The sequence below is a fragment of the Pseudoalteromonas sp. BSi20480 genome, assembly GCF_000241365.1.
Lineage (GTDB): Bacteria > Pseudomonadota > Gammaproteobacteria > Enterobacterales > Alteromonadaceae > Pseudoalteromonas > Pseudoalteromonas marina.
Genome location: NZ_BADX01000153.1, coordinates 1 through 55,344, shown reverse-complemented (window position 1 = coordinate 55,344; position 55,344 = coordinate 1). Strand labels below are relative to the sequence as shown.

The window sequence follows — 55,344 nt, the reverse complement described above, 5'->3', positions numbered from 1 at the left end:
CGTCTCTTAAGCGAAGCGCCTCTTTGTGAACAGTGTTTTAGTTATTCAATACACTGACCTATGATAGGTAAAATTTGCTATGTGACTCTCTACCGCTGTGGGCACCACGACATTACGCAGGCTTAAAATTGTAGAGAGCCTGACTAGCGATAGTCGTTTTATTCTGTCTGGGGTTTAGTAAATAGCCAAAACCCCATGCCGAACTCAGTAGCGGTCGCTCTTGCACTTCCTGTGCTCCACGGTATTTGTATTCCTATACATTATATAAAACTGTGCGAAAGCAAGCCCTTCAGAGGCTGGCCCGATAAAACAGTTTTCTGTTTCCCTCGGCAGTAGCTAATAAAAGCTAGTATATTTTTAGAACTTAATACAGTTGTGTTGGCATTACTTTGAAGAGGATATGTCTTTTTAGAAGGTTTGGCTTTAGTTGCTCTCTTTTTGGCTGAGTGAATTTGTTTATAAATTTAGAGTTTCAATTAAATCAACATTGCATGAGAGGCTTAATCTATAAGGATCAATATGTCACAGTAACAAATATAATTTTGCTTTGTTACTTGCTTTGATTTAGGATCAAATTAGTTTAAAACCAAGAACTAACATACAGTGTATAGATTATTAATAAGCATAATATCCATTTTAATTTGTTTTTCTGTTTCAGCAGTTGAAGTCACTGATCTATATCAAGATATTTTAAAAGTTGATGATAAATCAAGAGATAGTAGATTAGCGGCAAGCCGTAAAGCTTTACTTAATGTTTTGGTAAAAGTAAGTGGTGATGAAACGGCGGATCAAAATCGATTAGCTCAACAGCGCACTAAAGATATCTCTGATTACTTGCTTAAATTTGAATACGATGAGCGTGCTGAAGGTCAGTTAAAATTAATTGTTAAATTTGAAGCACGAAAAATTAATGCGCTTATAAAAGAATTAAGTCTACCTTTATGGGGTTCACAACGTCCGTTAGTCGCTATTTGGCTAGGTATTGAAGATAATTGGCGAAGAGAGCTAGTAACACAAGAGAGCTATCCACAGCTTGAACAATTAATTTACGATAATGCCCGAAGACGTGGCTTACCTGTTGTTGTGCCATTACTGGATTTACAAGACAGACGTTTAGTAGGAATACCCGAGGTGTGGGGTAATTTCTCAGGGCCTATAGAAGAGGCGTCTCAGCGGTATAGTGCTGAAAGAAGTATTACGGCCAAAATGTACAAAGACAATAACAGTAATAACTGGGTTTTAGATTGGCGATTCACAAATGATGATTTGTTTGATGAAAATCGTTTAGTTGGTGATAAACAACAAATTGTTAGTCAAATGATAGATACACTAGCTAGAGGGTTAGCAAGTGAATACGCAATTGATCCCAATGCATACTACGAGCAAGCTTCAGCTATTTTAACTTTAAAAGGGGCCGAAAATTTTGTAGATGTCGAACTAGCTAAGAGACGTTTACAGAGTTTAAGTGTTGTTACACAGGTTACGATTGCTCGAAAAACGACTGAGTTTGTTGAATACAAATTGAATCATACAGGCGATGTTACAGATTTAAAAAAAGCGCTAGGTCTTGATTCTGCTTTTAAAGATTACGTTGATCCACGCGCTTTTTATCATGTTGTTGACAAAAACAGCCTTGAATATCAATGGATAAAACCATAGTGCTAAGTCATGAACCAATGCAAATGGCGTTGCCTGTTACTTTGCCAGATGACGAGACGTTTGCATCGTACTTTGGTGGTGAGGACTCATTAGAAGTTAATCATCTAAAAGCGAGCTTTTCTGAGTTGGCAAATTCATTTCAGTATACTTACTTGTGCGGATTGGGTGATTCGGGTAAGTCTCACTTGTTATACGCTACGTGCATAAAAGCGCAAGAACGTGGCCTTTCTAACATGTTACTTTCTATGCGAGAGGTTATCAATTTCGGCCCTATGGTCCTCGATGGACTGGAAGCGCTTGATGTATTGTGTATAGACGATGTCCACTTAGTTGCAGGCAACGATGCCTGGGAAAAGGCCCTGTTTAACTTTTTTAATCGCTTTAATGAACCCGGTAAAATGCTAGTCGTAACCGCAGACCTGTTACCAAATATGTTAAATATCTCACTTCCTGATTTAGAATCTCGTTTGACTTGGGGAACCACCTTTCAAATACGTTCAATGAGTGATGATGATAAAGCGCAGGCGCTTGTTAAGCGGGCACACATGCGTGGGCTTGAGTTAAGCGATGAATGTGCACGCTTTTTACTAACGCGTCTAAGTCGAGATATGCGTGCTTTACTCGATGTATTAGACAAATTAGATCATGCATCTATGGCCGCACAGCGAAAATTAACAATTCCCTTTATAAAATCAACGTTAAAGCTCTAGTAGGTCTAGAATCTAGACCCCGCTTTCAGTTATCATTAGTCAATTAAATTGTAATCACCTTCTGTGAAAGATCAGGTATCGAATGAACTTAGAAAATATATTAGCGCAAGCACTTGAGGCGGTAGCCAGTGCCAGTGAAATCGCGCAACTAGAAGAGATCAGGGTTAACTACCTTGGTAAAAAAGGCGAAATCACTAGCTTACTTAAAACACTGGGTAAAATTGCTCCTGAAGAACGCAAAGAAGCAGGGCAGGTAATTAACCAAGCTAAGCAAGATGTTCAAGCTGCAATTAACGATAAGCGTGAGCTTTTAGCAAGTAAAGCACTAGAAGAAAAGCTAGCCGCAGAAACAATTGACGTTACTTTACCTGGGCGTGTAATGCCAACAGGTGGATTGCATCCGGTAACACGAACAATTGAACGTATTGAAAGCTTTTTTGGTGAGTTAGGTTTTGAGGTTAAATCAGGCCCTGAGATTGAAGATGACTTTCATAACTTTGATGCATTAAATATCCCTGAGCATCACCCTGCGCGTGCTGATCACGATACCTTTTATTTCAATCCTAAATTAGTACTGCGTACACAAACAAGTGGCGTGCAAATTCGTACTATGGAAACAGAGCAGCCACCGCTACGAATTATCTCACCTGGGCGTGTTTATCGTAACGATTACGATCAGACACATACACCTATGTTTCATCAGGTAGAAGGGTTAATGGTTGATACCGATGTAAGCTTTACTGAGCTTAAAGGTATATTACATGACTTTTTGCGTAACTTTTTTGAAGAAGATATGGAAATTCGTTTCCGTCCTTCATTTTTCCCATTTACAGAACCTTCAGCTGAAGTAGATGTGATGGGCAAAGACGGCAAATGGTTAGAGGTACTAGGCTGTGGCATGGTACATCCAAACGTTCTTAAGTCTGTAGGTATTGATCCAGAAAAATACACTGGTTTTGCATTCGGCATGGGCGTAGAGCGCCTAACAATGTTGCGTTACGGCGTAAACGATTTACGTGCATTTTTCGAAAATGACTTAAAATTCCTAAACCAGTTCCGTTAAGAGTGAAGCAATAAAATGAAATTTAGTGAAAAGTGGTTAAGAGAGTGGGTTAATCCTGCTATTGATACGCAAGCTCTGTCGGAACAGCTTTCTATGGCTGGCCTTGAAGTTGACGGCGTTGAGCCAGCTGCAGCCAAATTTAATGGTGTGTTAGTAGGCGAAGTTGTTGAATGTGGTCAACATCCTGATGCGGATAAACTTCGCGTTACTAAAATTAACGTAGGTGGCGATGAGCTGCTTGATATCGTGTGTGGTGCGCCAAACTGTCGTGAAGGAATTAAAGTCGCGGTTGCAACCGTTGGTGCAGTATTACCTGGCGATTTCAAAATTAAAAAAGCAAAACTTCGCGGTCAGCCTTCACACGGTATGTTATGTGCATTTGACGAGCTAGGCATTAGCGAAGAAGGTGACGGCATAATGGAGTTACCGAGTGATGCACCCATTGGCGCGGATTTACGTGACTATTTAAGCCTTGACGATAACATTATTGATGTTGATTTGACACCAAACCGTGGTGACTGCCTTGGTATTAAAGGTCTTGCTCGTGAAGTAGGCGTTTTAAACAGCATTGATGTAAACGTATTAGAAATTCCCGTTGTTGCTCCAACAATTGACGACAAAGTATCAATTGAGCTAGTGAACGAAGATGCATGTCCTCGATACTTAGGTCGTGTAATAAAAGGTATAAATCTTGATGCAGAAACACCGTTATGGATGGTTGAAAAATTACGTCGTAGTGGCGTTCGTTCAATCGATCCGGTTGTTGATGTAACTAACTATGTATTACTCGAACTTGGTCACCCTATGCATGCATTTGATTTAAGTGCAATTGAAGGTGGCATTAAAGTACGTAGTGCAAATGCAGATGAAGAACTAGTATTGCTTGATGGTAATACAGCTAAATTAAACGAGTCTACACTCGTTATAGCAGATAATGATAAAGCACTTGCCATTGCTGGTATTTTTGGTGGTGAGCAATCAGGTGTTACTGAAAAAACAACAGACATACTGCTTGAAAGTGCGTTCTTTAATCCGGTAGCAATTGCTGGGCAAGCACGTAGTTACGGCCTACATACTGATGCATCACATCGTTATGAACGTGGAGTAGATTTTGCTCTACAACACGATGCAATGCAGCGTGCTACAGCGCTACTTCTTGAAATTGTGGGTGGTCAAGCAGGCCCTGTAGTTGAAGCCGTGGCGGCTGATAAGTTACCTAAGGTGACTGAAGTTCGTTTGCGTCGTTCGCGTTTAGACCGCGTAATAGGTCATCACATTGATGATGCTAAAGTAACTGATATTCTGACTCGCTTAGGTCTTGATGTTAAAGTAGAAAATGACAGCTGGAGTGCAGATATACCTAGTTACCGTTTTGATATTCGCATTGAAGAAGATTTGATAGAAGAAGTTGCACGCGTTTACGGTTACAACAGTATTCCAAATGTGGCACCAACTGCAAAACTTAAGATGACCACTCATAACGAAGCGAGCATTGCACTAAGCAAATTCCGCAATACGTTAGTAACACGTGGTTACCAAGAAGCAATTACATACAGCTTTGTTGACCCTAAGGCACAAGCTATTTTGCATCCTCAAAGTGACGCACTTGTTCTACCGCATCCTATTTCAATTGAAATGTCAGCAATGCGTGTTAGCTTAATGCCGGGTCTATTGGCGTCTGTTGCATACAACCAAAATCGTCAACAACCACGTATTCGTTTATTTGAGCATGGTCTTAAATTTATAAGCGATGAAAATGCAGAAAATGGTGTATACCAAGTGCCTGTTATTGGTGGCGCTATTACTGGTTTGGTTCATGGCGAACATTGGGTTGAAGAAAAGCGCAATGTCGACTTTTATGACTTAAAAGGGGATGTTGAGGCATTACTTGCGATCACTAACGATTTAAGTCGCTTTGAAATTAAAGCAGAGCAGTCAGATGGACTTCATCCGGGCCAGTCAGCTGTTATTTATGTTGACGGTAAAAAGGTTGGTTTTTTTGGTGCATTACATCCTCAAGCGCAAAAGTCGTTAGATATCAATAACGCAACTTTTGTATTTGAAATTGAAATGTCAGCAATTGAAAAAAGAAATTTACCACAAGCAGAAAGCGTGTCTAAATTTCCTTCAAACCGTCGCGACATCGCGATTTTAGTGGCCGACAGCGTTAAATCTGGTGATATTTTAAACGCTATAGAAAAAGTTGGCGGAAATCAATTGGTTGACCTAAACTTATTCGATGTGTATAAGGGCAAAGGTATTGAGCCAAATTATAAGAGTTTGGCGATTGCTCTAACACTGCAAGCGGTTGATAGAACACTCGAAGAGAAAGATATCAATCTAGTAGTTGATAACGTGGTGGCCGAATTGGCCGAAAAGTTTAATGCATCGTTGAGGGACTAGATATGGCGCTTACTAAAGCCGACATAGCTGAACACCTATTTGAAAAGCTCGGGATCAATAAAAAAGATGCCAAAGATTTAGTTGAAGCGTTTTTTGAAGAAATCCGCTCAGCGCTAGAAAAAGGAGAGCAGGTTAAGCTTTCTGGATTTGGTAACTTTGATCTTCGAGACAAAAAAGAAAGACCAGGGCGTAATCCGAAAACAGGCGAAGACATTCCTATTTCGGCGCGTCGTGTTGTCACCTTTAGACCGGGTCAAAAACTAAAGACTCGTGTTGAAGTGGGTACCAGCAAAGCAAAATAAAAAAAGGCAGCGAAAGCTGCCTTTTATTTATTCCTCGCTTAACTTTGCTTAAGCGGGGTTTATTATTATCTAAAATTCTCTAGGTGATACAAATTCACCTTCTAATACTTGTTGATAGGTTTGCTCGGCAAGTGAATTAAGTCCAGATAAGTTTTTACCAGTACTTAAGAGTTCCTGCTCTATTTCAAATAGATCTATATTTTCGATTCCCGACATTTGCGCTACTTTTGAAAATATATAAGCATGTTTAAATTTATCATGTTTATAAAACAGGCTGATAAGTGATGTGTACACCTCAGGATTGGGTATGCGCCCTTTTTGATTTAACTCGAGCGTTTTATAGAGCAAATCAATCGTTTTTTCGTCATCAAACTTAATGTAATACGACGCTAAAAAAAACTGCATTTCAGCACTTTGTGTAACACTCGGATCGTCTTCTATAGCCAATAGTTTATTTAATGCACCTTGATTATTGTTTCTGGACCAATGGTAATAAAGTAAACCGGGGTGATTTGTATCAATAGTGTCTTGATAAAGGCGCGTCATTTCTTTAATGCTAGTGAGTTGTCCATCTATGCGAGACGTCTTCTTAGCTTTGAGCTTTATGTGCTCAATTTTAGCCGCCAGTGTTATACATTGGTTGTATGTTTCAAATTCTTTTAATAATTGATATTTATTTTCATCCGTTGGCTCTTTGTATTCACTGTAACGCTTTAAGATAACTTCAGCACGCTCGTCTTTACAATGGCTGTCTTTGTTTAAATCAGAACAAAAGCCGGGTGTTTCCTTACAAACTTTTGCTAGCGTCACAGGTTCTTCACAACCCGCTAATGTTAGTAATCCAAGTAGTAAACTTGCTCTTTTTAGCATTCCTAAACCCCAAATAAATATCTACGCAGCCATTCTAGCGCAATCATTTAACGCCTAACAGTAGAGAATAACTTCAGATTAAATTAGAATAGCCGTGCCTGAAGTGCATTACTCTCAAAATATAGTGCACTTTTAAAGGCTATCCGTTCAAAATGATAAACTTAGGTAAATAAAATGACCTCATCTCACGAGTTAGAATACACAAATAGTTGGCAAGAGCGCCAAGATTACGCTGAAAGCATGCAACCTATCATTGGTAAACTTTACCGTAATCGTGGTATTGAAATTGCCGTATATGGCCGTCCTCTCGTAAATGCCAGTACTATTGAAATTATTAAATCTCACAAAACTGTTGCGCAATTTGAAGGCACAAAATTACGTTTACGTGAAAGCTTCCCGTTTTTAGAAGCAATCAGTAAAATGGAATTAAACTCTGCTCGCATTGATATTGGTAAGCTTGCATACAGCTATTTATACAGCGACGTTGCTAATGGCCGTTCAGTTGAAGAGTTCGTTAAAGATGAATTAGCAGAAATAGCCGATTCAACAGTGAAAGAACCTCGCGATGTAGTTCTTTATGGTTTTGGTCGTATTGGTCGTTTGCTTGCTCGCTTATTAATTGAAAAATCGGGTCCTTACGCCGATTTACGTCTACGTGCAATCGTTGTGCGTGGTGGTAAAGAGGGTGACCTTGAAAAGCGCGCTAGTTTATTACGTCGCGATTCAATTCATGGTCCATTTAATGGTTCAATCACCATTGATAAAGAGCGCAACGCAATTAAAGCGAACGGCAGTTACATTCAGGTTATTTATGCAAATTCACCTAGTGAAATTGATTACACCCAATACGGTATCGATAATGCGTTAATTGTTGATAACACAGGTATTTGGAAAGATGAAGCAGGCCTTGGTCAGCATTTAGAGTGTAAAGGTTCAGCTAAAGTATTATTAACAGCACCGGCTAAAGGCAATATTAAAAACATCGTATATGGTGTAAATAACCAAGATATTTTATCTGAAGATAAAATTGTCTGTGCAGCAAGTTGTACAACAAATGCAATCACACCAACATTAAAAGCGTTAAACGATAAGTTTGGTATTAATAATGGTCACGTTGAAACCGTTCACTCATACACAAACGATCAAAACCTAATCGACAACTATCACAAAGCCGAACGTCGTGGTCGTGCCGCAGCGCTTAACATGGTAATAACTGAAACAGGCGCAGCTAAAGCTGTATCTAAAGCATTGCCAGAGCTTGAAGGTAAGTTAACAGGTAACGCTATTCGTGTTCCTACACCTAATGTATCGCTTGCTATTTTAAACTTAAACTTAGCAACTAATACATCAGTTGAAGAACTAAATGCATTTTTACGCGATACAGCGCTGCACTCAGATTTACGTGACCAAATTGATTACACTGCATCAACAGAAATAGTGTCTACCGATTTAGTAGGTAGCCGTTATGCAGGTGTTGTTGACTCACAAGCGACAATTGTTGACGATAATCGTATTGTATTATACGTATGGTACGATAATGAATTTGGCTATAGCTGCCAAGTAGTACGTTGTATGCGAGATATGGCTGAAGTGTCATTCCCAAGCTTACCACGCTAATGTATATGTAGTATTTAAAAGCCAGCGTTTAGCTGGCTTTTTTAATGTGCAATCATTTTTAAAGTGTATGCCTTGTGCTACGCTTTGCTTATTAAAATACAGTGCGTGTTACAGTTATAAAATACACTGTATTTACTGCGAGTAGTATTATTCGTGGTGTTAGTTCTGCTAGTTAAAATGCAGATGGGCTTATTCAAATTAAAGGTTTTTTCATGAAAATCAGTAGTAATTTCGACAGTGGTAATATCAAGGTAATTGATGTAACCGATCCGCTTAATATTCAATTAGAGATTAATAACGACCACAACTCTGAATTTTATCAGTGGTTTCACTTTCGATTAGAAACAACGCCTTACCAATTACATAAGCTTAATATTAATCAGCTTGAAAAATCAGCATACCCAGATGGGTGGGAAGGCTATCAAGCAGTCGCATCTTACGATCGCCAAACATGGTTTCGTGTTCCATCAAACTATGAAAATGGCACGCTAAGTTTTGAAATAGAGCCAGAGTGCGGCAGTGTTTATTTTGCTTACTTCGCACCATATAGCTATGACCGCCATTTAGATTTATTGTCGTGGGCGCAAACGCAAGGTGCTTGCCAACTTCAAACATTGGGTGAAACACTTGATGGGCGCGATATGAGCGTATTAAAAATTGGCGAGCCAAGCGAAGATAAAAAAGTAATTTGGGTAACAGCACGCCAGCATCCAGGTGAAACTATGGCAGAGTGGTTTGTAGAGGGATTACTCCATAAGTTACTTGATGATGAAGACCCACATGCTGCTGCATTGTTATCAAAGGCTGTATTTTACATCGTGCCAAATATGAACCCAGATGGCAGTGTACGTGGTCATTTACGTACTAATGCTAAAGGTGTTAACTTAAATCGCGAATGGCAAACACCTAGTATGGAAAATAGCCCAGAAGTGTATTTAGTCCTCAATAAAATGCGCGAAACAGGCTTAGATATGCACCTTGATATTCACGGTGATGAAGCCATTCCTTATAACTTTGTTGCTGGCAGCGAAGGTATTCCAAGTTACGATGAGCGACTTAAAAATTTAGAAGACAGCTTTAAAGCGGCGTTATTAACAATAACACCGGAGTTTCAAGACGAACACGGTTACCCGAAAGATGAGGCAGGCCAAGCTCTATTAACCGTTGCATCGTCGGCAACGGCTGAAGAGTTTAAAGCGCTTACATACACAATTGAAATGCCATTTAAAGACAATAACGATTTACCAGATCCTGACTACGGCTGGTCAGATCGTCGCTCGTATCAGTTTGGTCAAGACACGTTAGCAGCCATTGTTAATGTGGTTGATACGCTAAGATAGAGTACTGATAAAAGGCATCAAATATTGATGCCTTTTTTATACACAAACTTAAAATTAATTAATATATAAAATCGTTTTATAAACCCCTCAACCAGCAGTCTATTTAAATTACTTTCTATAAACCTCCATTATATTCAAACAAACTAATTGCTGGTTAAATAACCCTCAAATAATACGTCGAAGCGCACGTTTTATCTGTAAATATGAAAATTAAGTGTTAACAAAGTTAGCTCACTTAAGTTAATATCAATAACAATCGAATTAAAGGTAGGCATATTTAAGCCCGATTTTTAATCGTTTTGTGTCGCGCATTCTGAGTAGCTAAAACAGAGTCTCGTAATTCATAATAAAAAATATAACTATAGAGGATATCCATGGAAGCTTTTGTAAGCGCTGTTAATGATGTTGTTTGGAGTAATGCCCTTATTTACTTATGCCTTGGCGCGGGCTTGTTTTATTCTGTATTAACTCGATTTGCCCAAGTCAGACATTTTAAAGAAATGTGTAAATTACTTTTTAGTCCTAACACATCTGAAAAAGGTATTTCTTCTTTTCAAGCACTTGCAGTGTCTCTATCGGGGCGAGTCGGTGTTGGTAACATTGCTGGTGTTGCTGCTGCTATCGGTTTTGGTGGCCCAGGGGCTATTTTCTGGATGTGGGTTGTTGCATTTTTAGGTGCAAGTACAGCCTTCGCTGAATCAACGCTTGGTCAAATTTATAAAGAAGAAGAAAACGGTCAATACCGTGGTGGTCCAGCGTATTACTTTGACCGTTGTTTAAAACAAAAATGGTTAGCTATCTTATTTGCTATTTCTGCCGTTGTTGCGTGTGGTGTTTTCCTACCCGGTGTACAAGCAAATGCGGTGGGTAACGCATTTACTCAAGTATTTGGCGACGGTACTATGGTTTCGACCAGCTTTGGCGATGTAGGCAGCTTTAAGCTAGTTGCGCTGGCTATTATTCTTATCGTTTTAGCCTTTATTATTTTCGGTGGTATAAAACGTATTGCCAACTTTACTCAAATTGTTGTGCCATTTATGGCTTTGGGGTACATCGTGCTTGCTTTAATCGTTGTGTTTTTACACATCGATAGAGTGCCTGATATTTTTGCTATGATAATAAGCGACGCCTTTACAGCTCAAGCCGGATTTGGAGCTGCAATTGGCTGGGGTGTAAAACGCGGAATATATTCAAATGAAGCGGGTCAAGGTACAGGACCTCATGCAGCGTCTGCGGCAGAAGTAGACCACCCAGCGCAACAAGGTTTAGTTCAGGCTTTTTCAGTGTACGTAGATACCATCTTCGTATGTACAGCAACTGCACTGATGATTTTGTTAACACAACAATACAACATTGTTGGCGAGCTACCAGCTGGTCAATTTATTGTACAAAATGTTGACGCAGCAACTGAAGTAGGCTCTGCAGCATTTACGCAAATGGCTTTGTTTAGCGTATTTGGCGGTTTTGGTGAGGCATTTGTAGGTATTGCGTTATTCTTCTTTGCGTTCACTACTATTTTAGCTTACTACTTCATTGCGGAAACAAACATTGCTTACTTAAATCGTTACTTTAAAGGAAGTATTCCACTGGTTATTGTGAAGTTTGTGATCATGTTTATGGTGGCGTACGGAATGGTTAATAGCTCTGGGTATATTTGGAGCATTGGTGACATAGGTGTAGGCTTAATGGCGTGGATCAACATCTTAGGCATTTTAGCTATTTTCTTTGTCGCAAAACCGGCACTGTTATGTTTAAGCGATTACGAAGAGCAAAAGAAAAAAGGCGGTAAAATTACCTTTGACCCAATTAAGTTAGGTATAAAAAACGCTACTTTCTGGGAAAAACGCCTTGAAAAACAATCTAAGGATCCTGAGTAATTTAATACACAGTGTACTTGCAAGTTTGATTGGATAAACGGGTTTAAACCAATAAAAAGAAAGTTACATTATCTGTTATTGCTTTAAATTCAAAAAAGACAACAACAAATAAAACAAGTACAATAAAGGCGCCGCAAGGCGCTTTTTTTATGCGTAGTATGGAGAGATGTATGGCGATTATTCGTTGCCCAAAATGTGCAAAATCAATTTCAGATAAATACAAGCAATGTCCGCATTGCGAAAGTAACATTTCAGAGCTAAATGACGAGCAGGTTCAACAACTTCAGCGCGAACAGCAAATTAAAAAAAAGCAGATGTTTATAAATCACTCTTTCCTAGCACTTATTTTATTTTTGGGTGGTTTTTTCTGTTTATATTTTTTACAACCGCAAAAAGAAACCCTTGAGTGGTATGCTTACACCATCGCCATTGGCGTAGGGTGCATTTGGTATCTTATTAACCGTATTATTTTAGTGACTCTTAAAAAGAAAAGATGACATGAATATCGATAAACTCGTAGAAAATATTACTCCAGAATTATTTGAACGCCTGCAATATGGTGCATCCACTGGCAAATGGCCAGATGGCACTGTGTTATCAGATGAGCAAAAGCAACAAACAGTGCAGTTGGTTATGTTGTATCAAGCAAAGGTGGCTCAATCGAACGAGCAATTTACGATTGGTGCTAATGGTGAAATGATCCAAAAGACAAAAGCGCAACTACAAAAAGAATTCAAATCAGACAACGAAATAGCTAGGTTTAGTGAACATGATCTTTAAGCACCTTTTTACGCCAAAATGGAAACACCCTAAGCAACAGGTACGTCTTGATGCAATTGAAAAGCTAGATACGCAGCGCGATGCAAGTATTTTAAATACACTTGCATTAGAAGACAGCTCTGCAGAAATACGCCGAAAAGCGCTTCAAAAGGTAAATGATTTACCACTTTGGTGGAAAGCCTATAAGCAAGACCAAGCGTTGAAGGATATAGCTGAGCAGCAAATATCTAACGCGGTTTTAAACAGTGAAAGCACACTAACACCGCAAATTAAAAGTGAATATATAGAACGCTTTGCGCCTGTAAAAACATTAGAAAAACTAGCGTTTGCAGAGAAAGAACTAAAAGTTCGCGTTAAACTACTTAAGCGTTTAGCAAACCCAAAATTAGTAGAAAAAGCTTTTAAAGAAGGCAGTGAAGAATTACAAAAGCAGCTAGTGGAGTTAGTTATTAACCACCAGCTTACCAAACCACTTGCTAAACATGCTAGAGGGGAAGCGAAAAGCACCCTTGATACGCATATTGAAAATGAGCGTCTGGCCAAAGAAATGCCACAAGAAGTTGAAAATTCAACGCGCGTTATTTTAGCAAAACTTAATGCGTTACGTGAAAAAACAGACTTTGCGTTGGTAAACCCACAAGCTGCTGAATTAATGGCTCAATGGCAAGCATTAGAGCTTAAATGGCTATCAGCAGAGCGTATAAAATCGCTAGATGAAAAGTACATAGCTATTACCAGCAAGCTTGATACTCATATAGCGCAACTTAAAGCTGAGCACGACAAAGAACAGCAACGTTTAGCATTAAAACAGCGTCAATTATTGGCTTTAGCAACGCTTGAAGCATTAAGTGATGAAATTGAAAATGCGCTTCAATTAGGTTTAGAAACCCCAGAGCAAATTCAACAAGATTGGCTTGACGCTAAAGTAGCCCAAGCAAAACAAGCGATCACAGAGACTGAGCTTGAAAATAGCGCACAGTCTAAAGCGGTAATAACAAGGCTTGAGACTTTATTTTCACAAGTGGCTAAATTACCCGAACTAACAACGGTAATTGCGCAATATAAAGAGGCATTGAACGCCTTACAAAAAATTGAACCAGCGCAAAGCATTGAGCAATATGACGATATTATTTCAGCGTTTAATCAAGCGTTTAAAGAAACGCGTGGGCATATAGCTATGTTAGACAGCGCACTGCAAGGCAAGTTTAAAACTGAGTTAAACGCGCATAAAAAGCAGTTTTTAGTACCAATGAATGAGTTAGTTAAACCGCTTGAAAAAAATCAAAGCCAAGCAAAGCGAAAAGCTCGTGATGTTAAGCGCTTAATTGAAGAAGGCCGGTTCAATGTGGCATTTGGTGTATTTAAAGGTTTTGAAGAGCTATTTAATACATTAACAGCACGCTACCAGCAACCACTTGAAAATATTAAAGCAGAGCTAGAGCAGCAGCTTGCTGACGCAAAAGATTGGCAAAAATACGCCGCTGCACCAAAGCGTGTTGCGTTACTTGAAGAAGTAGCCGCGTTAACCGAGCAAGAATGTACCGACCCGCAACAACGTGCAGAACAAGTAAAAATGTTTCGCACACGTTGGAATGAGCTTGGCCGTTTAGATACAGATGAAGAAAAACAACAAGGTGTTCAGTTTGACGAACATATTGAATTGTTGTTTGCACCTTGTCGTAGTTACTTTGCCGAGCAAGAAAAAAACCGCGATGCAGCTAAGTTGCAACGTGAAAGCATCATTACTGATATGCACGTGCTTAGCACAGAGCCTACTAGCGAAGAAGGCTTTGATTGGAAACAGTTTGAAAGCCAATACAATAGGCTAAATAAAGCATGGCGCAGTGTAGGAAAAGTTGACCCTAAAACATATCGAGTTTTAAATGAACGCTATAAAAATGAGCAACAACAGGTGCTTGGTTTATTAAATGCGTTTCATAAAGGTAATGCTGCGCTTAAAAATGATTTAGTAGAACAAGCACAGCAACTATCACAAAGTGACGACTTAGCAAGTGCTTGCCAGACGTTAAAGCAAATGCAGCAGCAATGGCAAACAATTGGCTTTGCGGGCTTGAAAGCTGAAAATGCGTTGTGGCAAAAGTTTCGTCAATATAACGATGAAGCATTTAGTAAGCGCAGCACTGAATTTGAGCAACAAAAGCTTGAACAGAATGAGTCAGACAAGCAAGCCGCTGCAGAGCTTGCTGAATTAGAAGCGGTACTAGAGGCGGTTGAACAACGTGCGCAACTTCATGACCTAGAAACGAAGGTAAAGGGTTATGCACAATTCAGAACGCTTGCGCCAAAAGTGACTACTTTGCTTAAAGCCATAGATGAAAAAGTGTCATTGCTTATCACTAAATCAGAGCAGGCTAACTTAGATGCCTTACTTAATGCGCTTCAAAATAATGAAGAAGTACCTGCTCAGTATCAAGCACCGCTAAAAACAACGCTTAACGAAGAGCAACTTGTAACGCGTATGGAAATTTTAGCAAATGTGAGTTCGCCAAATGCATCACTTAGAATGGCAGAGCAAGTTGCTATGCTTGATGATAAACACCGTGGCGATCATGCTGATTTAAATTATTATTTAAAACAGTTGCTCGCGCTCAGTAACGGTTCAGTTGAACCTGACACACTAGCTCGATTAAAGACGACACTTGCAGCTTAATCATTAACATTACTTTAAATGTTGATTAAAACTTTAAAAGGCCGCTTAAATAGCGGCTTTTTATATCAACCAAACAAAGGATTTACCATGAGATTTTTATTACTTATTACTACGCTTTTTTTAACTGCCTGTAATAGCACGCAAGGTGTATCGGTATATTCATTTACAAATGCTGAAGTAGAAAGCGTATTAGCTAAAGAGTTGCCAAAGTTAAGCGAAAAAGTAAAGCTAATGGGATTACCTGTTCAGCTTAACGTTAATGATTTAAGTGTTGATATAGGGCCAGATAATCGTGATGTTGTTTTACTTGGCGCTGACTCTAGCGCAGAGATCAACGCTTTTGCACTTAAATACCCAATTCGTTTAAAGCTTCAAATAGAGGGCAGCCCATTTTACGATAGCGAGAAAAAAGCAGTGTTTTTGCGTAATATTAAACTACTGGGCTCAAGCGTTGATGCTGGTGGCTTTAGAGGCAACATTGGCGCGCTTGACGATCAAGCAATGGGTGTAATCAATACCTTTTTGGCTAACAACCCTGTATATACGTTAAACATGAACGATCCTAAAATGATGCTATTGAGCAAATTACCACTCGACATGAAAGTATCGCAAGGTGCAATTAAACTGGTTCCTAGATTATAAATAACCAGGCTAATCAGATCGGCCTGCCTTAATTAATCGTATTAAATAACCTAACTATAAGCTAATTAGGTTCATTATATTATGGCAGCACCGCGTAACGTGCCCACATCGAGACTTTCTCGTTTTGCAAAATTAGGCTCATTAGCAACAGGCGTTGCGGGTAATATGCTGGTTGATGGCGCTAAAAGTGCACTAACAGGTAAAGGGTGGGATAACAAACGCTTACTTCTGCAACCTAAAAATATTGAAAAACTTGCTGTGCAGCTCTCCCACTTACGCGGAGCAGCAATGAAATTAGGCCAGCTTCTATCTATGGATGCTGGTGATTTGCTCAGTCCTGAGCTTGCCCAGTTACTCGCTTTGTTGCGCTCTGACGCAAATCCAATGCCGCATAAGCAGCTGGTTGAAGTTTTAAAAGAACAATGGGGGGACGACTGGCTTTCTCGTTTTTCTCATATTGAACTCAGACCTTTTGCAGCGGCTTCTATTGGGCAAGTGCATTTAGCGTATCAAGAAAATGGCGATAAGCTCGCAGTTAAAGTTCAGTACCCGGGTATTGCAAAGAGTGTTGAGAGCGACGTAGATAACGTGATTACGCTGTTAACCCTATCGCGCCTATTACCTAAAGATCTCGACATTAAACCCCTTGTGAATGAGGCTAAGGCACAATTACTTGCAGAAGCAGATTACCTGCGAGAAGCAGATTATTTAATACGTTACAAAAATGCACTCAACGGCAATGCTCACTTTAAAGTGCCTGATGTTTACACTTCGCACAGTACGCAGCAAGTGCTTACAATGGAATATGTTAATGCTGAACCCATAGAGAGCATCACAGAGCAGCCACAAAGCCAGCGAAGTTTTGTTGCTGAGCAGCTTATTAATTTATTTTTTAAAGAAATGTTTGAATTTAAACTCATTCAAACGGATCCTAACTTTGCTAATTTTCATTATCAAACAGAGACACAAAAAATCGTTTTATTTGATTTTGGTGCAACGCGAGAAATATCAACCGAGTTGAGTTCAGCGTATTTGGCACTATTTAAAGCAGGTAGCGATAACAGCCGAGAGGGCGTATTAAAAGCAGCATCGCAAATTGGTTATTTTAAAGATGACATTATGGATAATTATAAAAATAACGTAATCGACTTGTTTTTAATGGCGTGCGAACCGCTCAGGCATGATGGTGAATTTGATTTTAAACATAGCCAGTTAGCACTTAAAATTAAGGATGCTGGGCTTGCACTTAGTGCTCAATCACAGCAGTGGCACACTCCACCCGTCGATGCGTTGTTTATACACCGAAAACTAGCCGGTTTGTATTTAATAGCTGCTCGTTTGGGGGCAAAAATTGATGTGCGTGCGCTTTTTAGTCATTTCGCATAAATGCTGAGCTAATATCGATACAAAGTTACTGGTGCAGTAATGTGTTAAAGTTGTCATAATACTCGTGATATTTCGCGAGGTGTAGTTATGATAAAGCAATTTTTAAACGATCCAAAGTTATTACTTAATGCCGTGGGTGAGGGAATTTACGGATTCGACTTGTCTGGAAACGCTGTATTTGTAAACCCAGCAGCAGAGCGCATGACAGGGTGGAAGGCAGAGGAGCTACTAGGAAAAAAAATACATCAATATCATCACCATACTCGTGCCGATGGCACGCCTTACCCTGCAGATGAGTGTCAAATTTACTGTACCATGTTTGATGGTAAACGCCGTGAAGTTAACAATGAAGTGTTTTGGCGCAAAGACGGTAGCTCGTTTGCTGTTGAATATACATCCACCCCAGTGTATCGAAAAAATCAACTTATTGGTGCCGTTGCTATATTTCGTGATATATCGCAGCAGCAACAAACCCAAAATGATTTACAAAACGCACTTAAAAAAATAAAGCAGCTGAGTGAGCAGTTAAAAGACGAGAATAGCTATTTAATAGCAGAGTTAAATCAGGACTGGCAAGACTCTGGGCTTGTAGGGCAAAGCCATGTGTTCCAAACCATGTTAGAGCAAATCAAATTAGTGAGTGAAACCGACACTACCGTGCTTATTCTGGGAGAAAATGGCACAGGTAAAGAGCTAGTAGCACGCAATTTATATAGGTTAAGCAAACGCAGCAAGCATGCCTTTATTAAAGTAAATTGTGCAGCTTTTACACCAAGTTTATTGGAGTCTGAGCTGTTTGGGCATGAGAAAGGCGCTTTTACGGGGGCTAACGAACGTCGTAAAGGCCGATTTGAACTGGCCGATAAAGGCACACTTTTTTTAGATGAAATAGCCGAATTACCTCTAGAATCACAAAGTAAGCTACTAAGAGTGCTACAAGAGCAAGAATTTGAACGGGTTGGTGGTAGCCAAACCTTATGTGTAAACATTCGAGTTATAGCGGCTACAAACCGCGATTTGTGGCAAATGGTGCAAAAGGGCAGTTTTAGAATAGATTTATATTATCGACTTAATGTATTTCCTATTAAAGTACCGGCCCTGAGAGAGCGAAAAGAAGATATTCCTTACTTATGCAGCAACCTCATACAGCAATTAAATAAACGCTTAGGGAAGCAGTTAAAAGGGCTAAGTAAAAAAGCAGTTACTAAGCTTCAAGCCTACGATTGGCCTGGTAACATAAGAGAGCTGCAAAATGTACTGGAGCGAGAAGCCATTTTGTCCAAACAATCTGTTTTACAGCTCAATCAACCACTCAATGGTGACACTACGCAAAATGTTGACGAGTCTCTTACCCTCGATGAGGCGCAAAGGCTGCATATAAGCCGTGTTTTAACACTTTGTAACGGGCAAATTTCTGGAAGTAAAGGTGCTGCACTTAAGTTAGGATTACCTGAAAGTACACTTCGCTCAAAAATGAGAAAGCTAGGAATTAGTAAATAATCGCGATATATAACGGCTTTCGTTATATATCACGATTATAAAAAGCGCGTGAATTATAAAGTTATTTAATATCAATAGATTAAATAAAGTTTCAGTTTGGTCTGAAAGTTGCAAATACTTAAACAACATCCGTTCTAATTAAGTAAGTAACATGAAGTTTGATATTAAAGAGCAAGACATGATCATTAAGCCCTATAACTCAGGGCCAATTTATATTCGCGAGCAAAAAGGCTTTTTTCAACGTATACGCCGTAATTTAGGCTGGTTGCTAATGTTAACGTTTATTGCCATTCCATGGATTCAATATAACGGTCAGCAGGCTGTACTGTTAGATGTCGCAACACAAACCTTTACTATTTTTGGATTAACACTTCTTCCTCAAGACTTTATGATTTTAGCCATGCTTTTTATGGTGGGAGCCTTTGCGTTATTTTTTGTTACTAATTGGCTTGGCCGAGTTTGGTGCGGTTACACGTGCCCACAAACAATATGGATGTTGATGTTTACATGGGTTGAGCAACGAATAGAAGGTACACGCAATCAGCGCATTAAATTAGATAAGTCAAAATGGACATTTAGCACGTGGCGTAAAAAAATAGCTAAACACAGCGTGTGGATAGTTATTTCGGTTTTAACAGCGACCTCATTTATGGCGTATTTTATTCCGGCTAAAAATTTATACTTAAACATGCTTTCGTTTGATTGGTCTGGCATTACCACATTTTGGGTGCTTTTTTTTGCTGGGTGTACGTACGGTAATGCTGGTTTTTTAAGAGAAAAAATGTGCACCATTGCATGCCCGTATTCTCGTTTTCAGTCAGTGATGTTTGATAAAGATACCTTAGTTGTTACTTATGATGCTGAACGAGGAGAAAACCGTGGCCCACGTAAGCGTAAAGCTGATCCAAAGTCATTAAACCTAGGCGATTGTGTAGACTGTAATTTATGTGTGGAGGTATGCCCTGCGGGTATTGATATAAGAAATGGCTTGCAATATGAGTGCATAAACTGTGGTTTATGTATTGATGCCTGCGATGACACAATGAATAAGTTTGGCTACGACAAAGGCTTAATTAAATACGCGAGTGAAAAACAGATGGAAGGTAAAAAAACCAACCCATTTAGATTAAAGCTTGTTGGCTATGGTGCGTTAACTGCCTTACTTATCCTATCGATGTTTGCATGGATGATGCAGCGTACACCCATAGAGGCTTCAGTGCTTCGTGATAGAAACGCACTCTACAGAGTAAATTATGAGGGCCTAGTTGAAAACCCATACACACTAACCATTATTAACAAAACACAGCAATCAATGCACTACACAATCGCTATTGAGGGGTTACCTGGGGCAACGCTTAAAAGTCCAAAGGCAACACTCGTACAACCTGGTTTAATGAAAAAAATACCGGTTACGGTTACCGCTGATGGTTACGATATTAAACAAAAAGTAAGTAAATTAAGATTTGTAGTTACCGCGCAGGAAGATGCGAGTATTACCATCACCAAGGACAGTCAGTTTTATAAAAACTAAGTAGTTAAACGCCAAGTTGATTAAATAATTAATCCGCTTGGCTGTTTTTAAGGTGCTTAATAACGTATTGCTTGGCACTTTCAACCTCACTAAATATACATTTAGTGCCGTCTCTGCCAACGCTATTTAAAACCCGCGACATTTGACTGATTGCGATGGCCGATGTCATTACATACGCGCTGATAAAGCAATTTGCAGCTTGCATTTTTTTGCCAATTTTAGTGAGCAATAACTCGGCTTCAGGCGTCGCTGCTAATACCTTTCGTGAGTCGCTAATATAGCCCCAGGGGTTGCCGTTAAATTGTGCAGTAGTATTAATGAGCTTTTCACCATACACACTTAGAATATCGGTATCGATACTACCTGAAAATTCAGCAACAATTATGTTGTTATCTACATAAAAATTAACGTTGCCATAGTCATTTTTTAATGAAAAATCATAATGCTCATTTTTATCTACTTGCAAAGCTTTCTCTCTATTTATATTACAGACTTGTTACTACGTTTAATAAAACACACTTATAATAAACGTAGCAACTAGTAATTTAGCCTTCATTTCGTAAATAATTTAAAGCACTATCAATAACAGCAACTTGCGCTAATATACATTGTTCACTATTGGCTGAAGGGCTATCTGGGTAAACCTCTGTTGTTGTTACAAAAGATGCATCAGTAAAGCCCATACATAAACCTAATTGGCGTGCTGCGTAATTTATAACGCCAAATTGTTCCTGCGGTACGCCTATTAATGCATTGTTTTCATCGCTTGGTGCAATATGCGTAACCTTTGCAACGCCCTCAATAATCACTTTTTGAAATTCTGGCTCTGGCTTTGTACTGTCAGCAACTAAGTAAAACCCATCAGGAATATTCCAGTTTGTATTAGTTGTGCCTTCACGTGCTGCAAGCGCTGGCCTGAATTCACTGTTATCGGAGTCTGTTGTCTCGTGTAAATCAATGTGTGCTAGTAGATCAATATTTAATGATTTTACATAGGCCATAACAGCGGCAGACTCGTGTGCTGGGCTATTTTCGTAAAAGGAGCGGTTAGGATCTATTGCGTTTGGGTTCCAGCGATTAATTGTTTCATACCCCCAAGGGCTAATACAGGGAGTAATAATTATATTAAAGTGTTTTGAATGATTTAAAGCAGAGGTTTTTGCAAATCTAAGCGCGCCATGTACACCACTTGTTTCGTAGCCATGCACGCCACCGGTAATTAAAACCGTTGGTTTGGTATCATCAAAATTAGGTGTTTGCAGGGCATATAATGGATAACAGCCATCGTTGTAATTAAGCTCACCATATTGCTCAACCGTTAATGTGCCTTTAAGCTCGTTAATTAACGTTAACACTTCATCTTGGTAGCTACGCTTTATAACTTGGCTCGCAAGCCATTGAGCTTTATCGTCGTCGTTCCATTTAGTACCGGGTGTGCCAATTGGGTATGTGCTGTCAGTCATTATAAAGCCTTGGTATATCAATATTTAATGAAATAAAGCGCTAGCTTAACGCTGACTAAAATAGCCTGCAACTTAATGCGATGTATCGATATAATTGAGTTACTTCTTAAAAAACTAATCCAAAGCTGTAATAAATAAAAGTGAATTAAATACACCGTTAGTTATGTAAGCGAGGTATTTAGCCCAAGCCACTAAACTGATAAGCTTGTAGCGCATTTTGCCACTTTTAAGACTATTACTATGAGAAATCAAATTTTATTTAATAAATACATGCTATTAACAGCGATTTTTACACTAATAAGTACTGTATTTTCGGTTGATTTAGCCGCGCAACAACAAAGCCAAACATTAGTCTTATTAGGATCAGAGCCACGCATGTGCGCTGAAAGTTCGTGTACTAGGAGTGAGAAGGTTGAAAATATAACCCAAAAATTATACTCACCTACTATTAATAAGATAAAGCTCATAGCAAAAAATTGGCCAACCAGTAGCCTTTCTAATAAAAAAGCGACACTAGATGTGCTAAAGCAATTACAAAAGAATGAACCTAAGCATGTGTCAAAGCAAAATTTACTGTGGCAGTGGCGTGACGTAGATAATTTGCAATTAGAAAGCTTATCGGAGCATGAATACAATTATGTGCTTGATATGCTCGAAGTGTCAGAAAGTAAGAATGATAAAAAAATGAATAGCAAAGCAATTAATACTTCACGCTATGAAAATAATGATATTTTACAATTTATTACTGGTAGCCTAAAAGTAAATAGCGCTAAACCGACCATGCTTGTTATTACTGCAGCGCGTCGTGATCCATACGCGTATGCTGAAGCGGCAACATCTCTTTTAGCAGAATCACAAATAAGTACCAAGTGGCTTGCATTAACGCCTGCACTTGCAAAGGCAATAACCACGGGTCGTTGCGATCAACTGCCTTCACTAAGAAACAGCGCTATGCAAGTGTATAACCGAGAGTCAATTTATCCTTCGCAAACTCAAACCGAATACGGCTTGTGTAAAAGTGGAGTAGTTGCATTAACCACATTAATAAAAAACAGTACCGGCGTTATGTTTCATAGTGGCGATACTGCGTTATTGCATAGCGTTTTATTTAATGATGAAAACGAGCCTTACCCATGGACAAATTCACTTATAACAAGCCCGGTTATTGTGGGAATAGGTGAGGGGAGCGCCATACAAGGTAATAGCTTAATTACAAATAAAAACGTAACAAGTACAAATGTACTAAAAGGGGAAACCCTGACCACTAAAAAGGGCTTAGCAACGTTTAATTATGGTGTGTTAAGTACGCACTTTAGTGAGCAAAACCAAACTTTTAAATTGGCCATGATGATTGACACTTTTAGCAACGGTAAAGCTACATCACAGTATGGTTTTGGTGTAGACGAGAATACCGCCTTGGTTGTTATAAAATCGCCAGAAGGTAATTTAATGACGGTCGTAGGTGAAAATGGTGTGGTCCATTTAACTCCCGAGGCAACAAACATTGCTGTGCATCCCCCTGAGCAAAAGACAAATTCAAAACCTCAAAAATACCGCTATTCTTATTGGCCTTCTGGCAGTGTAATTGATGTGAGCAATAACTCATTTACTTTGAGCGAGCGCACATTGGGGAAAACATTGCCCTCAATAAAAATTCCGCCATTGCCAGTTCAGCGTTTTGGGACCATATTGACGGATGCTAAATTACGCTCTTTGACACAAGCTATGTGCCTCGCTCAAGAGCAAAGTGCGGTTGCTCAGCAAGATGAATTTTTAATTAGCCTGAATACAAATGCTGATACACGCTATGACCGAATAAACACCAAACCATTTGGTTGTGCTGTGAGTAATTTATCGCTGGTGGTCGAGTCGTTTTAAGTTTAAGGCGTAAATATTTGGATTTTAAGTACCAGCTCTATAAAATAACCAGCATTACGTATAACTACTTTGCATAAAGCAGAGAAATTAAAAGAGTTTTAAAATGAATAATGAAAGTGATGTAATCGATAACTTAGCAGACTTAGAAGCTTTTTTACTCGAAATAGAAAGCGGTGGCTATGGGTTAAAAGGGGTATCTGGCGTTGGTATGGCGACTAAAAACTCAGACGGTACCCGTTTTATTGCCGTATTTGATGATAAACAGCAACTACTATTGGCCCGCGGTATCACCGAAGATGTATTTACTAATGGGCAAGATATGGTTCGTAACGGTGTAAAGCCCAAACACTAATTACATATAAATCAATAAGCGCTGTTTAGCGCTTTTTTTTTGCAAAATTTAAAATGAGTTAAAACATCAAGCAAGGCTAAGAAATATAAAAGGTAAAAAACCGATTTAGGCTAAATAAATGAAGGCTTTACTGCATAACTCGCATATTAACGTATTTCGTTTACTAATTGACCATTTTCATATAATGCCGAATATTGGCGTTTATGCTCTTCAAATAGGTAGGTTCTTAACTGCTCTTTTCCAGTATTAATACGTGTAATTTTTGCAGCCATTCCTGATTTATTTTGCCTAATAGGTTCTATATCAATTGAAATACACTCTTCGTTTGGTAATGTAAACTGCACGTTTTTCATATTACCCAGTCGGCTGTTATCTTTTAGAGGTTTTAAAAATATCCCTGTGCTAGATATAGACTCAATATAAAAACCTTCGCTTTTTATATTGAGCTGGCTCCAACGCCAACTGCGTTGCGTGCCTTTAGTATCAATAACTTCAGGCGCACTGAGTGTTGGGTTAATAACCCCAGAGGGATCTATTTTTAAATCAAGCGGAAACCACAATTGATAGTGCGCAACTTTTGCTAATAGCGTTAAGCTTGCATTACTTAATAGGTGCGCAATGCCTGCGGGTACACTACTTTGTAAAGTAAGCTTATGATTTGGTTTTACTTCCTGATCTTCTGGCTTAAATAAGTCAGAGATAAAGTTTAATTCTTCAGCTGAAAAGTCCATGTTCAACACCGTAAAAATAAAACCTTATCATATGTTAATTAAATAAAATGCTCAATAAGTGTGCAGATTTATTTGTTTTCTTTACTATAATGAAAAGTTTTGTTGGGATTTTCTGTAAATTAAACGTGTATCGTTAGCCGCGCTTGTTATATTTCATCCAGATTATGCTTAAGCGAATAACAATATACTTAAAGTATATTTAGTGCCTTCATGTGCTTTTAAAAACTAAAAAGGGTTTTGTTACTTTGTCGTTTTATTAAGTTAGTAATTAGCACCGGGTGAAATGTCGGCACGTAAGGATGGTTTTAAGATATTGCTGCATACTAAGTAGGAACCAATTGATAGACACTGTTTTCTAGGCGCAATGGACAGCCATAGAACTACTGGTTTAAGTAATCTCTAAGTAAATTAATTTTTCGGGTTAATACTTTTTTGAAGGTTAATTATAGAAACAGGAGAGGTGTTAAATGGTCGGTATGGAGAGATTCGAACTCTCGACCCCTGCCACCCCATGACAGTTTTAGGCCTTGGTGTGTAAGACGATCTATAATTAACTCGTTGTTTTTAATTGATTTAAGTTTTCAGGTGATTTCAGCATAGTTCTAAAAATTAAGTTATACTGGCTACACATTGGCTACACGCTCGGTTTAAACATGGCAGACTTAACTTCAATTACTCAAGCTAAATTATCGGTATTTAAAAAAGAAGCAGACCCAAGGCAGCAGCTAGGGTGCGATAAAATATCAGGTTTCTTTTATATTAAATTGTCTAGTGGTGGCGCATGGCGATTACGTTACACGGATTTACTCGGCAAACGAAGAACAGCCACAATTGCTGACGCGAATGTTAAGCCAAGCCAAGCCGCAGCAGAGGCTATTTCATGGAAAGCCAAATTAAGAGAGGGGGTTGATCCGCTCTCGTATAAAGAGGCACTAGCGCAGCAACAACGCGAGGCCGAACAGCTAAAAGCGGCAAACGTTTACATAACTGTAGGGGCGTTTTATGAATCTATTTATACTCCACATAAATTAGATAATTACAGATATGGCGCTGGTACACTAAAGGTAATTAAGCATAATTTTGAACACTTGTTTAACCGCGATATGGATAAGTTAAATAGCGCTGACATTCTACAGTGGTACAACAAGCGCAAAGGTAAAGGTATAAAGCGCTCAACTTTAGTGAGAGATTTTGGCGCATTTAAAGCGATGCTTAACTTTGCTACCCAACCTTTAAAAGGAGTTAATGAGCCAATTCTCAAGGTTAACCCAATTAAAAGCTTTACCCTGCCAGCACTCACTATTAAAGAGCAAGACGAACTAGAAGCGCATAACGAAAAATTAAGCCACCAGCGCGATATATTCAGCAATGAAGTCAAACAGCAAATAAGCACAGGCTTACAGCTTTACTCAGATAACCTTAAAAAGAAAAGACGTTCAAGTATTGCACATGGTAAAAGCCACCTAGTTAATTTAGATAACTTAACTTATCCGCACTGGTTTATTCCTTTTTGCCATATTGCACGTTTAACGGGTATGCGCCCATCTGACATATACGCTTTAAAATGGGAAAACTTACTATTTAATCAATTCAACGACCAAACCACATTGATTTTCACACCTAGTAAAACTAAAAAAGCAGAAAATAGCCGAAAAATTAAATTCCCTGTGACAGGTGAGTTAAAGCATGTATTTGATAGCTGGGCAGCTCAACAAGAACAGGCTAAAAAAGGCCTAATATTCAAATCAGAGCGCACAAATAAAAGTTTAGAGCGTAAAGCGCACCTTAGGCACTGGAAACAGGTTAAAGCACTTGGAGGCGTGTTAGAGGGATTAGATTTTTACTCTTTTAGGCATAACTTTATATCTGAGCTGGTGGCACGTGGTGTGCCTGTTTTAACTATTGCGGGCTTGGTCGGTCATAAAGATGGGTCGATGATTGCGGCTAATTATCTAAGGCACGATGAAACAGATGTCGGGAATATTTTGGCTAATGATTGGTTTGTTGCAAATGAAGGAAAGCATAATGCTCAGTATTGAAGATTTAAAAGAAGTTGAATCGCTAGAAAGTGAATTAATTAAATTCGATCAAAAGCCATTCAAAAAGTTAGCTAATATGAATAAATATGCTGCTTATTCAGTTCAAACAAATAGTAAAAATTCAGATAAAGTCGAAGCAGGTTATATAAATAGACGTAAATACAGTATTGCACCTGATTTTGGGGATGGTGAGTTATCAGAGGGTCAATTGTCAGAGTACAAAGATGTAATGGATATAGTTAAGTTTAACAGTGATCTAGTGGATAGCTTTTATTTTAATTGGTTGCAGTTAGCTGTCTTCTTTGAGTCAACTTTAAAAGCTGAGGGTTTTTATTCCCACATTAGAGCCTGTGATTCACCTATTAGAGTTTCTGATGGTGTACCTTTTTACAATTTAAATCAAGAGGATAGAAGAGCTGCGCTTAAACAAGATAACTACATTAGTGATTATAAAAAATATTTTGAGCGTAAGTCTTCTAAAAACCCAATAGCTTATACTGCGATTGAAGGGCTAACTGAAATGCTAAGTGCTTATAAATGGGCGCTGAATGATGGATTCAGTGGTGCTTCTGTCCATTTAATGCGAGCAGCTATTTGTTTAAAAAACCTAGAAACTCAAAAGCTTGAGCGCCTTCATCATATAGGGAGGATAAAATCAGAGAAATCGGGTGGGAAGAAAGGAAGCAAGTACGATGGTGACATTCCTGAAATGCAAAAAGTAATTGATGATTACCTGAAAGCAAAGAAAGGTAAAGCAGTCAGTGACAATGAGATGTTTAAGCACCTTAAGTATAAAGGATTTGGACTAGGTCGTGGAACTTTTAGTAATTTTTTACATGAAAAGAAAATAAAAAAGTAATAAGTGTTCAGCTCTGAAAGATTTGAACACTTATAAAAAATATATTTATCTCGACATAGCAACCATGAGGTAAATATAAATGTCTTTAAACAACTCAAACCTACGTTTACAACAAGCTGCTGAATACCTTGGTATTAGCAAAGTTTCACTTTATCGCCTTGGAGAAAATGACCCAACCTTCCCTCGAAAAATCCACATTACTAGTCGTTGCTGTATTTATCGTAAGGCAGATTTAGACGCATGGCTTGAAAGTAAGGAGGCTTAATCATGTTAACTATTAACGACCTTAACCCTTGTTATATACCTAAGTCACATACTCAAGCTTATAAACTACTGTCATTACTTTTAGATAGTGATGAGGTATTAGAGGCCGAATTAACCCACATTTTTAATGGTCGCCAGCGTAGCCCAATACAAAGCTTAGGGGGGAGTAAGTATTGCTGGAACATCATTAATCACACAAATGATAAAGGCGTTATTTTTTCGCGTAGTTTAGACCCTAGACATAAATCAGGTTCAAAGCTTGATGATGCTAAAGCAAGGGCAGAGAGAAAAAGCGAGTATAAACAAGATTCACATAAGCTGGCAAAGCAAGGTCGAATTAGGGAGTCTACAGCCTTTCTTGAATCTATCAGAGCGAAGTCAGAGCTTGCCGATCTAGTGAGTAATGCTGCAAACGATGATCACTACAATCAACAAACCGAAAATGAAAAAGCCACTACAGCGGCAACTGTAACGGCTTCTAATTCAAGTGCTAGTAGAGATAGTGTAGAGACTGACCACCAGCAAAAAAAGGAGTACAAAAAAATGAGCTCTTTTAAAAGTTACAAACAAATAAAGCTTGCGTTTGATAAGTTACTCAACTCAGAGGTAAGTGTAAAGCTTAGTGAAGTTTTAATTTTAATAATATATTTAATTTTTCAAATAGTGGTATTAGTGGCGTTATCTTTCTCTTTGATTAAATCGGGGGCTTTATGATTGAGCATAAAAAAGCCCTCGACAAAGGGCTTATTAAAAATCTATGTTGTGGCCTCTATTATATCAATAAACTTAAAACATTGCTGAGCGCTACCGCCAGTATAAGCATGTTTCTTGTAAGTATTATTTTTAGTAGGGGGCTTAAACATGCTTAAATTCTTACACGCTAAAAGCCACAATGTCACCGCTGACTTTAGTTATATAAATTGGCATGCGTTAAAGCTAAATGTTACAAGCCCTCAAAGCTTAGGCGCATTAACACCTAAGGAGGCTAAAGCTAAATCGGCCGTTATAGCGGCCACCGATGCGCCCAATAAAACAAAAGAGTCAATACTCTTACATGATAGCTTTACATTGCTAAGGCTTGATTTAGACGATACTAACCTAGAGTTAGCTACTATTGCCGATATGCTAGAGAGCATGTGTATAGAGTCATACATAATTCATACCACAGCAAGCCACCAGCAACAGGCCACAACAAACCGTTACAGAGTTTATATAGAACTAGCCGCTTCTATTACTTATAAGGTATGGGCAGCTATGGAAAGCTATTTGAGTTATATTTTTAACGCTGATGATTGCGCTAAGCGTCCACAGCAAATTATGTATTTACCTGTACGTTTAAAAGATGATAGCTACCAATTTAAAATTGCAGAAGGTAGGGCGCTTAATGTTGAAAGCTCTCAGCTTTACAAGGACGCACAGCAATTTGAAGCAGAGCAAAGCAAAGAGCTAGAACAGGCTATTAGTCTGCCTATAAAGCCAGCTTATCAAACAGAGTTAATAGGTAATCAGGTTTCTATTATAGATGCTGTAAACAGTGCTTATTCATGGCATGAGTTGCTTATTCAATACGGCTACAAAGCACAAGGTAAAGCTTATTTGCCGCCAGAATCAACCAGTAAACAAGCGGGGGCTTATATATTAACGAGTCATACCGATGGTAAAGAGCGTTATTATTCGCACCATGAAAATGACCTCTGCGCTAATGGCTTATGTATAGATAAGTTTGATTTTATGGTGATACGTTCCTATCAAGGCGATTATAAACGAGCGTTAAAGCTGGTGGCTGAAACTTACTTTTCTGAGTTGCACAAACACAACTTAAAAGAGTACAAAATTTATAAGCAAAACCAACGCACCCAAACGTTATTTATGGGGGCTAAATTATGAGTATAAATATACCAGCCCCGCACAAAAGCTACGAAATAGAGTTACCTCAAAATACGGCACTAGATAGGCCACGCTTTACCGATTTAAAAGAGGACAGTAAAGGCAATGTAAGAGTATTGAACACTAATCAAAACCTTGCTGATTTAGCTAATTTTTGCAGCCTAGACTTTAGGCTTAACATGATGACGTTTAATAATGAGGTGTGTGACATGTTTGGTAATTTAATAGCCGACTCTTACGACAGTATTAATAGTAAGCTTATATCTGCTGCAAACATTTATGGTTTACCTGAAAAGGCAATTAACACACATTTAGTCGCGCTATGTGAGCAAACTAAATACCACCCCATAAAATTATACTTAGATGGTGAACAGTGGGACGGTAAAGAGCGCGTTAGTGCGGTTATTAGCTGTTTAAATGCCAAGCATGAAGCGTTAGCCGAAACCGTATTAAAGCACTGGCTGGTTGGTTGTGTGGCCTCTATTTATGAGAGCAACTTTAACAGTAAACTTGTGCCTGTTTTACAAGGTGATCAATCTTTCAGAAAAACAGCGTTTGTTTCTCGCTTTGCAGAGATTATTCCACATGCGTTTTTAGAAGGGGCGGCACTAAACCCCGATGATAAAGACAGTGTTTTATCCTGTATTCGCTCATTTATTGTTGAGTTAGGCGAGCTTGAACGCACCAGTAAAAACTCACAAGGTAGTTTAAAAGCGTTTATTACTAATAAGGTTGATACGGTTCGCCCACCTTATGCAAGGCTCGATATTAAAAAACCACGGCAAACACATTTTATTGCCACGGTTAACGGTAGCGAATTTTTAAAGGATGAAACAGGCTCAAGCCGCTTTGCTGTTATTGAAATGGAACAGGCCGCTAACATGGATAAGTTAAACGAGTTGCTAGGCTGGCACTATGACGGTACAGGCTCATTAAAACAGGTTGATGAGTCACAACTCAAACAGTTTTGGCTTGAAGTAAAGCATCTCTATTTAAGTGGTTATGGTTGGATGCTAAAAGACGAAGATTTGCAGCAAATAGCCAAGCTTAATGACAGCTATCAAGATAAGGGCTTTGCATATAGTTACATATACGACAATTATATAGCACCTGCCAGTAAGATAGATTTTGCAAACGAAATAGACAGGCCGCAGTGTATAAATGGCTGGTTTACTGCTGGTGAGTTAAGTTATGAAGATAAAAAGCTTAGCTCTCAGTCAAACAGCATTATTGGTAAAGCGCTAAAACAGCTAAACCGAGAAGGTTATCTACAAGCTAAAAAAGCGGGGGGGAATCAAACACGATATAAATTAAGCAGTAACTAGCCGCTTCTTTTATATTAACTGTTAGGTTAGTTGAGTAAAGTTAAGCTCTTAAAATTTACCTAACTCCGCTAAAGCCCTTTATTTATAAGGGCTTTACTTATTTGTGTTAAGTAGTTAAGTAACTTTATATAAATAATTAAAATAACTGATTAAATACGTGGTAGTCAGTAAAAAGAATAAGGACTACCGAGTATAGAAAAGGCTAATATAGAGAAGTTAGCGTTTTTACTTAACTCCTAACTGTTATTTCTTTTTCATACTTTGTTAAATGTATTTTTGGTGAGTCGGGGATTATGCTAGGCTTGATGAGGGATAAATTTTAAATGGATTTTTAATATGATTAAACAATTTTTTTCACTTTCACTTTCACTTTCACTATTAGTTATAGCCGCATGTTCTGAACTCCCAGAAAAAAAGATGAACTTTTCTTCAATTAAAGGGTTCACGATTAACGAAAGACTCCCAGCTTGCCCAGATGAAACACTTGAATACACTTCAGCAGATAATAACTTTACATGTGAAATACCAACTACTTTTTTTAACTCTCCTACAAAAATAACAGTAAAAGTAGCTGATGGAGTTATTCACAAAATAAAATTAGAGTTAAGTGAGGGCGATTTGAATTATTCATTTAGTTATTTAGAGAGCGAACTGTTAAAGCAGTATGGCGATCCTACTAAAATAATAACTAAAGGGTCTAAAAGAGGAATCATTTGGTTTAATGATTCAAACGGTTTTTATACTATAGCTGAGTTTCAAGATAGTAAATTTTACGGTAAGAGTATTGAGCTAAAAGCAGCCTCACCTAAAAATGAAGCAGAAAAATCTAAAATTAAAAAGTTTATATTTCCTGAGAATGATATGTAATATATCAGTGAATTTGAAAATAAAAAATATAGGGAAATAGTATGTCAGTGGGTTTTATTGTTCTTTTTTTGTTTGTGCGGATTAATAGCAGGTATTGCTGGAAGTAATAAAGGAAGAAGCGGCTTTCTATGGTTTTTAGTCGGTTTTGTTCTTGGCCCCCTTGGTATAGTGTTAGCGCTTGTCGCTAAAAAGGACAACCAAACTATCGAGAGCAAAGAACTAGCCTCAGGTACAACAAAAAAAATGTCCATTTTGTGCTGAACTAATAAAGAATGAAGCTATTATTTGTAAGCATTGTAATCGAGAGCAAACAGAACATAACGCGTCCATGCAAAGATACAACAGCCAAAAAGCGTTACTAAATGCAATTGCTGATAATGATGTTGAAGGCGTAAAAAATATTTTAAATACAGCCCAAGACATCACTTATGCGGAGTTTTCTACTCCACCCTTAGAATACGCAGAGTTACATGATAACGAAGAAGTCATAAGCTTAATAAAAACAAAATTCAATAAGTGATGATAAGCCCAAGTTTTTTGGGCTTCAATTCTGACAGGATTACTCAACTATCACCGCAGTACCCGAAGCAACGATAAACAACATGCCAAACTTACCACCGCCAGATATTTCACTGTAATCTAGGTCTATACCTACTACAGCATTAGCACCTAAAGAAAAGGCTTCCTTTTGGAGTTCAGCTAATACGTTTTTACGGGCGTCTTTTAGAGTATTTTGTATGCTTTTATTTCTGCCGCCAAAAATATCACTAATGCTTGCGAACAAGTCTTTAAAAATATTCATGCCATACGCACATTCAGCAGTAATTACATCCAGCCTTTGTACTACATTTAAGTTTGATGCTGTTTCAGTGGTGAGTATAACTTCGTTCGGGCTTCGAGTTATTTTATAGTTTTTTGTATAGAGGCTATTTTTCCTTTTTTCAATTTCGCTTAATGTATTTTCGTCTTTTACTTTTTCATTTAAAGCTGAAAGTTTTTTCTTTAGGTAAATGTCTTTTGTAGTCTCTATTTTATGAGCTGTTTCTTTAGAAACACTCGTTACATATTTACCATAAAATAGGACGTCATAAGAGGAATTACATTCAACAGTCCTTAAACCAGCTATACCGTAGTCTTTTGATTTGAAGTTGATTAGTGCGCTAGATAGCGTGATTTCGTTATTGCTTATATCTAACAGTTTATCTTTAATATTATTATTTATTATTATGCTTTCTTTGATGCCATACCTTTTATAAATCCCAGCTTGGCTATATAGGGTAGTTAAATTGCAGAGGAAATCATTGTTATAAAATATTGATGCGACACCTTTATAACCATCTTTTTTTAGTGAAAAGCTGAGGCAGTTAATTTCATAAGTTGTTTCAGTAAAATTATTAGTTAAGCCTTTGTCGTTTAAAGTCCATTCGGTTTTTGTACTTGAAGATTTTGATTGCTGATTGTCTGATAAAAACATAACCGTCCTTAGTAGTTGTAATTTTATTAGAGTTACAAAAGAATGAACCAAACTCAAGCTATTTAAACCAACTAATGTAAAGCAATATTTACCCCTCTTTGAAATAGGACTAGTCTGCCTGAAACGTAGCTAAAAAGGGTATAATAGGAACTCATAGCGGGGGACTTATGAAACGAATTGATAAACTTAACAATGACAGGCAAATATTTAAAGCGTTAGCGGTAGTGCTGAGTGGTTCACATAAATATAAAAACCCAAGTTATGAATTGTTAGTTAATTACTTAAATAGCAATGACTTAAAAACAAGCTGGGGTAACAGCTGGACGCGTAAAAGCTTATTCAGGTATCTACAAAGAAACGGCTTTTCAGGTGTGTGGGGGCTACGTAACAGCTTAAAGGAGTATAAAAAGATAACTAGATTTATTTAGGGTATTTTCAGACACCGTAAGAAGAAATTCGCAACCAGTACGCACGAAGTATTAAAAGTTATTTCTGACTAAAAAAATAATAGAGTGGCTACAGATTGGCTACACGAAGTGTTTATTTAGAAAATAACTTATTAGGATTTGAGGTAAGTTATTGATTAATTGGTCGGTATGGAGAGATTCGAACTCTCGACCCCTGCCACCCCATGACAGTGCGCTACCAGGCTGCGCTACATACCGACGTTGAGTGCAATAGTACGTGTATTTTTTTTAAAAATCAATAAGCGATTGTTTGTTTGGGTGTTTATTAGGCAAGTGAGCTAAAAAGCCCACTTAAGCTAGGTTATTTTTTTAGTCTTTATTCAACCAAGTTTTGATCGAGTCGTACATCTCATCACGTATCAACGGCTGTGCTTTTTTGTTAGGGTGTAACCCATCGTTTTGCATTAGCTCTGGTTTATCAGCGATATTGAGCATAAAAAAGTTTAATAAATGTGTATCAGTCTCTTCGCTAATTTGGCTAAAACTATCAGTAAACATTTTGCTGTAGCGAGGGCCGTAGTTAGGTGGAATGTAAATTTCCATTAACGCGGTCATTGCATTAGCTGCTTGGCTTTTTTGTATCAGCGCGGTCAAATTAGCTTGCATTTTTTTTACCGGAAAGCCGCGAAGACCGTCATTTGCACCAAGCTCTATAAGCACGTGTGTTGGTTGGTATTGGGTAAGTAACGCATCTAAACGGCGAAGTGCACCGCCAGACGTTTCGCCACTAATGCTGGCGTTTACAAGTGCAATGTCGGCTTGCTCGTCATTGTACTTATCTTGTAACAATTTTACCCAGCCTTGCTCTTGTTGTAGGCCATAGGCTGCGCTTAAACTGTCACCAAGTATTAAAATCGTGTTGTCGGCTGCTGCACTCAGCGGTTTGATAACTAAAAATAAAATGAATACTAAACGAAGGATTGAATGAGTCATATGTCAGCGCTTTCTCAATTAAATATAATTCAAGTTAATGGTTTGTCTAAAATAGTAACTACCTTTGAAGGTGAGTTGCCCATCCTCAGCGACATCAGCTTTAATGTCAAGCACGGTGAGTCTGTTGCTATTGTTGGTACGTCGGGATCAGGTAAGTCTACTTTGTTGAGTTTATTAGCAGGCTTGGATACAGCGACTAATGGCGAAATATTTTTAGACGGTGAGCCGCTTCATGATTTAGACGAAGAAGCGCGTGCAGCACTTCGTGCCGCTAAAATTGGTTTTGTTTTTCAGTCTTTCATGTTGGTGCAAAGCTTAACAGCTCTTGAGAACGTAATGTTGCCTGCAGAACTAGCGGGAAAAAGTGATGCTAAGGAGCAGGCACTTGCTTTGCTTAAAAAAGTAGGCCTAAGCCACCGAACAGATCATTACCCATCTCAGCTTTCGGGTGGTGAGCAACAGCGTGTTGCTATTGCCCGCGCTTTTATTGGCACACCCAAAATTTTATTTGCCGATGAGCCTTCAGCTAATTTAGATAGTAAGAACGGCAAAATGATTGAGTCGCTGCTGTTCGACTTAAATTCTCAACATGGTACAACGCTAATTTTAGTGACGCACGATGAAGGACTCGCTCAAAAATGTGAGCATATTATTCAGATAGAAGCAGGCTTACTTGTAAAAAGTGAAGCAGAGGACGTTGCAAATGTGGGCTAAATTAGCGCTTAAATTATTTGCGCGAGAATTTCGAAGAGGTGAGCTAACGGTAATTAGTGCAGCTATTGCTTTAGCGGTATTAACTGTACTTACCTTGTCTATGGTGACAGATCGAATAGCACAAAGCATTGCACAAAAAAGCAGTGCGTTTATTGCTGCCGACCGAGTATTGGCAAGCAGCCATGCCATCGACACCGCTTTTATTGAGCAAGCTAAAAGTCATAACTTACAAACTGCGCAAATGGTGTACTTCGACACCATGTTGTTTGCTAATGATGAAATGCAATTTAGCTCGGTGAAAGCAGCGTCAGACGCATACCCGTTAAAAGGGCAGCTAAAAGTAAAAAACACATTACTGGGTGAAACGGTTATTGCAAACGGTGGCCCAAATCCAGGCAATGTATGGCTCAGTGAGTCTGTTTTTTACTCGCTGAATATTGATATTGGCTCGCAAGTTGAGCTAGGTGCTGCGTTATTTAATGTAGAAAAAGTGATCGTTGAGGAGCCTGATGCGCCATTTAATGTATTTTCAAGTAGCCGTCGTGTATTAATAAATATTGCAGATGTACCAAAAACAGAGGTTGTTCAGCCTGGGAGCCGTGTTTTTTACCGTCAGCTCTATGCCGGTAGTGAAGACGACATAAACAGCTTTTATGACTGGCTAAAACCACAAATGAAAGAAAACCAACAATGGTACGGTGTTAAAGATCGTCAATCACCAATTTCAAACAGTTTAAACCGAGCAGAGAGTTTTTATTGTTAGCGGGTTTACTAGGTATTATTTTGGCTGCAGTAGCGATTGCTGTATCAGCCAAACGATACTGCGAGCGCCAATATGACCCTGTTGCGATGATGAAAACATTGGGCGGCAGTCGCTCAATGATCCGTAAAATTTACATGCTTCACTTATTGCTTGTATGTGCAATGGCTGTGAGTATAGGTTTATTGATTGGTTACGGCTTGCAAGAAATAGCCACCGGATACCTTTCAAAAAGTATGGGAAGCGAATTGCCGATGGGTGGATTTAAGCCTTGGCTTGTAGCAATTAGTACGGGTGTAATTTGCGCCGTTATGTTTTCTATTAAACCGTTATTTGATTTGTTCGATATTCCGCCGCTTAGGGTACTGCGTCGTAATTTAGGTGACAAACTAGCGGTGAGCCGCGTGCACTTGGCTATGAGTGCATTGACCGTGTTTTTGTTAATGTGGTTATTTAGTAACAATATAAAAATAACGCTAATATTATTTATAACCACACTAACTTTAATTGGCGTGTTGTTTTTAATATCTAAACTTATATTTGGCGGTGGCCGAAAACTGGGTTTGAAACCAGGTAATAGTTGGTCATTGGCTATTGCGTCGATTCAAAAGCGTGCCAATGTAAATGCAGTTCAACTTATTAGTTTTTCGCTCGCCATTAAACTGCTTCTGTTTTTAGTTGTGCTTAAAAATGACATGATTGCTGATTGGCAGTCGCAATTACCAAGCGATGCGCCCAATGCATTTTTAGTTAATATTACGCAAAACGACCTTGAACCAATCAATAATTACCTTGCTGAGAAAGACATTTTAGTGTCTGACTTCTACCCAACGATTCGAGGGCGTGTTAACGCGGTAAATGGTGAGTTGGTTGCACGTGAAGTATCTCTTCAAGACAATGAGAAAAAAGATGAAGAAGCGCGTTCGGGTATTGGCCGTGAGCTAAACTTAACGTGGCTTAAAGATGTACCGGCTCAAAACGAGATAATTCAAGGTGAATGGTTTGGTGAAAACGCAGTGGCCGAGGCATCAGTTGAAGAGTCGATGTTAGAGCGCCTTGACGTTGAAATTGGCGACACACTTACCTTTTTAATTGGCGCGCAGTCGTTCGATGCTAAAATTACCAGCGTTCGTACAGTTAACTGGGCAACGCTTAAACCCAACTTCTTTATTATACTCAGCCCAGATGTACTTAAAGATTTTCCGGCAACGTATATTTCGTCGGTTAGGATAGAACCTGAGCAAAAGCGCGACTTTAGCCAACTGTTGCGCACCTATCCAACCATTACTGCAATCGATGTAGACAACTTTGTAAAGCAAATACAAACCACAATATCGCAAGTATCACTCGCCATTGGTTTTGTACTTGCCATTGTTGTTTTGTGCGGTGCATTAGTACTCATTTCGCAAGTGCAAGCGAGCTTAGGTGAACGCATGCAAGAAATTGTAATTTTAAGAACATTAGGTGCTAAAAGCCGTTTAATTAAAAATGCGACCTTGTACGAGTTTTTATTATTAGGTGGATTAGCCGGTTTAGTTGCTGCATTTTTTAGCGACTTAGCGCTTTTGATTGTGCAGCAACAAATGTTTGAACTTACGGGCAAGCTTCATCCACACATATGGATTATAGGCCCGCTTGCTGGTGGTTTATTTGTAGCCGGGTTGGGTTATTTGATGATTGCCCGTACCCTTAAACAAAACACCCAAGGATTAGTGCGCGCTTTAGGGTAAAACTAGTTTTTATTGCGTTTAAAATGCTCGCTATTTAAGCGAGCATTTTTGTTTTTGCTTGGTACTGGTATTTTATACAGTGCTCTGGCATTATTAGCCTAATTTACAATAAAAACAACGAGAATGTGATTTGGCCATTATTTTAGGGATCGACCCAGGATCGCGTTTGACTGGTTACGGTGTAGTTGCTCACCAAGGTGCTAAATTTACTTATTTAGGCAGTGGCTGTATAAAATTAGCCGATCATCCTTTCCCGGTGCGACTTAAAATGATTTATCAGGGCATCACTCAACTTGTTGAGCAGTTTTCGCCTGAAACGTTTGCTATAGAAAAAGTATTTATGGCTCATAATCCCGACTCTGCATTAAAACTTGGCCAAGCGCGTGGTGCTGCCATTGTGGGTGCTGCAATGGCTGATTTACCAGTGTTTGAGTATTCGGCAAGGCAGATTAAACAAGCTGTAGTAGGCAACGGTGGTGCAGACAAAAGCCAAGTACAGCATATGGTAAAAAATATTCTAAAATTACCGGGTACGCCTCAAGCCGATGCAGCAGATGCATTAGCAATAGCAATTTGCCATGCTCATTCAGAACAAAATTTAATTAAACTAGCGGGTAGCGCAAGCAAAACCGTTAGAGGACGCTTAAGGAAATAACAATGATAGGCCGCTTAAATGGTATTTTAGTTGAAAAACAACCCCCCGAAATTTTACTTGAAGTAAGCGGCGTGGGTTATGAAGTACAAATGCCAATGACCTGTTTTTACGACTTACCAAAAGTGGGTGAAAACACGATTGTTTATACTCATTTTGTAGTGCGTGAAGATGCGCAGTTACTGTTTGGTTTTAATAATAAAACAGAGCGCGCATTATTTAGAGAGCTTTTAAAAGCTAATGGGGTAGGGCCAAAACTCGGGCTCGCTATTTTATCGGGAATGTCGGCGCAACAGTTTGTTAGCTGTGTGAATAATGAAGATGCTACATCGCTGGTTAAATTACCGGGTGTGGGTAAAAAAACAGCTGAACGTTTAGTGCTTGAGATGAAAGACCGTCTAAAAGATTGGGGTAATGATTTATTTACACCATTTAGCGATAGCGCAGTGATAGAGCCTCACAGCGATGCATTAGTGGCTAATAATGCAGCGGATGATGCCGTTTCTGCACTTGTTGCATTAGGGTATAAATTGCCACAGGCACAAAAAGCAGTAAAATCGGTGAGTAAACCGGATATGTCTACTGAGGTTCTTATAAAAGAATCTTTAAAATCGATGTTGTGAGTAACCCATGATTGAAGCGGATCGCTTAATTGACGCGACTGAAAAAACAAATGAAGACTCGATTGACCGAGCAATTAGGCCAAAACTGTTGGCTGATTACCGAGGTCAACCGCATGTTAAGCAGCAAATGGAAATATTTATTGAAGCTGCACGCAGCCGCGATGAAGCGCTTGATCATTTATTAATATTTGGTCCGCCAGGTTTAGGAAAAACCACATTGGCGAATATTGTAGCAAACGAATTAAACGTAAATATTAAAACCACCTCAGGACCTGTACTTGAAAAAGCAGGCGATTTAGCGGCACTTCTTACAAACCTTGAAGAAGGTGATGTACTGTTTATAGACGAGATCCACAGGTTAAGTCCACAGGTTGAAGAAATACTTTACCCTGCAATGGAAGACTATCAGCTTGACATAATGATAGGTGAAGGCCCTGCTGCACGTTCTATCAAACTGGATTTGCCGCCATTTACGTTAATAGGCGCTACAACGCGTGCAGGCTCACTCACATCGCCACTACGTGACCGTTTTGGCATAGTGCAGCGTTTGGAGTTTTATTCAGTAGAGGATTTATCGCATATAGTGGGCCGGTCAGCTCATTATCTGGAGCTAGAAATGTGCGACGATGGGGCTAGTGAAATAGCTAAACGGTCACGGGGTACGCCGCGTATTGCTAATCGTTTATTGCGCCGTGTGCGAGATTATACTCAGGTTAAATCTGACGGCACTGTAAATGCAAACGTTGCCCAGCAAGCACTCGACATGATTGATGTAGATAAAAGCGGTTTTGATTATATGGATCGTAAATACTTACTAGCCATCATTGAAAAGTTTATGGGTGGTCCCGTAGGGCTCGATAATTTAGCCGCTGCCATTGGTGAAGAGCGTGAAACAATAGAAGATGTTATTGAACCGTTTTTAATTCAACAAGGGTTTATTCAGCGCACACCGCGCGGACGTATTGTGTCTGACAATGCGTACCATCATTTTGGCTTGTTACCTAAAAAAGACTAATTTTAAACACCTTTCCTAAACCCTTGCTAAAAATAACCGTTAGCAAGGGCACGTCCGTTTATAACGTATTTTATCTACGAAAAGTCATTTGCCTTACCATTAACTAGCCTGAATTCTGGTTAACCAACAATTCACAGAGCGTTAAGGCGTGTGTGGCTATTGTGCCTTTCATAAAATTCAACTTAGTCAGTGCTGACTATGGCTGGCTAGGTTTAGTGCTAAATTTCTGCCTCAATAAACAATATTAAATGAATCTGTATATTTTGGTCTAGGCCAAATTTTAGGTAAAAAAAAGCCCGCAAATAATGCGGGCTAACAACAAGTTAAAGGAAGTAATCTGGGGGAACCATGTTTTACACTGTTAGGTTTTATCCAAATAGAGTAAAACAATGTAACACGACTTAAAATCATATTACTAAGAACAGGACATAATGAAACAGTTTCATTTAATGCGCTAGCTCGGTATGGGAGAATAATACGGAATATCTAAAAATTGTTCAAACTAGAAAATTTGTTTTTTCGGATTAAAAAAACTAATGTCTTTTAGTTTTTTTGTAGTTTGTAATTTGTTTGTTAAATAATCATATATTTTATAAGTTCATGAAAAATATTGCTTAAGTATATTTTTATATGATTATTCGGTATTAGTTTTAGTATTCTGGCAGGTAACGTTAACGTGGTTTTGCGTGTTTATGCATTGATTTTGAATAAATGCCGTGTTTTATGATGTTTATTTATATAATTACGCAGCTAAACCTGAGTTTTTATTTTATTTGAATAAATATTTATATAGCTAGGCGTAAAAAATAAACAACATAGCCGATTTTTAACGTTTTTTGTTGGCTATTCATAGCAATATCGTTGTTAGTTTGAAATGGACTCGATACACTAGTTGCAACTAAATGACCTTAGTTGCGGTCATAATTGCACAAATCATTACAATTGACGTATTTTGATACTATTTAGGAGTTTAATGTGGGATCAGGGCTTAATTTTTTGGATCTAATTTTAGAAGCCAGTTTGCTTGTACAATTAGTAATGTTAGGGCTAGTTGCCATGTCGGTTATGTCGTGGGCTATTATTTTTCAACGTAAAAAAGCAATCTCTGATGCGCTTTCGAATGCTAAAAAGTTTGAGCAAAAGTTTTGGTCAGGCATTGATTTAAGTAAACTTTATAACGAAATTTCATCTCGTAGTGCTCAATCTCATGGTATTGAGGCGTTATTTACAGCAGGCTTTAAAGAATTTGCGCGTCATAAAAAAAATACATTTCAAGGCGCAAGTATAGTAATGGAAGGTACGCATCGTTCAATGCGTGTAGCGTTGTCACGTGAAATAGAAAAAATTGAAAAAAGCCTATCGTTCTTGGCAACGGTCGGTTCTATAAGTCCTTACATCGGTTTATTTGGCACTGTGTGGGGTATTATGAATGCCTTTATTGCATTGGGTGAAGTAAAACAAGCCACATTACAAATGGTTGCTCCGGGCATAGCAGAGGCTCTAATTGCTACGGCAATGGGCTTATTTGCTGCAATTCCGGCTGTAATTGCTTATAACCGTTTTTCAAACAGTGTTGAAAAGCTTGAATCTCACTACATCAACTTTATGGAAGAGTTTGCTAATATTTTACACCGTCAAGCAGCTACACAAATAGAGGCACAAGCGAATGTACCATCGTAAAAAGCGCCGCCCAGTAGCAGAAATTAATGTAGTACCTTATATCGATGTAATGTTGGTACTGCTGATTATTTTCATGGCGACTGCGCCACTAATTACTCACGGTGTAAAAGTAGATTTACCAAAAATGGAAGAATCTGATTTAGTTGATACAAAAGATACACCACCAATTATTGCGTCCATTGATGCTGAGGGTAAATATTACGTCAGTGTAGGTACCGACCCAGAGGAACCAATGGAAGCACTCGATGTAGCCGCTGTGATTAAATTGCAGTTAATGAAAAATCCAGATGTACCTGTAATGATTAAAGGTTCTGGTAAAGTTTCTTATCAAGAAGTGTTATTGCTAATGGATTTTTTGAAAAACGCAGGTGTGCCGTCAGTGGGATTAATGACCGAATCCTTTGAGGGGAATTAACTGGATGAGTAGTGCATTAGTAAAATCGGTGGTATTGCATTTAGGTTTGGGCGGATTGTTGTACGCGTCAGCTAACATTCATGCACCAACCCCTAAAGTAATGGAAGTGACGTTAAACACAGCTATACCTGAACCCGACAATGCTGTTTCTGCGGTAACGGTTGACCAAAAAATGGTTGAGCAAAAAATTGCTGAGCTACAAAAAAAGAAAAAGATAAAAAGCGTGCTGAAGATAAGCGGATACGTGATTTAGAACGCAGGGCTGCAGATGCTCGCAAACAACGTGAATCTGAGGCTCGAAACATTAAAAAACTTGAGCGTGAACGCAAAGCCAAAGAGAAAGAAAAAGCGCAAGCTGAAGCTCAAGCAAAAAAGGCGCGTGAGATAGAGCAAAAAGAGCGTGCCAAAGCTAAGCAAGCAGAAAAGCAAAAACAAGAGGCTGAAAAGGCAGCAAAAGCCGCGGCAGATAAACGTAAGCTCGAAGAAGAAGCGCTAAAAAAAGCAGAAGCTGAACGTATTAAGCGTGAGCAAGAAGCTAAAGAGCGTGCAGCCGAAGCTGAACGTAAGCGTCAACAAGCATTACAAGAACAAATATTACAAGAACAACTTGCTAAAGAGCAGGCTGCACGTAGTAAAATACGCCAGCAACAAGTTGCGAGTGAAGTTGACAAATACCGTGCTTTGATTATGGCGCGCATCCAACAAAACTTGTTAATTGATGAAAAAATGAAAAACCAACAATGTCGAGTGAATATCCGTCTTGGCTTTAATGGTTTAGTTACGCAAGTTAAGTCTTTAGGTGGTGATAAGCTAGTGTGTGAGGCCGCGCTCAGAGCGGTTCGTATGGCCGACACATTACCTGTGTCTAAAGACAGAGACGTGTTTGACCAGCTAAAAAATATTAACTTAACAATCAAGCCAGAATTTTAAAGGAATGATATGTTCAATAAACTAAGAGTAGCCTGTGTAGTATTGCTACTAGGGTTTCAAGGCATTGCAAATGCTGCACTTGAAATTGTAATCACCGAAGGTGTTGATGGCGCAAGGCCTATTGCTATTGTGCCATTTAAATACACCGGAATAGGTCCGATCCCACAAAAACTAAGTGATGTGATTGCAGCTGATTTAGTACGAAGTGGTAAGTTTAAGCCGGTTGATGTTGCGCAAATGCCACAACAACCAAGCGAGGACCAACCCCTTGATTATGCCTCATGGGTTAATCAAGGGGTTGAGGCCGTTTTAGTTGGTCAAGTTGAACAGCAAACCGATGGCCGATACTTAGTCCGCTATGAATTAGTGGATGTAATTCGTGGTCAAATCACGGGTGGTAACACCCAAATGATGTCTAATGGGCAATTAGTAAAAAGCCAAGACCACATTTTAGAAGCCAGAGAAAGCGTTATTTCAGAAAGTGGCTTTCGCCGCTATTCACACCGTATTAGTGATGTGATTTATGAAAAACTAACAGGCGAAAAAGGTGCATTTTTAACTAAAATTGCCTATGTGATTGTGCGTGACGAAGACGATAAGCCGTATCAACTCGTTGTTGCCGATTACGATGGATTCAACGAACAAGTACTTTTGCGCTCTAAAGAGCCGTTAATGTCACCCGCGTGGTCACCAGATGGTACCAAGCTTGCTTATGTAACGTTTGAAAATCGTCAAAGCCAAATATATATCCAAGACTTATATACAGGTAAGCGAGAAGTGGTAGCCAGCTATCGTGGGATTAATGGTGCGCCGCAGTTTTCACCTGATGGTAAAGAGCTTCTATTAGTCCTTTCAAAAGATAAAACAGGCGCAACAGAAATTTATTTACTAAACCTGGCAACGCGTAAAGAAACACGCCTAACAAACCACCGTAGCATAGATACTGAACCATCTTGGTACCCAAATGGGCAAGATATAGTGTTTACCTCGGAAAGGGGTGGTAATGCTCAGATTTATAAGTTAAATTTAAAAACTGGCAGATCAAAGCGCCTAACGTTTGATGGCGATATGAATCTTGCAGGGTCAGTTACGCCTGACAGTAAAGAATTAGTGATGGTTAATCGTACGAACGGTAAGTACCATCTTGCTAAAAAAGAGCTAGCTTCTGGCGCGTTTCAAGTATTAACGCGAACTCGCTTAGATGAATCACCGAGTATAGCGCCAAATGGCTCGATGATAATATACAGCACGCTCCATAATAACAAACAGGTACTGGCGTTAGTATCGATGGACGGCCGCTTTAAAGCACGATTACCTGTGCTAGACGGACAAGTAAAGGCGCCAGCTTGGTCGCCATATTTACAGTAATGTTACTGGTTTACTCAAAATAGGAATCTACTCAATGCAACTTAATAAAATACTTAAAGGCCTGCTAATTGCTGTGCCAGTAATGACATTAGCAGCTTGTAGCTCGTCTTCAGATATCGACGAAGGTGCTGCAAACCAATCTAATCAACCTGCTGTTGAGCAAACAACTAGCAACGATACAGTTGAAGTAGCAACAATTTCGCCTGAAGAACGTGCTGAAGAACAACTTCGTCAAAAATACGAAGCACTTCGTCAAGAGCAAGTAATCTACTTTGATTTTGATAAAGCGACAATTGAAAGCAAATATGCTGATTTACTTCGCGCACATGCTGACTTTTTAGTAAAAAACCCATCGGTTAAAGTATTAATTGAAGGCCATGCAGATGAGCGTGGCACGCCAGAGTACAATATTGCACTAGGTGAAAACCGTGGTCAGTCAGTTGAAAAATACCTGCTAAGCTTAGGTGTATCAGCTAGCCAAATGTCAGTAGTGAGTTACGGTGAAGAAAAACCAATGGTTAAGTCTCGCACTGAATCAGCTTTCGCTAAAAACCGCCGTGCGGTATTAGTTTACTAAGATAAGAGATATTATGAAGCCGAAAATTATTTTGGCAGCAATGATATTGAGCGGGAGCACCCAGTTATGGGCTGCTCCCGCTCCTGTTTCAGAAGCTGCGAGTTCACAGTCAAGTATTGAGAAGCGCTTAGCGTCGTTAGAAAGTATGATGCAATCGCGTAATTTCTTGCAAGCCGAGTTACAACAGCAACTTAATTTACTGCAAGATGAAGTAAGTCAAATTCGCGGAGTGACGGAAGAGCAAAGCTATAAACTAGAAAAAGTACTTCAGCGTCAGCGTGAGCTTTATCAAGAGATTGAAAATCGTGTTAGTCAAGCGTATTCACAGCCTGCAGCAGTCCCTGCAACCGACTATGCACAACCTAATGACTCACAAGCATATAGCAGTGATTTATCTGAGAATGAGGCTTACGAGCGTGCTGTTGCACTTATAATGAAAGATAAACGCTACGACCAGGCTATTCCAGAGTTTCAAACGTTCTTAAAAACATATCCAGAATCTGTGTATGCGTCAAACGCACACTATTGGTTAGGTCAATTATTAACAATTAAAAACGATGGAGTTAAAGCGGTTGATCACTTTAGAGTGGTTGTAAACGAATATCCAAATTCAAATAAACGCCCAGACGCCATGTTAAAATTAGGCACGCTTTTAAAAGAGCAAGGACTGACAGACGAATCGTTAAAAATACTTAACGAACTTGTTACGCAGTACCCAAGTACAACGGCTGCAAAATTAGCCACAGATCGCCTGTCTAATTAATTGAATCAGCTTGATTAGACTGCTTTTTGTCATAAGCGGTCTAAAATTGGTCAACTAGGCATAAAAACTTAAAAAAAGAGACAATTTCGGTTGCACTCATTTTATAAATAAGTATTATAAGCGCCCGCAGCAAACGAATGGTTACCCCACTCAAAATGTTGCAAAAAGAGCGGGTCATTAGCTCAGTTGGTAGAGCAGTTGACTTTTAATCAATTGGTCGATGGTTCGAATCCATCATGACCCACCATTTTAAAATGGTCTTTTATCGGCGGATTTACGTAGTATTCAAGGTTGTAAAGTTAGAGCGGGTCATTAGCTCAGTTGGTAGAGCAGTTGACTTTTAATCAATTGGTCGATGGTTCGAATCCATCATGACCCACCATCTGCTACATTCTTTTTAAAATCCCATTCTGTTTTTTTATAAACAAGCTTAAGCAGTTTGCTGTTATTTATGTTTTTATTCTCGTATAATTCGCCGTAATTTATACACTGTAAATAAGTGGTCGAGAACATGAGTTTAGCGCAAACTATTATGCCTGAAGGCTATATTTTCCCTCCAAAGCCAGCACCGTTAACAAACGACGAGCAAGGCGAATACAAAGCACGTATTAAGCAATTACTTAAAGATAAAAACGCGGTACTCGTAGCGCATTATTATACTGATCCTGAAATCCAAGCCCTTGCCGAAGAAACTGGCGGTTGCGTTGCCGACTCTTTAGAAATGGCGCGCTTTGGTGCAAGACACGACGCTGATATGATCATCGTTGCAGGCGTTCGTTTTATGGGGGAAACTGCTAAAATTTTAACGCCAAACAAAACGGTTGTTATGCCAACACTTGAAGCAACATGCTCGCTAGACATCGGTTGTCCGATTGATGAGTTCTCAGCATTTTGCGACCAGCACCCTGATCGTAAAGTGGTGGTGTATGCAAACACCTCTACAGCGGTTAAAGCCCGTGCAGATTGGATTGTAACCTCATCGTGCGCGCTTGAAATTGTTGAGCACTTAGACGAGCAAGGCGAAAAAATTATTTGGGGCCCAGACAAGCACCTAGGCAGCTACATTCAAAAAAATACCGGCGCTGATATGATCATGTGGAATGGCGCATGTATTGTTCACGACGAGTTTAAAACTAAAGCATTGAAAGAGTTTAAGGCACTGCACCCAGATGCTGGCGTTTTAGTTCACCCAGAGTCACCTGCAGAAATAGTTGCACTTGCTGACGCCGTTGGATCTACAAGCCAGCTGATTAAAGCAGCGCAAACAATGGCGAATAAAAAGTTTATTGTTGCGACTGATCGCGGTATTTTTTATAAAATGCAGCAGCTATGCCCAGAGAAAGAGTTCTTTGCCGCCCCTACGGCTGGTGAAGGCGCTTCTTGTAAAAGTTGTGCACATTGCCCGTGGATGGCAATGAATGGCTTAAAAGCGATTGAGGAGGCTTTAATAGACCCTCAAGGTAAAGAGGTGTTTGTAGATATGGACTTGCGTGAAGGTGCACTTAAGTCACTTAACCGCATGCTAGACTTTACGGCGAGTATGGCTAAATAGTTTTTAGCAAATGTAAAGTAACTAGACTGATATAAAAAACGGCTAAGCCTTATGGTTTAGCCGTTTTTTATTGAAAAAGTAAATAACTGCACGATTAATAGCCATTCAACAGTACATATTTAAAAAAGGCCTTGCACCTGCGTAACCTATTTCATACTATAACGCGCTGTTGCTATGCAACACCGTGGAGGAATGGCTGAGTGGCTGAAGGCGCACGCCTGGAAAGTGTGTTTAGGTTAATCCCTAACGAGGGTTCGAATCCCTCTTCCTCCACCATCATTCAATATCAGGACGCCTTTGGGCGTCTTTTTTTGTGCTTTAAATCTGCTGAGTGGTATTGTGGTTAGTAGGTGTATTATTTTTACGAGCATATTTTGCCGCATACATTCTTTCATCAGCTAAAGTAAAACATGCTTTATAATCTGTGCACTCACTGCTGCTAGCAATGCCAAAGCTTAAACCAGATTGCTGCCACGTTTGCTTTAGTTGAATATGCGCTTTATTAAGTGCTTTAGATGTGTTGTCTGCCAATTTTTCTAGCTCGTTTAACGACGAAGCACAACACAAACATATAAACTCATCGCCTCCAGTTCTATACACATCTCCTAGGTTGGCCAGTTCTTTTTTAATTAATTCAGTGACATTGATAAGTAGTTTGTCGCCACTGGCATGCCCTAGTTGATCGTTTATTGATTTCATACCATCGCAGTCAATAAATCCTATTAAATAATAATGGCCTATAGAATTTAGCTTTTCTTGTAGTAGTAAACGATTGCCTACTTTTGTAAGTGGGTCAATACGGGATTGCTCAAGGGCATTAATATAATCGTTTTGCTTTATTTTCATCCATTCGGATAATGAAAGTAATATACAAATACAATCAATAGCGAGGGCAACAAGCACCCAAAGTTCAGCTGAAGCCGTTACGAATAAATTAAGGTGAGATAAAATAAAGGCAACAAGTGATAGGCTGTAAACAATATTACCGGTTAAAAAGTACTTTGCTCTAAAATCGTTTAAGCTCAACATTTTAAAGCCGAGCACTAACGTTAGTACCACCCATATTGCTGCTAAAGTGTGTGCTAAATAAAATACCCAATGAAAGGGTAGTACTAGGTTTATAAAGCCACTAATAAAAGCGACATAAGAAAAATACTTTAAAAATTGGCTTATTCGTGTTTTTGCAACCGTATGAAAATTAAATAAGTAATAGGCAAAGGCGCTGGCTGAAGATATCGCAAACGAAAAAATATACATACCAAAATAATGTGAGTTTATGCTTTTAAAGCTGTAAAATACGCCAAAAACCCCAGCCGCAAACGCCCAACCAATTCCGTGTAAGCCAATATAACCTGCACAATATAACGCAACGTTTTGACCTGTTTTTAAATAAAGAATGAATGCCATGCAGGCAAGGGTGAGCATAATGGTGATGGACATTATACTGAGTGAATTTATAAAAAACTGCTGGTATATAAATGTAGGCTCATCTAAAAAGGTTACACTCACTGGTTTCGCGTAATGACGTGCATTTAAATAAAGCCACAGTACGCCTTGAGAATTTGTTTCTAGGTTTAATTGAAACGCTTGTCCATGCATTATAATTGCTGACTGCGACAAACTACCCTGAGAAAAATCAGCAATTAAACGAATTCCCTGTGTATCTTGCCAATAAGCAAAACCACCATCTAGGTAGTTTGCTTGGGGTAATACAACCCAGCGTTCTTCATTCAGAGTCGACAGTGGTATTTTAGCAACAGCGGGTCCACGCATTTCAGATAAAGAAACAAGAGGGCTTTGCTTATTTTGATATGCACTGATTATTTGTTCACCCGAAACAGGTGACTTTATATTAACCTGTTGCCAAATAGCGGGCCCAATTTTTTTAATTTGTTCATCATTAAGCGATTGAGCTAATGTACTAAAAGACAATAGGGTCAACAATATACATAAATATAAACTAAATAATCTAAGCATACTCCCCCTTTAATTTGCTTATGTGCTTATGTAAAAAATACTTTATAAGTATTTATATAACCATTTAATACCCAATATGTCAGTTTTAAGGTATTTCGGCTTTAGGTATTTTAATATGTAATGCGTTTATTAGTTTTTGTTTTTCAATAGGTTTTGATACGTACCCATCAAAAAACTGTTCATAAAGTTGCTTTTGTTCAGAGAGTACATTGGCTGTAAGTGCAATAACTGTTTGTGATGCATCTATCCTTTTTATGGCTTTACACGCTTCAAAGCCATCCATTTTTGGCATTTGTATGTCCATGAAAATTATATGAGGTGATACCTTTTTGTATAAATCTATTGCTTCATAACCATTATTAGCAATGACTAATTTAGCACCTGTAGGCTCAAGAAAAGAGCTCACAATTATTTGGTTAATTTTATTATCTTCAGCAATCAAAATAACTTTATTACTTAGATCGGGAAAATCTAAATTTTCAGTATTATCAGTGCTTGGTATTTTGTCAGCTTGTTCTAACGGTAGGTATACATAAAACTGGCTTCCAACACCTTCTTCGCTTGTTACTTTTATGTCACCGTCCATAAGGTTTATTAGCGACTTCGTAATTGGCAATCCAAGCCCTGTTCCACCATATTCACGCGTGGTTGAAGACTCTGCTTGTTCAAATCGCTCAAAGAGCCTGTTTACAACATTTTTTGGAATACCAATACCTGTGTCTGAAACAATAGCGCAAACTTGTTCATCGTCAGTTAGTTTAAACTCAACCGTTACACCTCCTTTGTGTGTAAACTTAATTGCGTTGTATATTATGTTTAAAAACACCTGCCTTATTCTTACAGCATCACCACGCCAGTATTTATGATGAATCGTTGATTTAAATTTTAGATAAATATTCTTTTCTTGGGCAGGTACTAATAAATCAGACTCTAAATGATGAATTAATTCGTCCAGCTCAAACACCTTCTGCTCAAGAGAAAGTTTACCGGCTTCGATTTTAGAAAAATCCAGTATATCGTTAATAATAGTGGTTAATGAGCGAGTAGAGTAGAGTGCTTTTTTTAAGTAGTCTGTTGATTTATCATTCATCGGTTGCTCTTGCAGTAACTGCAGAGTACCTAAAATACCATTCATAGGTGTACGTATTTCATGGCTCATGTTTGCTAAAAATTCAGATTTAGTCTTAGAGCTTTGCTCTGCGAGTTCCTTTGCATGAGCAAGCGCGTGCTCGTGTTTTATTTGCTGCGTTAAATCAAACGCAATGCCTAAAAAACCTACAACTTGGGCTCTGTTATTCAACAGCGACGTAACACTTAAGCTCACTTGAATATGCCTACCTTTAGAGTCTACATAGGTCCATTGATTAACATCGGGTTCTGTGGGGGTTGCTTTTACAATTAATGTTTCAAATCCAGGACTCACTATTTTATTGAGCTCAATACTCAGTTGTTTTGCTTTGCTTATCAGTTCTGTTTCTAAATGAAATATGCCACAGGTTTTTTTACCCACTACATCAAATGCCTTGTAGCCCAGTAACTTCTCTGCGGCAGGGTTAAACTCGGTGATTAAACCGTTTATGTCGGTAGCTATAATAGAGTAGCTAGCACTGTCTAAAATACTACGCTGTAACATACTAATATCAGCTATTTGCTGAGTTCGCAGTTTTACATCGGTTTCTAGTTTTAAATTGGCTTGTTCAAGAATATTTTTATGTGCTTGTTCGGCTTCACGTCTTAAGTTTTCTTTTTGGGCTTTTCGAAAAAATTGTAACTGTATTGCAAGCACAATTAACATAGCAATGAGTGTTAAAAAAATACCATTCACGAGTGCTTGATACTGATAGGGCAAATGCAGGTTTTCTACAAACGCGTAAGAGCCATGCAACGTTATTTGCCACTCACGACCAATCACTTTAGTCACAGTGGAAACTTTAAATTCAGTGTTATTTGCTGGATTGCCGTATGTAAAAAAGGCCACATCGGTTGCATCGTTGAGATCGCTAATGGTTAAGTAGTTTTCATCAATCTCAAATAATGAGTTTAAAATATTGTCTATAAGCAAAGGGGAGTATGCCCAGCCATGCAGTGCTTCAAGGCGTTCATCGTTAGATGTAGGAGTGATCTTACTCTTATAAATAGGTAATAGAATCAAAAAACCATGATGAGCTTTTTGATCTGCTTGGACTAACGTAATAGGTGCAGATAATTGCGCATTATTTGCAAAAACCGCGCTTAATGCTGCACGTTTACGAATAGTTTCTGAGCCAATATCTAACCCTATTGCTTGTTTATTACCACTTTCAGGAAAAATATATTGGATCACAAAGTGATCATTTTTGTTTTCAGAAAATGTTTTATAATTAAATAGGCTATCGGGGCGTTCGCTTTGTGCTTTAGTTATAAACGCGGCAAGTTCGTTATGTGTTACTTTTTTTATGTACCCAACGCCGTTAGCACCAGGAAACTCTTGGGCGTAATCTCTTGCGTTTGAATAACTCTTAATTGCGGTGTAGTCTAAATTTTCTATTCCAATACCTTGTATAAACCCTTTGAGGCCAAATAACCCGTATTGATATAACTCCATTCTGTTATTTATGCCTACGGATAAACTGGTTAACTTGCTATTTAGCGCAGCTGTTACTTTTGAGTCTAAGGTTTGTTGATGCTGAATTTGTTGAAAGTAGGTTAAAACAATACCTGTAGTGAGGATTACAACCTGAAGTAAAGTACTTAATAGCACCCCTTTATTAGCTCTACTTTGCAAAGCCATTTAGCAATCCTTTTGTATGGTATTTTTTGAGACTGTAATATTACCTAAGAGCTTTGAATATAGCATTTAATAGTTAAGTTACAAGCTAATAATTAACTAAACTCTTTGTTAAATAGTACGTTGCTTAATACTTTTATTTAGCGTGGGTTCCCAGTTAATACCGTATTTATAGGTATTTTTGTAATGAAAAAGGCTTTCTTTTAATCTATGCGTTAAAGCTTGCTGGTGATTTTTCGAAGTTTATGGGGAATTGTGTTACAACAATTAAATACAAAAGTTTTGGTTTATAACATGTACACACTTTCACAATGGCAATTAAGCGGTCAATTTATACATATAAACGGGCATCAAATTTTTACTAAAACGGCAGGGAATACAAATAACCCCGCGCTTGTTTTAATTCACGGTTTTCCAAGTGCAAGCTGGGATTGGGAAGGTATGTGGGATGAACTCAGTAAACACTACTTTTTAGTGACACTTGATATGCTGGGATTTGGGCTTTCGGATAAGCCATTTAAAGCGGATTATAAAATTGCAGAGCAAGCTGATTTATACACACATTTTTTACAGCATTTAAATATAAGTAATTTACACATACTTGCCCACGACTATGGCGATACCGTTGCCCAAGAGCTATTAGCGAGGCAAGTGGCTAATCAAAGTGAAGTACATATACACAGTGTGTGCTTTTTGAATGGCGGGTTGTTTCCTCAAGCACATAAACCGTTATTTATACAAAAGCTGTTACTTTCAAAGCTGGGCTGGATAGTCCCTAAGCTAATGAGTAAGCAAAAGTTTGCCAAAAATTTAACCTCCATATTTGGTGCAAACACGCCACCCGCACCTGTAGTTATAGATACGCTTTGGGCGCTTTTAAATCACAATAATGGTTTACGTGTTATGCCAAAGCTAATTAATTACATTACACAGCGAAAGCAAAACGAGCAGCGCTGGGTTACTGCAATTATTAATAGCGATATACCGGTTACATTGATTGCAGGTGAGCAAGACCCAATATCAGGGAAACACATGCTCGAACAGTATGAAAAAATAATACCTAATGCCCGCACACAAGGCTTTGCTGAGCTTGGGCACTATCCGCAAGTTGAAGATGCTAAGGCAATCACTCAGGCATATTTAAATTTTAGAAAGCAGGTATAAAAAAAGCGGCTATTGTAAAGCCGCGTTTATAAACTAAATAAAGTTATGCTAGTTACTTAGTATTTTTTCTTTGGTGCTTTTAGTTGTCTTTCAAATTCATCAGGGAATAAAATAGTGCCGTCGTCTTCCTCTGTCGGGAATACGGCAATAAGTAAGTCGTCTTCTTCAAGGCCGGGTGTCCATCGGCTGAACCAGTCACTAGTAGGGATTGCTTTAGGTGTGCATCCTTCCCAGTCGCCAGTTGCCCATGCTTGTGCAAATTCTCGTGTAGGCCATACAGGCACACAATCATCATCTTCGTTAGTAAGCATTACACAGCCGTCGTCGTCATTTAAAATCCATACTTGCTTGTACTGTTGTACGGTTTCAAACATAAAAGCGAGACGCTTTTTGGCTCCAAGGCCTAAAATTACGTCGTGTTCTTCGGTTGCATTTGCGCGTGTCATGATGGGCTCACTTTTGTTGCGGTCAATTTATATTTATAGCGTACAAGTATATCGAGTTATGTGACACCGTGTTGAAAACTTCACAATTATTTTTGTTATTTAGATCTGTTTTATGGGTTAGTCAGTATATTTTGAGCAAACATTCAAAATTGATCTTGAATGTAGCCTAAATGGCCGCACTTAGTATGCATACCCACAATGAAGGATTTATAAAATGAACACAGATTTACTTACACCATATCAATTAAATGACACGATTGAACTTAAAAATCGTGTATTAATGGCACCGCTTACACGTTGTATGGCTGACGAAAATTTAGTGCCAACGCAAGATATGGTTGAGTATTATGCTCGCCGCGCAGACACAGGTCTCATTATTAGCGAAGCGACAATTATTCGCCCAGACGGGCAAGGGTACCCAACTACGCCAGGTTTGTTTACTAGCGAGCAAATTCAAGGTTGGAAAAAAGTGACCGACGCTGTGCATGCAAATGGCGGTAAAATGTTTGCTCAACTTTGGCATGTTGGCCGTGTTGCGCACCCCCACTTTTTTGATGGTGAAGTACTCGCACCTTCAGCAATTGGCGTAGAAGGTTCGGTACCCCGCATGCGCGAGCTGACTTACATAACACCAAAAGCGGCAACCATTGATGATATTAAATCGTTAATTGCAGATTTTGCCAAAGCCGCCGAAAACGCAATTGAAGCCGGTTTTGACGGTGTAGAAATTCATGGCGCAAACGGTTACTTAATTGATCAATTTTTACATTATGAAGCCAATGTACGTGAAGACGAGTACGGCCAAACACCGCAAAACATGGCTCGCTTTGCACTTGAGGTTACCGATGCAGTTATTGCTGCAGTAGGTAACGAGCGTACAGCACTGCGTGTAACACCTGGCGCCTACTTTAATATGAGTGAAGATAACCGTGACAAAGCGGTATTTGACTACTTACTACCTGAACTTGAAAAACGAAACCTTGCTTACTTGCACGGTGGTATTTTTGACGACAGCACAACATTCGAATCGCTAGAAGGCAAAACTACATCAGAGTTTTTACGTGCGGGATACAAAGGAACACTGGTAGGCGTAGGTAGCTACAGCTTTGAGTCAGCTAAAGAAGCAATTAATGAAGGTAAGTTTGATTTGATTGCGATTGGCCGCCCGCTAATTGCAAACCCTGATTACATTAGCAAAGTAACTAACGGCGAAGAGTTAGTGCCTTATAGCGACGAGATGCTTGCTGAGCTTAAATAACGTTTAGCAATTAAATAAAAAAGACACTTAATAGCCTTATTGAGTGTCTTTTTTTTACTATAT

General features: G+C 38.8%; 47 protein-coding genes, 4 tRNA genes and 2 pseudogenes. 43 read left to right on the top strand and 10 right to left on the bottom strand.

The genetic code is table 11. The annotated features are described in order from the left end of the window. Positions 1–603 precede the first annotated feature (603 nt). The 5 genes from P20480_RS03385 to ihfA all read left to right on the top strand — a co-directional run bounded on the left by P20480_RS03385 (position 604) and on the right by ihfA (position 6,137). The gene (locus P20480_RS03385) at positions 604–1,659 is read left to right on the top strand and encodes a DUF2066 domain-containing protein (protein WP_008132047.1); all 1,056 of its coding nucleotides are present in this window, start codon (positions 604–606) and stop codon (positions 1,657–1,659) included. Then, positions 1,659–2,369 (top strand): DnaA inactivator Hda, encoded by a 711-nt coding sequence (gene hda / locus P20480_RS03390; RefSeq protein ID WP_008132045.1) that lies wholly within the window; start codon positions 1,659–1,661, stop codon positions 2,367–2,369. The genes P20480_RS03385 and hda overlap by 1 nt, the downstream gene beginning before the upstream one ends. Before the next feature lie 82 nt (positions 2,370–2,451). Next, positions 2,452–3,432 carry a phenylalanine--tRNA ligase subunit alpha gene (gene pheS, locus P20480_RS03395; protein WP_006794499.1) on the top strand — a complete coding sequence of 327 codons (981 nt, stop codon included), beginning with the start codon at positions 2,452–2,454 and terminating at the stop codon, positions 3,430–3,432. A 15-nt stretch (positions 3,433–3,447) separates the two neighbouring features. Further along, positions 3,448–5,835, top strand: coding sequence for a phenylalanine--tRNA ligase subunit beta (gene pheT, locus P20480_RS03400; protein WP_008132042.1), 2,388 nt, complete (start codon positions 3,448–3,450; stop codon positions 5,833–5,835). 2 nt (positions 5,836–5,837) lie between these two features. Beyond that, entirely contained in the window at positions 5,838–6,137 is a 300-nt protein-coding gene (gene ihfA, locus P20480_RS03405; RefSeq protein ID WP_002960690.1) for an integration host factor subunit alpha, read from the top strand. A gap of 69 nt (positions 6,138–6,206) precedes the next feature. Here the strand turns inward: ihfA and P20480_RS03410 are convergent, their stop codons facing one another. Further along, positions 6,207–7,007, bottom strand: coding sequence for a DUF2989 domain-containing protein (locus tag P20480_RS03410; RefSeq protein WP_008132036.1), 801 nt, complete (start codon positions 7,005–7,007; stop codon positions 6,207–6,209). A 174-nt stretch (positions 7,008–7,181) separates the two neighbouring features. On the opposite strand from P20480_RS03410, the gene P20480_RS03415 reads away from it, so the two are divergent. The 10 genes from P20480_RS03415 (at position 7,182) to ccoG (ending at position 20,351) form a co-directional block, all read left to right on the top strand. Beyond that, a complete protein-coding gene (locus tag P20480_RS03415) occupies positions 7,182–8,624 on the top strand; it encodes a glyceraldehyde-3-phosphate dehydrogenase (protein ID WP_008132034.1) in 1,443 nt (480 codons plus the stop codon). A gap of 212 nt (positions 8,625–8,836) precedes the next feature. Further along, complete coding sequence (locus P20480_RS03420) at positions 8,837–9,964, top strand: M14 family metallopeptidase (protein ID WP_008132033.1); 1,128 nt, start codon at positions 8,837–8,839, stop codon at positions 9,962–9,964. 374 nt (positions 9,965–10,338) lie between these two features. Next, a complete protein-coding gene (locus P20480_RS03425) occupies positions 10,339–11,841 on the top strand; it encodes an alanine/glycine:cation symporter family protein (protein ID WP_008132031.1) in 1,503 nt (500 codons plus the stop codon). A 170-nt stretch (positions 11,842–12,011) separates the two neighbouring features. Then, positions 12,012–12,338, top strand: coding sequence for a hypothetical protein (locus P20480_RS03430; RefSeq protein ID WP_008132029.1), 327 nt, complete (start codon positions 12,012–12,014; stop codon positions 12,336–12,338). Between the two features lies 1 nt (position 12,339). Then, positions 12,340–12,621 (top strand): YeaC family protein, encoded by a 282-nt coding sequence (locus P20480_RS03435; RefSeq protein ID WP_006794492.1) that lies wholly within the window; start codon positions 12,340–12,342, stop codon positions 12,619–12,621. Continuing rightward, entirely contained in the window at positions 12,611–15,292 is a 2,682-nt protein-coding gene (locus P20480_RS03440; protein WP_008132027.1) for a DUF349 domain-containing protein, read from the top strand. The genes P20480_RS03435 and P20480_RS03440 overlap by 11 nt, the downstream gene beginning before the upstream one ends. Before the next feature lie 87 nt (positions 15,293–15,379). After that, positions 15,380–15,934 (top strand): YceB family lipoprotein, encoded by a 555-nt coding sequence (locus P20480_RS03445; RefSeq protein ID WP_033025795.1) that lies wholly within the window; start codon positions 15,380–15,382, stop codon positions 15,932–15,934. 81 nt (positions 15,935–16,015) lie between these two features. Next, positions 16,016–17,320 (top strand): ABC1 kinase family protein, encoded by a 1,305-nt coding sequence (locus P20480_RS03450; protein WP_008132025.1) that lies wholly within the window; start codon positions 16,016–16,018, stop codon positions 17,318–17,320. A gap of 87 nt (positions 17,321–17,407) precedes the next feature. After that, the gene (locus P20480_RS03455) at positions 17,408–18,820 is read left to right on the top strand and encodes a sigma-54 interaction domain-containing protein (RefSeq protein WP_008132024.1); all 1,413 of its coding nucleotides are present in this window, start codon (positions 17,408–17,410) and stop codon (positions 18,818–18,820) included. Positions 18,821–18,971: 151 nt separating this feature from the next. Beyond that, a complete protein-coding gene (ccoG, locus tag P20480_RS03460) occupies positions 18,972–20,351 on the top strand; it encodes a cytochrome c oxidase accessory protein CcoG (protein ID WP_008132023.1) in 1,380 nt (459 codons plus the stop codon). A 28-nt stretch (positions 20,352–20,379) separates the two neighbouring features. Here the strand turns inward: ccoG and P20480_RS03465 are convergent, their stop codons facing one another. Further along, a complete protein-coding gene (locus P20480_RS03465; RefSeq protein ID WP_008132022.1) occupies positions 20,380–20,817 on the bottom strand; it encodes a hypothetical protein in 438 nt (145 codons plus the stop codon). A gap of 79 nt (positions 20,818–20,896) precedes the next feature. Next, positions 20,897–21,814, bottom strand: a complete 918-nt coding sequence (locus tag P20480_RS03470; RefSeq protein ID WP_008132021.1) for a M14 family metallopeptidase — start codon at positions 21,812–21,814, stop codon at positions 20,897–20,899. Between the two features lie 240 nt (positions 21,815–22,054). Between P20480_RS03470 and P20480_RS03475 the strand changes: the two genes are divergently transcribed. Together P20480_RS03475 and P20480_RS03480 are read left to right on the top strand one after the other, a co-directional pair. Continuing rightward, positions 22,055–23,692, top strand: a complete 1,638-nt coding sequence (locus tag P20480_RS03475; protein ID WP_008132018.1) for a type 1 glutamine amidotransferase family protein — start codon at positions 22,055–22,057, stop codon at positions 23,690–23,692. Between the two features lie 103 nt (positions 23,693–23,795). Next, positions 23,796–24,044, top strand: coding sequence for a hypothetical protein (locus tag P20480_RS03480; RefSeq protein ID WP_008132014.1), 249 nt, complete (start codon positions 23,796–23,798; stop codon positions 24,042–24,044). A 146-nt stretch (positions 24,045–24,190) separates the two neighbouring features. Here P20480_RS03480 and P20480_RS03485 read toward each other — a convergent pair whose 3' ends face one another. Then, positions 24,191–24,775: a hypothetical protein gene (locus tag P20480_RS03485; RefSeq protein WP_006794482.1), complete on the bottom strand. Its 585-nt coding sequence runs from the start codon at positions 24,773–24,775 to the stop codon at positions 24,191–24,193. A gap of 653 nt (positions 24,776–25,428) precedes the next feature. On the opposite strand from P20480_RS03485, the gene P20480_RS03490 reads away from it, so the two are divergent. The 8 genes from P20480_RS03490 to P20480_RS19045 all read left to right on the top strand — a co-directional run bounded on the left by P20480_RS03490 (position 25,429) and on the right by P20480_RS19045 (position 32,536). Then, a complete protein-coding gene (locus P20480_RS03490) occupies positions 25,429–26,814 on the top strand; it encodes a tyrosine-type recombinase/integrase (protein WP_008132013.1) in 1,386 nt (461 codons plus the stop codon). Continuing rightward, positions 26,801–27,673 (top strand): hypothetical protein, encoded by an 873-nt coding sequence (locus tag P20480_RS03495; RefSeq protein ID WP_008132012.1) that lies wholly within the window; start codon positions 26,801–26,803, stop codon positions 27,671–27,673. The genes P20480_RS03490 and P20480_RS03495 overlap by 14 nt, the downstream gene beginning before the upstream one ends. 79 nt (positions 27,674–27,752) lie before the next feature. After that, positions 27,753–27,938: a helix-turn-helix transcriptional regulator gene (locus P20480_RS03500; protein WP_008132011.1), complete on the top strand. Its 186-nt coding sequence runs from the start codon at positions 27,753–27,755 to the stop codon at positions 27,936–27,938. A gap of 2 nt (positions 27,939–27,940) precedes the next feature. Further along, positions 27,941–28,651 carry a hypothetical protein gene (locus tag P20480_RS03505; protein ID WP_008132010.1) on the top strand — a complete coding sequence of 237 codons (711 nt, stop codon included), beginning with the start codon at positions 27,941–27,943 and terminating at the stop codon, positions 28,649–28,651. Between the two features lie 147 nt (positions 28,652–28,798). After that, positions 28,799–29,824: a hypothetical protein gene (locus P20480_RS03510; RefSeq protein WP_008132008.1), complete on the top strand. Its 1,026-nt coding sequence runs from the start codon at positions 28,799–28,801 to the stop codon at positions 29,822–29,824. Next, entirely contained in the window at positions 29,821–31,149 is a 1,329-nt protein-coding gene (locus tag P20480_RS03515) for a VapE domain-containing protein (RefSeq protein WP_008132007.1), read from the top strand. Before P20480_RS03510 ends, P20480_RS03515 begins: the two co-directional genes overlap by 4 nt. Before the next feature lie 336 nt (positions 31,150–31,485). Further along, on the top strand, positions 31,486–32,016 hold the full coding sequence (locus tag P20480_RS03520) for a hypothetical protein (RefSeq protein ID WP_008132006.1): 531 nt from the start codon (positions 31,486–31,488) through the stop codon (positions 32,014–32,016). A 328-nt stretch (positions 32,017–32,344) separates the two neighbouring features. Continuing rightward, positions 32,345–32,536: a hypothetical protein gene (locus P20480_RS19045; protein ID WP_008132004.1), complete on the top strand. Its 192-nt coding sequence runs from the start codon at positions 32,345–32,347 to the stop codon at positions 32,534–32,536. A gap of 39 nt (positions 32,537–32,575) precedes the next feature. On the opposite strand, the gene P20480_RS19955 is transcribed toward P20480_RS19045, so the two are convergent. Further along, positions 32,576–33,490, bottom strand: coding sequence for a YbjQ family protein (locus P20480_RS19955; protein WP_008132002.1), 915 nt, complete (start codon positions 33,488–33,490; stop codon positions 32,576–32,578). Positions 33,491–33,657: 167 nt separating this feature from the next. Between P20480_RS19955 and P20480_RS03525 the strand changes: the two genes are divergently transcribed. Further along, the gene (locus P20480_RS03525) at positions 33,658–33,918 is read left to right on the top strand and encodes a hypothetical protein (RefSeq protein ID WP_008131999.1); all 261 of its coding nucleotides are present in this window, start codon (positions 33,658–33,660) and stop codon (positions 33,916–33,918) included. A gap of 160 nt (positions 33,919–34,078) precedes the next feature. On the opposite strand, the gene P20480_RS03530 is transcribed toward P20480_RS03525, so the two are convergent. After that, positions 34,079–34,155: transfer RNA gene (locus P20480_RS03530), tRNA-Pro, on the bottom strand. Positions 34,156–34,266: 111 nt separating this feature from the next. Continuing rightward, the gene (locus P20480_RS03535; protein WP_008131997.1) at positions 34,267–34,890 is read right to left on the bottom strand and encodes an arylesterase; all 624 of its coding nucleotides are present in this window, start codon (positions 34,888–34,890) and stop codon (positions 34,267–34,269) included. Here P20480_RS03535 and P20480_RS03540 point away from each other — a divergent pair, their 5' ends adjacent. From P20480_RS03540 to P20480_RS03600, 15 genes and pseudogenes are all read left to right on the top strand, one after another. After that, positions 34,891–35,604: an ABC transporter ATP-binding protein gene (locus tag P20480_RS03540; protein WP_006794480.1), complete on the top strand. Its 714-nt coding sequence runs from the start codon at positions 34,891–34,893 to the stop codon at positions 35,602–35,604. Continuing rightward, a pseudogene (locus tag P20480_RS18660) lies at positions 35,594–38,094 on the top strand (ABC transporter permease). The gene P20480_RS03540 and the pseudogene P20480_RS18660 overlap by 11 nt, the downstream one beginning before the upstream one ends. Positions 38,095–38,224: 130 nt before the next feature. Then, a complete protein-coding gene (gene ruvC / locus P20480_RS03545) occupies positions 38,225–38,749 on the top strand; it encodes a crossover junction endodeoxyribonuclease RuvC (RefSeq protein WP_008131991.1) in 525 nt (174 codons plus the stop codon). 2 nt (positions 38,750–38,751) lie between these two features. Beyond that, positions 38,752–39,369, top strand: a complete 618-nt coding sequence (gene ruvA / locus P20480_RS03550) for a Holliday junction branch migration protein RuvA (RefSeq protein WP_006794477.1) — start codon at positions 38,752–38,754, stop codon at positions 39,367–39,369. Between the two features lie 7 nt (positions 39,370–39,376). Continuing rightward, positions 39,377–40,384 (top strand): Holliday junction branch migration DNA helicase RuvB, encoded by a 1,008-nt coding sequence (gene ruvB / locus P20480_RS03555; protein WP_008131989.1) that lies wholly within the window; start codon positions 39,377–39,379, stop codon positions 40,382–40,384. 975 nt (positions 40,385–41,359) lie between these two features. Next, positions 41,360–42,064, top strand: coding sequence for a protein TolQ (gene tolQ, locus P20480_RS03560; RefSeq protein ID WP_008131987.1), 705 nt, complete (start codon positions 41,360–41,362; stop codon positions 42,062–42,064). After that, positions 42,051–42,479: a protein TolR gene (gene tolR / locus P20480_RS03565; RefSeq protein WP_006794474.1), complete on the top strand. Its 429-nt coding sequence runs from the start codon at positions 42,051–42,053 to the stop codon at positions 42,477–42,479. Before tolQ ends, tolR begins: the two co-directional genes overlap by 14 nt. 4 nt (positions 42,480–42,483) lie before the next feature. Beyond that, positions 42,484–43,409, top strand: a pseudogene (gene tolA / locus P20480_RS18655) (cell envelope integrity protein TolA). Positions 43,410–43,418: 9 nt separating this feature from the next. Continuing rightward, complete coding sequence (gene tolB, locus P20480_RS03570) at positions 43,419–44,777, top strand: Tol-Pal system beta propeller repeat protein TolB (RefSeq protein WP_008131980.1); 1,359 nt, start codon at positions 43,419–43,421, stop codon at positions 44,775–44,777. Between the two features lie 34 nt (positions 44,778–44,811). Further along, a complete protein-coding gene (pal, locus tag P20480_RS03575; RefSeq protein ID WP_008131978.1) occupies positions 44,812–45,354 on the top strand; it encodes a peptidoglycan-associated lipoprotein Pal in 543 nt (180 codons plus the stop codon). 13 nt (positions 45,355–45,367) lie between these two features. Further along, entirely contained in the window at positions 45,368–46,117 is a 750-nt protein-coding gene (ybgF, locus tag P20480_RS03580) for a tol-pal system protein YbgF (RefSeq protein ID WP_008131976.1), read from the top strand. 171 nt (positions 46,118–46,288) lie between these two features. Further along, positions 46,289–46,364 (top strand) — tRNA-Lys (locus P20480_RS03585). Positions 46,365–46,423: 59 nt separating this feature from the next. Next, positions 46,424–46,499, top strand: a tRNA-Lys gene (locus tag P20480_RS03590). Positions 46,500–46,628: 129 nt separating this feature from the next. Continuing rightward, positions 46,629–47,669, top strand: a complete 1,041-nt coding sequence (gene nadA, locus P20480_RS03595; RefSeq protein WP_008131973.1) for a quinolinate synthase NadA — start codon at positions 46,629–46,631, stop codon at positions 47,667–47,669. A 186-nt stretch (positions 47,670–47,855) separates the two neighbouring features. Then, positions 47,856–47,945 (top strand) — tRNA-Ser (locus tag P20480_RS03600). A 42-nt stretch (positions 47,946–47,987) separates the two neighbouring features. Here the strand turns inward: P20480_RS03600 and P20480_RS03605 are convergent. Together P20480_RS03605 and P20480_RS03610 are read right to left on the bottom strand one after the other, a co-directional pair. Further along, complete coding sequence (locus P20480_RS03605; RefSeq protein ID WP_033025790.1) at positions 47,988–49,646, bottom strand: GGDEF domain-containing protein; 1,659 nt, start codon at positions 49,644–49,646, stop codon at positions 47,988–47,990. Between the two features lie 85 nt (positions 49,647–49,731). Further along, complete coding sequence (locus tag P20480_RS03610) at positions 49,732–52,416, bottom strand: CHASE domain-containing protein (protein ID WP_008131970.1); 2,685 nt, start codon at positions 52,414–52,416, stop codon at positions 49,732–49,734. A gap of 291 nt (positions 52,417–52,707) precedes the next feature. Here P20480_RS03610 and P20480_RS03615 point away from each other — a divergent pair, with 291 nt between their 5' ends. Beyond that, a complete protein-coding gene (locus tag P20480_RS03615; protein WP_008131967.1) occupies positions 52,708–53,577 on the top strand; it encodes an alpha/beta fold hydrolase in 870 nt (289 codons plus the stop codon). A gap of 56 nt (positions 53,578–53,633) precedes the next feature. On the opposite strand, the gene P20480_RS03620 is transcribed toward P20480_RS03615, so the two are convergent. Continuing rightward, positions 53,634–54,023, bottom strand: a complete 390-nt coding sequence (locus tag P20480_RS03620; protein ID WP_008131965.1) for a DUF2750 domain-containing protein — start codon at positions 54,021–54,023, stop codon at positions 53,634–53,636. Between the two features lie 214 nt (positions 54,024–54,237). Here P20480_RS03620 and P20480_RS03625 point away from each other — a divergent pair, with 214 nt between their 5' ends. Then, positions 54,238–55,281 (top strand): alkene reductase, encoded by a 1,044-nt coding sequence (locus P20480_RS03625; protein ID WP_008131963.1) that lies wholly within the window; start codon positions 54,238–54,240, stop codon positions 55,279–55,281. The last annotated feature ends 63 nt before the right edge of the window (positions 55,282–55,344 follow it).

What these genes read in the sequence shown, in the direction of transcription:
- pheS (WP_006794499.1), top strand. Translation starts at nt 2,452, where the DNA reads ATGAACTTAGAAAATATATTAGCGCAAGCACTTGAGGCGGTAGCCAGT.
- pheT (WP_008132042.1), top strand. Translation starts at nt 3,448, where the DNA reads ATGAAATTTAGTGAAAAGTGGTTAAGAGAGTGGGTTAATCCTGCTATT.
- ihfA (WP_002960690.1), top strand. Translation starts at nt 5,838, where the DNA reads ATGGCGCTTACTAAAGCCGACATAGCTGAACACCTATTTGAAAAGCTC.
- P20480_RS03410 (WP_008132036.1), bottom strand. Translation starts at nt 7,007, where the DNA reads ATGCTAAAAAGAGCAAGTTTACTACTTGGATTACTAACATTAGCGGGT.
- P20480_RS03415 (WP_008132034.1), top strand. Translation starts at nt 7,182, where the DNA reads ATGACCTCATCTCACGAGTTAGAATACACAAATAGTTGGCAAGAGCGC.
- P20480_RS03420 (WP_008132033.1), top strand. Translation starts at nt 8,837, where the DNA reads ATGAAAATCAGTAGTAATTTCGACAGTGGTAATATCAAGGTAATTGAT.
- P20480_RS03425 (WP_008132031.1), top strand. Translation starts at nt 10,339, where the DNA reads ATGGAAGCTTTTGTAAGCGCTGTTAATGATGTTGTTTGGAGTAATGCC.
- P20480_RS03430 (WP_008132029.1), top strand. Translation starts at nt 12,012, where the DNA reads ATGGCGATTATTCGTTGCCCAAAATGTGCAAAATCAATTTCAGATAAA.
- P20480_RS03435 (WP_006794492.1), top strand. Translation starts at nt 12,340, where the DNA reads ATGAATATCGATAAACTCGTAGAAAATATTACTCCAGAATTATTTGAA.
- P20480_RS03440 (WP_008132027.1), top strand. Translation starts at nt 12,611, where the DNA reads ATGATCTTTAAGCACCTTTTTACGCCAAAATGGAAACACCCTAAGCAA.
- P20480_RS03445 (WP_033025795.1), top strand. Translation starts at nt 15,380, where the DNA reads ATGAGATTTTTATTACTTATTACTACGCTTTTTTTAACTGCCTGTAAT.
- P20480_RS03450 (WP_008132025.1), top strand. Translation starts at nt 16,016, where the DNA reads ATGGCAGCACCGCGTAACGTGCCCACATCGAGACTTTCTCGTTTTGCA.
- P20480_RS03455 (WP_008132024.1), top strand. Translation starts at nt 17,408, where the DNA reads ATGATAAAGCAATTTTTAAACGATCCAAAGTTATTACTTAATGCCGTG.
- ccoG (WP_008132023.1), top strand. Translation starts at nt 18,972, where the DNA reads ATGAAGTTTGATATTAAAGAGCAAGACATGATCATTAAGCCCTATAAC.
- P20480_RS03470 (WP_008132021.1), bottom strand. Translation starts at nt 21,814, where the DNA reads ATGACTGACAGCACATACCCAATTGGCACACCCGGTACTAAATGGAAC.
- P20480_RS03475 (WP_008132018.1), top strand. Translation starts at nt 22,055, where the DNA reads ATGAGAAATCAAATTTTATTTAATAAATACATGCTATTAACAGCGATT.
- P20480_RS03480 (WP_008132014.1), top strand. Translation starts at nt 23,796, where the DNA reads ATGAATAATGAAAGTGATGTAATCGATAACTTAGCAGACTTAGAAGCT.
- P20480_RS03485 (WP_006794482.1), bottom strand. Translation starts at nt 24,775, where the DNA reads ATGGACTTTTCAGCTGAAGAATTAAACTTTATCTCTGACTTATTTAAG.
- P20480_RS03490 (WP_008132013.1), top strand. Translation starts at nt 25,429, where the DNA reads ATGGCAGACTTAACTTCAATTACTCAAGCTAAATTATCGGTATTTAAA.
- P20480_RS03495 (WP_008132012.1), top strand. Translation starts at nt 26,801, where the DNA reads ATGCTCAGTATTGAAGATTTAAAAGAAGTTGAATCGCTAGAAAGTGAA.
- P20480_RS03500 (WP_008132011.1), top strand. Translation starts at nt 27,753, where the DNA reads ATGTCTTTAAACAACTCAAACCTACGTTTACAACAAGCTGCTGAATAC.
- P20480_RS03505 (WP_008132010.1), top strand. Translation starts at nt 27,941, where the DNA reads ATGTTAACTATTAACGACCTTAACCCTTGTTATATACCTAAGTCACAT.
- P20480_RS03510 (WP_008132008.1), top strand. Translation starts at nt 28,799, where the DNA reads ATGCTTAAATTCTTACACGCTAAAAGCCACAATGTCACCGCTGACTTT.
- P20480_RS03515 (WP_008132007.1), top strand. Translation starts at nt 29,821, where the DNA reads ATGAGTATAAATATACCAGCCCCGCACAAAAGCTACGAAATAGAGTTA.
- P20480_RS03520 (WP_008132006.1), top strand. Translation starts at nt 31,486, where the DNA reads ATGATTAAACAATTTTTTTCACTTTCACTTTCACTTTCACTATTAGTT.
- P20480_RS19045 (WP_008132004.1), top strand. Translation starts at nt 32,345, where the DNA reads ATGCAAAGATACAACAGCCAAAAAGCGTTACTAAATGCAATTGCTGAT.
- P20480_RS19955 (WP_008132002.1), bottom strand. Translation starts at nt 33,490, where the DNA reads ATGTTTTTATCAGACAATCAGCAATCAAAATCTTCAAGTACAAAAACC.
- P20480_RS03525 (WP_008131999.1), top strand. Translation starts at nt 33,658, where the DNA reads ATGAAACGAATTGATAAACTTAACAATGACAGGCAAATATTTAAAGCG.
- P20480_RS03535 (WP_008131997.1), bottom strand. Translation starts at nt 34,890, where the DNA reads ATGACTCATTCAATCCTTCGTTTAGTATTCATTTTATTTTTAGTTATC.
- P20480_RS03540 (WP_006794480.1), top strand. Translation starts at nt 34,891, where the DNA reads ATGTCAGCGCTTTCTCAATTAAATATAATTCAAGTTAATGGTTTGTCT.
- ruvA (WP_006794477.1), top strand. Translation starts at nt 38,752, where the DNA reads ATGATAGGCCGCTTAAATGGTATTTTAGTTGAAAAACAACCCCCCGAA.
- ruvB (WP_008131989.1), top strand. Translation starts at nt 39,377, where the DNA reads ATGATTGAAGCGGATCGCTTAATTGACGCGACTGAAAAAACAAATGAA.
- tolR (WP_006794474.1), top strand. Translation starts at nt 42,051, where the DNA reads ATGTACCATCGTAAAAAGCGCCGCCCAGTAGCAGAAATTAATGTAGTA.
- tolB (WP_008131980.1), top strand. Translation starts at nt 43,419, where the DNA reads ATGTTCAATAAACTAAGAGTAGCCTGTGTAGTATTGCTACTAGGGTTT.
- pal (WP_008131978.1), top strand. Translation starts at nt 44,812, where the DNA reads ATGCAACTTAATAAAATACTTAAAGGCCTGCTAATTGCTGTGCCAGTA.
- ybgF (WP_008131976.1), top strand. Translation starts at nt 45,368, where the DNA reads ATGAAGCCGAAAATTATTTTGGCAGCAATGATATTGAGCGGGAGCACC.
- nadA (WP_008131973.1), top strand. Translation starts at nt 46,629, where the DNA reads ATGAGTTTAGCGCAAACTATTATGCCTGAAGGCTATATTTTCCCTCCA.
- P20480_RS03605 (WP_033025790.1), bottom strand. Translation starts at nt 49,646, where the DNA reads ATGCTTAGATTATTTAGTTTATATTTATGTATATTGTTGACCCTATTG.
- P20480_RS03610 (WP_008131970.1), bottom strand. Translation starts at nt 52,416, where the DNA reads ATGGCTTTGCAAAGTAGAGCTAATAAAGGGGTGCTATTAAGTACTTTA.
- P20480_RS03615 (WP_008131967.1), top strand. Translation starts at nt 52,708, where the DNA reads ATGTACACACTTTCACAATGGCAATTAAGCGGTCAATTTATACATATA.
- P20480_RS03620 (WP_008131965.1), bottom strand. Translation starts at nt 54,023, where the DNA reads ATGACACGCGCAAATGCAACCGAAGAACACGACGTAATTTTAGGCCTT.
- P20480_RS03625 (WP_008131963.1), top strand. Translation starts at nt 54,238, where the DNA reads ATGAACACAGATTTACTTACACCATATCAATTAAATGACACGATTGAA.